The 57,671-nt window shown below is 72.3% G+C and carries 34 protein-coding genes (2 of these 34 running past the window's edge); 23 read left to right on the top strand and 11 right to left on the bottom strand.

Annotation, left to right across the window (positions count from 1 at the left end; genetic code table 11):
- Nucleotides 1-282, bottom strand: the beginning of a protein-coding gene (locus tag ACIBSV_RS20885) for a tryptophan dimethylallyltransferase family protein (protein ID WP_395865045.1). 873 nt of this gene lie to the left of the window's left edge; the window shows 282 of its 1,155 coding nt (coding positions 1-282); its start codon is at nucleotides 280-282; the stop codon falls past the left edge of the window.
- Between the two features lie 518 nt (nucleotides 283-800).
- Here ACIBSV_RS20885 and ACIBSV_RS20880 point away from each other — a divergent pair.
- Together ACIBSV_RS20880 and ACIBSV_RS20875 are read left to right on the top strand one after the other, a co-directional pair.
- Nucleotides 801-1,823: an MBL fold metallo-hydrolase gene (locus tag ACIBSV_RS20880; RefSeq protein WP_395865043.1), complete on the top strand. Its 1,023-nt coding sequence runs from the start codon at nucleotides 801-803 to the stop codon at nucleotides 1,821-1,823.
- Between the two features lie 154 nt (nucleotides 1,824-1,977).
- The gene (locus tag ACIBSV_RS20875; RefSeq protein WP_395865041.1) at nucleotides 1,978-3,060 is read left to right on the top strand and encodes a winged helix DNA-binding domain-containing protein; all 1,083 of its coding nucleotides are present in this window, start codon (nucleotides 1,978-1,980) and stop codon (nucleotides 3,058-3,060) included.
- A 105-nt stretch (nucleotides 3,061-3,165) separates the two neighbouring features.
- Here ACIBSV_RS20875 and ACIBSV_RS20870 read toward each other — a convergent pair whose 3' ends face one another.
- On the bottom strand, nucleotides 3,166-3,810 hold the full coding sequence (locus ACIBSV_RS20870; protein WP_395865039.1) for an HNH endonuclease family protein: 645 nt from the start codon (nucleotides 3,808-3,810) through the stop codon (nucleotides 3,166-3,168).
- A gap of 537 nt (nucleotides 3,811-4,347) precedes the next feature.
- Between ACIBSV_RS20870 and ACIBSV_RS20865 the strand changes: the two genes are divergently transcribed.
- From ACIBSV_RS20865 to ACIBSV_RS20845, 5 genes are all read left to right on the top strand, one after another.
- Complete coding sequence (locus ACIBSV_RS20865; RefSeq protein WP_395865037.1) at nucleotides 4,348-5,526, top strand: serine hydrolase domain-containing protein; 1,179 nt, start codon at nucleotides 4,348-4,350, stop codon at nucleotides 5,524-5,526.
- Nucleotides 5,527-6,266: 740 nt separating this feature from the next.
- Nucleotides 6,267-7,868, top strand: a complete 1,602-nt coding sequence (locus ACIBSV_RS20860) for a flavin monoamine oxidase family protein (RefSeq protein ID WP_395865035.1) — start codon at nucleotides 6,267-6,269, stop codon at nucleotides 7,866-7,868.
- Between the two features lie 212 nt (nucleotides 7,869-8,080).
- On the top strand, nucleotides 8,081-8,908 hold the full coding sequence (locus ACIBSV_RS20855) for an ABC transporter ATP-binding protein (RefSeq protein WP_395865033.1): 828 nt from the start codon (nucleotides 8,081-8,083) through the stop codon (nucleotides 8,906-8,908).
- A gap of 11 nt (nucleotides 8,909-8,919) precedes the next feature.
- On the top strand, nucleotides 8,920-11,454 hold the full coding sequence (locus tag ACIBSV_RS20850) for an ABC transporter permease (RefSeq protein WP_395865032.1): 2,535 nt from the start codon (nucleotides 8,920-8,922) through the stop codon (nucleotides 11,452-11,454).
- Nucleotides 11,455-11,711: 257 nt separating this feature from the next.
- The gene (locus tag ACIBSV_RS20845; RefSeq protein WP_395865031.1) at nucleotides 11,712-12,236 is read left to right on the top strand and encodes an SHOCT domain-containing protein; all 525 of its coding nucleotides are present in this window, start codon (nucleotides 11,712-11,714) and stop codon (nucleotides 12,234-12,236) included.
- A 173-nt stretch (nucleotides 12,237-12,409) separates the two neighbouring features.
- Here the strand turns inward: ACIBSV_RS20845 and ACIBSV_RS20840 are convergent, their stop codons facing one another.
- Nucleotides 12,410-13,312 carry a MerR family transcriptional regulator gene (locus ACIBSV_RS20840; RefSeq protein ID WP_395865029.1) on the bottom strand — a complete coding sequence of 301 codons (903 nt, stop codon included), beginning with the start codon at nucleotides 13,310-13,312 and terminating at the stop codon, nucleotides 12,410-12,412.
- A gap of 90 nt (nucleotides 13,313-13,402) precedes the next feature.
- Here ACIBSV_RS20840 and ACIBSV_RS20835 point away from each other — a divergent pair, with 90 nt between their 5' ends.
- The 6 genes from ACIBSV_RS20835 (at nucleotide 13,403) to ACIBSV_RS20810 (ending at nucleotide 20,024) form a co-directional block, all read left to right on the top strand.
- Nucleotides 13,403-14,236: an alpha/beta fold hydrolase gene (locus ACIBSV_RS20835; protein ID WP_395865026.1), complete on the top strand. Its 834-nt coding sequence runs from the start codon at nucleotides 13,403-13,405 to the stop codon at nucleotides 14,234-14,236.
- The gene (locus tag ACIBSV_RS20830) at nucleotides 14,233-14,781 is read left to right on the top strand and encodes a nuclear transport factor 2 family protein (RefSeq protein WP_331771812.1); all 549 of its coding nucleotides are present in this window, start codon (nucleotides 14,233-14,235) and stop codon (nucleotides 14,779-14,781) included. Before ACIBSV_RS20835 ends, ACIBSV_RS20830 begins: the two co-directional genes overlap by 4 nt.
- Nucleotides 14,782-14,783: 2 nt before the next feature.
- Nucleotides 14,784-15,806, top strand: a complete 1,023-nt coding sequence (locus ACIBSV_RS20825; protein WP_395865024.1) for an LLM class flavin-dependent oxidoreductase — start codon at nucleotides 14,784-14,786, stop codon at nucleotides 15,804-15,806.
- Nucleotides 15,807-16,107: 301 nt separating this feature from the next.
- A complete protein-coding gene (locus ACIBSV_RS20820) occupies nucleotides 16,108-17,019 on the top strand; it encodes a DUF1028 domain-containing protein (RefSeq protein WP_395865022.1) in 912 nt (303 codons plus the stop codon).
- Nucleotides 17,016-18,314, top strand: a complete 1,299-nt coding sequence (locus ACIBSV_RS20815; RefSeq protein WP_395865020.1) for a M20 family metallopeptidase — start codon at nucleotides 17,016-17,018, stop codon at nucleotides 18,312-18,314. Before ACIBSV_RS20820 ends, ACIBSV_RS20815 begins: the two co-directional genes overlap by 4 nt.
- Before the next feature lie 213 nt (nucleotides 18,315-18,527).
- The gene (locus ACIBSV_RS20810; RefSeq protein WP_395865018.1) at nucleotides 18,528-20,024 is read left to right on the top strand and encodes a purine-cytosine permease family protein; all 1,497 of its coding nucleotides are present in this window, start codon (nucleotides 18,528-18,530) and stop codon (nucleotides 20,022-20,024) included.
- 87 nt (nucleotides 20,025-20,111) lie between these two features.
- Here ACIBSV_RS20810 and ACIBSV_RS20805 read toward each other — a convergent pair whose 3' ends face one another.
- Nucleotides 20,112-20,399, bottom strand: a complete 288-nt coding sequence (locus tag ACIBSV_RS20805; protein WP_395865016.1) for a helix-turn-helix domain-containing protein — start codon at nucleotides 20,397-20,399, stop codon at nucleotides 20,112-20,114.
- 12 nt (nucleotides 20,400-20,411) lie between these two features.
- Between ACIBSV_RS20805 and ACIBSV_RS20800 the strand changes: the two genes are divergently transcribed.
- Together ACIBSV_RS20800 and ACIBSV_RS20795 are read left to right on the top strand one after the other, a co-directional pair.
- The gene (locus tag ACIBSV_RS20800; RefSeq protein ID WP_395865014.1) at nucleotides 20,412-20,603 is read left to right on the top strand and encodes a hypothetical protein; all 192 of its coding nucleotides are present in this window, start codon (nucleotides 20,412-20,414) and stop codon (nucleotides 20,601-20,603) included.
- 195 nt (nucleotides 20,604-20,798) lie between these two features.
- Nucleotides 20,799-22,586: a PucR family transcriptional regulator gene (locus ACIBSV_RS20795; protein ID WP_395865012.1), complete on the top strand. Its 1,788-nt coding sequence runs from the start codon at nucleotides 20,799-20,801 to the stop codon at nucleotides 22,584-22,586.
- Between the two features lie 240 nt (nucleotides 22,587-22,826).
- Here the strand turns inward: ACIBSV_RS20795 and ACIBSV_RS20790 are convergent, their stop codons facing one another.
- Together ACIBSV_RS20790 and ACIBSV_RS20785 are read right to left on the bottom strand one after the other, a co-directional pair.
- Nucleotides 22,827-24,383, bottom strand: a complete 1,557-nt coding sequence (locus ACIBSV_RS20790; RefSeq protein WP_395865010.1) for a GMC family oxidoreductase — start codon at nucleotides 24,381-24,383, stop codon at nucleotides 22,827-22,829.
- Nucleotides 24,384-24,464: 81 nt separating this feature from the next.
- Nucleotides 24,465-25,280, bottom strand: coding sequence for a sugar phosphate isomerase/epimerase family protein (locus tag ACIBSV_RS20785; protein WP_395865008.1), 816 nt, complete (start codon nucleotides 25,278-25,280; stop codon nucleotides 24,465-24,467).
- A 441-nt stretch (nucleotides 25,281-25,721) separates the two neighbouring features.
- On the opposite strand from ACIBSV_RS20785, the gene ACIBSV_RS20780 reads away from it, so the two are divergent.
- The 4 genes from ACIBSV_RS20780 to ACIBSV_RS20765 all read left to right on the top strand — a co-directional run bounded on the left by ACIBSV_RS20780 (nucleotide 25,722) and on the right by ACIBSV_RS20765 (nucleotide 30,814).
- Nucleotides 25,722-27,815, top strand: coding sequence for a SpoIIE family protein phosphatase (locus ACIBSV_RS20780; RefSeq protein WP_395865006.1), 2,094 nt, complete (start codon nucleotides 25,722-25,724; stop codon nucleotides 27,813-27,815).
- 444 nt (nucleotides 27,816-28,259) lie between these two features.
- Nucleotides 28,260-29,345 carry a hypothetical protein gene (locus ACIBSV_RS20775; protein ID WP_395865004.1) on the top strand — a complete coding sequence of 362 codons (1,086 nt, stop codon included), beginning with the start codon at nucleotides 28,260-28,262 and terminating at the stop codon, nucleotides 29,343-29,345.
- A 31-nt stretch (nucleotides 29,346-29,376) separates the two neighbouring features.
- Nucleotides 29,377-29,916 (top strand): hypothetical protein, encoded by a 540-nt coding sequence (locus ACIBSV_RS20770; protein ID WP_395865002.1) that lies wholly within the window; start codon nucleotides 29,377-29,379, stop codon nucleotides 29,914-29,916.
- Between the two features lie 109 nt (nucleotides 29,917-30,025).
- Nucleotides 30,026-30,814, top strand: a complete 789-nt coding sequence (locus ACIBSV_RS20765; RefSeq protein WP_395865000.1) for an SDR family NAD(P)-dependent oxidoreductase — start codon at nucleotides 30,026-30,028, stop codon at nucleotides 30,812-30,814.
- A 62-nt stretch (nucleotides 30,815-30,876) separates the two neighbouring features.
- Here the strand turns inward: ACIBSV_RS20765 and ACIBSV_RS20760 are convergent, their stop codons facing one another.
- Complete coding sequence (locus tag ACIBSV_RS20760) at nucleotides 30,877-31,845, bottom strand: helix-turn-helix domain-containing protein (protein ID WP_395864998.1); 969 nt, start codon at nucleotides 31,843-31,845, stop codon at nucleotides 30,877-30,879.
- A complete protein-coding gene (locus ACIBSV_RS20755; protein WP_395864996.1) occupies nucleotides 31,845-32,714 on the bottom strand; it encodes an amidohydrolase family protein in 870 nt (289 codons plus the stop codon). Before ACIBSV_RS20755 ends, ACIBSV_RS20760 begins: the two co-directional genes overlap by 1 nt.
- Nucleotides 32,715-32,868: 154 nt before the next feature.
- Between ACIBSV_RS20755 and ACIBSV_RS20750 the strand changes: the two genes are divergently transcribed.
- Nucleotides 32,869-33,135, top strand: coding sequence for a hypothetical protein (locus ACIBSV_RS20750; RefSeq protein WP_395864994.1), 267 nt, complete (start codon nucleotides 32,869-32,871; stop codon nucleotides 33,133-33,135).
- A 310-nt stretch (nucleotides 33,136-33,445) separates the two neighbouring features.
- Complete coding sequence (locus tag ACIBSV_RS20745; protein WP_395865286.1) at nucleotides 33,446-33,826, top strand: winged helix-turn-helix transcriptional regulator; 381 nt, start codon at nucleotides 33,446-33,448, stop codon at nucleotides 33,824-33,826.
- A 22-nt stretch (nucleotides 33,827-33,848) separates the two neighbouring features.
- Here the strand turns inward: ACIBSV_RS20745 and ACIBSV_RS20740 are convergent, their stop codons facing one another.
- The 3 genes from ACIBSV_RS20740 to ACIBSV_RS20730 all read right to left on the bottom strand — a co-directional run bounded on the left by ACIBSV_RS20740 (nucleotide 33,849) and on the right by ACIBSV_RS20730 (nucleotide 40,079).
- On the bottom strand, nucleotides 33,849-34,598 hold the full coding sequence (locus ACIBSV_RS20740) for a hypothetical protein (RefSeq protein ID WP_331771841.1): 750 nt from the start codon (nucleotides 34,596-34,598) through the stop codon (nucleotides 33,849-33,851).
- Between the two features lie 190 nt (nucleotides 34,599-34,788).
- Complete coding sequence (locus ACIBSV_RS20735; protein WP_395864992.1) at nucleotides 34,789-36,456, bottom strand: (2,3-dihydroxybenzoyl)adenylate synthase; 1,668 nt, start codon at nucleotides 36,454-36,456, stop codon at nucleotides 34,789-34,791.
- Nucleotides 36,457-36,548: 92 nt separating this feature from the next.
- Nucleotides 36,549-40,079, bottom strand: a complete 3,531-nt coding sequence (locus ACIBSV_RS20730; protein ID WP_395864990.1) for an amino acid adenylation domain-containing protein — start codon at nucleotides 40,077-40,079, stop codon at nucleotides 36,549-36,551.
- A gap of 183 nt (nucleotides 40,080-40,262) precedes the next feature.
- On the opposite strand from ACIBSV_RS20730, the gene ACIBSV_RS20725 reads away from it, so the two are divergent.
- Nucleotides 40,263-48,029 carry an amino acid adenylation domain-containing protein gene (locus ACIBSV_RS20725; RefSeq protein WP_395864988.1) on the top strand — a complete coding sequence of 2,589 codons (7,767 nt, stop codon included), beginning with the start codon at nucleotides 40,263-40,265 and terminating at the stop codon, nucleotides 48,027-48,029.
- A protein-coding gene (locus ACIBSV_RS20720) for an amino acid adenylation domain-containing protein (protein WP_395864986.1) crosses the window boundary here: on the top strand, nucleotides 48,026-57,671 show its 5' portion. It continues 62 nt past the right edge of the window; 9,646 of the gene's 9,708 nt are visible here — the first part of the coding sequence; its start codon is at nucleotides 48,026-48,028; the stop codon falls past the right edge of the window. The genes ACIBSV_RS20725 and ACIBSV_RS20720 overlap by 4 nt, the downstream gene beginning before the upstream one ends.

Here is a 57,671-nt window from a genome sequence, read left to right as displayed (position 1 = left end):
CACACTCGGTGGGCCGCCGCGCGGGACCGTCACCGAGAACTCGGCGGGCGTGTGATCGTCGGAGACGAAGGACGGCCAGGCGGGCGGCGCGCCGAGGGGTCGGTCGGCCGAGGTGCCGAGCAGGTCGGTCAGCGAGTCCGCGTATCGCCTTTCGGGATCGGCCACCCCGGTCACCCGACACAGCCGGTCGAGTTGTCCTCGGACGTGACTTCCCAACGTGGCGGGGCGTCCCGCCGCACGCCAGGCGGACAAGATCTCGTAGGGGTTGACGACAAGGGTCACGACTGCCTCCCGGTGCTCCGTTCTCCGTCCCGCGGCCCGGTCGGCTGCCGCCGACCCGCCCGGGAGTGCCGGGAGCGCGGATCGGTGTCGGCGGTTGGCCGGCCCCGGGCCCGGGCTCCACCTGGAAGGCGCGAGATCGGAGCCGGCACCTGCTGGGTCGGAGCCGGCACCCCTTGGATCGGAGCCGGCACCTCCCGGATCGGAGCCGGAAGCCGATGGTGCGGTCGCGGCATCCGTGAGCCGGGAGGGGGGCGCCGGTGACCCGGAAGCGGGGCGGCGACGGATGCAGGGTGATGGGGGCGGATGCGGCTCGGAGCCCGCCTCCGGTTCGGTCGCCGATGGGGTCGGGCGCACGGACGTCCGGGGCGGATTGCCGGGCGGGGCCTGCGAGGTGGGCAAGTCCGCCACCAGCGGCGATAGTTGATTGCCTATGGCTTCCGGTCGGATCCGGTCTTGGACACGTGGCGACGGCCCTTGATGTGCTGCCCCCGTAATCGCAACGGAACGGGGAGCACGAGATGTGTGAGAACTGCACGACCGCCGGTGGGCAGGCGGGCGCGAGTCGTCGAGGACTGTTGCGAACGGCGGTGATGGGTGGTGCGGGGCTTGCCGCGGCGGGGCTCGCGGTTGCCGGCGGCGCACCGGTCGCGGCGGCGGAGCCCGAGGTCGCGGTGGAAGCGGCTCGCGGACCCGTGGGGGTGGGTCTGCGGTGGCTCGGCGTGGCCGGCTGGGAAATCACCTTCGACGGGCGCGTGTTGTACTTCGACCCGTACCTGAGCCGCTTCGACTATCGCCTCCAGGGCGGCGCGTTGCGCACCGACCCGCGCGTGATCGAAGGGCTGTTGGCCTCCGGTCGACTGGCGGGACCGCCCGAACTGGTCATGGTGAGCCACGGTCACTGGGATCACATGGCGGACGTGCCCTATTTGTTGACCCGCAAGGAGTGGGCGGCACGCACGATCGACACGATCGGCACGGAGACGCACGCCCATCTGCTGCGGGCCATGGGCGTCGAGCGCCCGGTGATCGTCGCCTCGGGTGGTGAGTACCTGAGCTTCGGCGGCGGCGCCTACACCGTCGAGGTGATCCGCAGCCTGCACAGCCAGTCCGCCGGCCACGGCTTCTTCGCGCCCGGCTCGCGCACCGAGCCGCCTCCGCCGCCGACGACCACGGCCGACCTGGTCGAGGGCGGCACGCTCGCGTACCAGGTCACCGTGCCGGGCCGGCTGAAGGTGATGCTGTTCGGCGGCACCAACTTCGTGGAGCGGGAGATCGCGGGGATGCGGCCGGACGTGGTGATGGTGTCGATGACGGATTACAGCACGGTCCACGAATACCTGCCGAGGCTGCTCACCGCGCTCGGCGGGCCGCGCTACGTCATCCCCAGCCATCACGACGACATGATCACGGGCTACGACGACCCGGCCCTCCCCGGGACCGTGAATCCCAAGGCGGTCGCCGAACTTCGTGCGACCATCGCCCGGGCGGGGCTTGCCTCCAAGGTCGTTCCGGCCGTGCATCTCCAGCGCTTGAATTTCTGACCGGGCCGCGATCGGGAATCGGGTCGGCTCCCGATCGCTCACCGGAGCCGATGCCAACCAGACGCGCTGCCAACGACGTTCCGTCATCCGCACGATATGGTCCGACCCGGGCGGTCGGTCCCATTCCCACAGATGAAGACGCGAGGCATTGTCGATGCTCGACCCGGAGCGGATCCGCAGGACGCGAGCCCGTGCGCAGGCCTTGGCGGAGGGGGTCCGGGAGGACTCCGTCGAGGCGGTCGTGCGGCGGGTCCTGGCCATCCAGGCCCAGGACGCCACCGCCGCCGACCTGGGCATCCGCGTACGAGGCAGGGGCATCGGAGCGCGCGACGTCCGCGCGGCGTACGAGAACGAGCGCAGTGTCGTGCGCACCTGGCTCATGCGCGGGACCCTGCACACCGTCGCGGCCGAGGACGTTCGCCGGCTCCTGCGGCTGCTCGCGCCCCGCCTTCTCGACGGGACCGGTCGCCGTTACCGGGAACTCGGCCTGGACGAGGGCCTGCGCGAGCGCGCCGACCGCCTCATCCGGGACGCCCTCACCACACATGGGCCGCTCACGCGCCAGGAGCTGACCGACCGCCTGGGCACCCTCGGCGTCCCGCCGGAAGGACAGGCGTCGTTCCACCTGATCCGCCACGCGGCCCTCACCGGCATCGTGTGCCACGGTCCCGAACACGCGGGTGAGGCGACCTACGCCCTTCTCGACGACTGGGTACCGGCGCAACCCGACGACTCCGGAGGGGAGTCGGAGTCGGACCTCGCCGAACTCGCGCTCCGCTACCTGAAGTCGCACGGACCCGTCGACACGGAGGACTTCGCGACCTGGTCGGGCCTGCCCATCACCTGGGCCCGCAAGGCATGGAAGGCACTGGCGTGGTCGGGCGCGATCACCGACGACGGCGTACCGACCGGGTCCGTCGATCCTGCGGCGGACTCGGCCGCCAGGTCGTCCGAGGCGCCGGACGTGCGGATGTTGCCCGCCTACGACGGCTACCTCGTCGGCTATCGCACCCGCGAATCGGCCGTTCCCGCCGCCTACGAGCACCGGGTTCGCCCGGGCGGCGGGCTCATCCGGCCCACGATCACGGTCGACGGGCTGGCCGTTGCCACCTGGACCCGCCTCGCCGGCGGACGCACCGTCGAGGTGAGCGCGTTCGAGCCGCTGTCTGCCGTGGTCGAAGCGGGCATCGAGGCCGAACGGTCGGAGGTCGTCGGCTTCCTGCGTCCTGCGGTATGACCGTGGCAGCGGTTCTCGCGGCGGTGGCGGCGTCCGCCGGCACGGCGACCGTGTGTGCCGTCCGCGACTTCCGACGGCACACGTGCGGTCGGCGTGCGGCAGGGGTCAGCAGGCGTTGAGGAGCGTGGTGAGGGCGCTCTTCTCGGTGGCGTCGACGGTCAGTGCGTAGTCGTGCTTGACCTGGACCCAGGCTCGGGCGTAGGTGCAGCGGTAGGAGGCCTGGGGGAGCCATTCGGCGGGGTCCTTGTCGCCCTTGGAGCGGTTCGACGAGGCCGAGACGGCGATGAGTTGAGGGGCGTTCACGTCGTTGCCGAAGGCGCGGCGCCGCGTCGTGGTCCAGGCCCAGGCGCCGGACGCCCAGGCCTCGGACAGCGGTACGACGTGATCGATGTCGAACGTCGACGGGTTCGTGGTGACGGCGTTGTCGTAGGCGCTGGTCCAGGTTCCGGAGGTGGCGGTGCAGGCGCTGTTCGTGGTCACGCCGTTGCCGTCGCGCTTGAGGATCCATTCGCGCGTGTCGCAGGTCCCGGAGATGGTGATCCAGGTCGGGAACAGGTCGCGGTCGTAGCTGTCACCGTGTGTCTCGGCGGTCGCGGACATGCCGGACAGGTAGGAGCGGGCGGTTGCCGCCGATATCGGTGTGGGCAGCGCGGCCTGCGCGGGGGTGATCGCGGTCGCCGTCGCGGCCAGGGCAAGACCGGCTATACACAGGGGGGTTGCGGCGCGGCGCAGCACGGTCGCAGTGGTCATGGCGGGGTCCTCCCGAGGGTCGTGGTGACGTCCGGCCCGGGACGGGCACGGATCGGCGCGCCCAGCGTGCCCGAGTCGTGTGCGTCACCGGGACCCCACGCGGCGTGAATTCTTCGTGACGAGCACTGCCGTCCCGACCGATTCGCCGCCCCCGGAAGCCGGCCGAACGCGGCGCCGCGGCACCGGCATCCGGGACCGGCACGGGCCTTTTCCGATTCGTTTCCGGCCGCACACCCGGCCGGCCCGCGCTCGACGGCTGGCAACAGGCGCGGTCTCGACGGCACTTCACCGCGATGCCGGGGTGTGAACGGGACACGATTTCGGCAACGTGGCCGCACTACCGGAGCTCGCGGCCCGCCGTGTGTGAATCACCATGGGCCATCCGGTGCATCCGCTCGTTTGCCATCGGCTGAGCGCGTCGGGGGTTAGCCCTACCCGGAACCCGGCGGGTAACGGGATCGTTCGGAGTGGCCGCGTCCGGACATGCTGGGTCCTGCACATACGGTTGGTTTTCGGCGATTCCACAGGAGTTGGCTCGTGCGTAAGCAGGCATGGCAGGGATTCCGTTCTCCCACGCGGCGTGGTGGTCGGCGCAAGGCGGTTTCGGCCGCGGCCGCAGTGGCCGCGGGCGTCGTGACGATGGGCATCCTGGCGCCGCCCTCGGCGTCCGCCGCCGGTAGGCCCGACAACGTCCAGCGGGGTCTGAACGCGCTGATCCAGCCGGAAGGGCCGCCCGGCGCGCTGGCGAGCGTCCAGGGCCGCGACGGCCACGACCGTACCTACACCGCGGGGGTGGGCGATCTGGCCACCGGCTCGAAGGTGCCCAGGGACGGTCAGGTTCGGATCGGCAGCAACACCAAGACGTTCAATGCGGTGCTCGTGCTGCAACTGGTCGCCGAGGGGAAGATCGGCCTCGACACCTCGATCGATACCTACCTGCCCGGCCTCGTTCACGGCGAGGGCATCGATGGTCGAAAGATCAAGGTCCGTCACCTCCTGCAGCAGACCAGCGGGCTGCCCAACTACAGCAACCATCTCGGCGACGAGGTCCGGTACTTCGAGCCCCGCGAGCTCGTCGACATCGCGCTCCGGCACCCGGCCGACTTCGATCCCGGGGAGAAGTGGGCGTACAGCAACACGAATTACGTGCTGGCCGGCCTTCTCGTCGAGAAGGTCACCGGTCGACCCCTCGCCAAGGAGATGGACCAGCGCATCTTCAAGCGCATCGGATTGCGTCACACCTACTTCCCCGCCCCCGGTGACGTGACCATCCGAGGGCCCCACCCCAAGGGCTACTACCAGGATGCGCCGGGCGCGCCGCTGCGCGACGTCACCGGAACCGACCCCTCCTGGGGCTGGGCGGCAGGTCAGTTGATCTCCACCAACTCCGACGTCAACAGGTTCTTCACCAAGCTCCTGTCCGGTCACCTCCTCCCGCAGGCCCAACTCACCGAAATGCGCTCCGCCACCCTCCCCGCCGATGCCACCTTCGGTGCGGGCGCCCGCTACGGGCTGGGGATCGTAAGCAAGCCCCTGCCGTGCGGCGGCGGCGACCGGCTCTACTGGGGCCACGGCGGCAGCTTCCCGGGTTACGAGACCCGCGGCGGCGCCACGGACGACGGCCGTGCCGGCAACGTCGCGGTCACCATCCAGCTGAACGACGCGGCATCCAGGAAGCGGGTGGACAACGTGGTGGAAGCGGCCCTGTGCCGCTGAACCGCGCCCGGTGAGGCCCATCCCGACGGTCGGCCCGCGCATCCGACCTCGAACCGCGCCCACGGTGCCGTGCCTCCGTCGCGCTCGCCAACTGAACTTGCCCCTCACGCACGGGGTTTGCGGCCTCCGGGCATGCGACCCACCAACCTCCTCGATGGCCCCGGGTGAACGTGTCGGGGACCGCCCGGGATCATGTATGCGGGTCACGGTCGGTGGGGTCGGGGCGGGAACGGATCGGGGACGTCGATGGCGCGCGTGGGTTCGGCTGTGCGGGTGGTGGCAGCAGCGGTGGGGATGGCGTTGATGACGGGGTGTTCCGCGGCTGCGGACCTGGCCGACTCGGCCTCCGCGGATCTGTCGCGACTGGGCAACAAGGCGCTGTACGAGATTCGGACGCGGACTCGATCAGGGTGACCTGGTCGGAGTACGACCGCCCCGTCGAGATCAAGGCGCCCGCGCGCGACTTGGTCGTCGAGTTGCCCACGCTCGGGAACGCGCCCCTCCCCGGGCTGTGATCGACGCGCGGCGGGCGGGTGACCGCCCGCCGCGCGACGGTTCTGCGACATGCCACCCGCCGCGGCACAACGACCCGACGGCGACGCGACGACCCGACCTGATGTGCGGGATCCGAGTCGTGCTCCGCGCGCCGACCCTGGGACTGCGTTAATAATAGACCGACGGGTCGATCAATCAATCGCCGACCCGTCCGATATCCCACGTCTTCAAGAGGGGACACGCACATGACCGACTCTTCACGACCCGGTTGGGCGACCAGCCGCCGAGGATTCCTACAACGGGTGGGTGCCGTGGGTGGTGCCGGAGCGGCGCTGAGCGCGATGGGCGCGCTCGGCCTCGTCCCGAGTTCGGCGAGCGCCGCGACGCCGCCGTTTCGCGCGCCGCGCGCGTCCGACTTCGGGCTCACCGGACGCGGCGCGGGGCGCGTCGCGGTGGTCGGCGCCGGTGTGGCCGGTCTGACTGCCGCGTACGAGTTGGACAAGGCCGGCTACGACGTGACCGTGCTCGACGCGCGCCCGCGGATCGGCGGGCGCAGTCTCACGGTGCGTGGCGGCGACACCCTGACCGACCTCAAGGGCGTGACCCAGCACGCACGTTTCGCGCCGGGTCAGTACTTCAACGCCGGACCCGCGATGCTCCCGCAGTGGTCGGTCAGCACCGACTACTGCCGTGAATTGGGGGTTCCCCTGGAGGTGTTCTCGATATCGAACACGAACACCTTCGTGTTCGACCCGAACGGGCCGGGCCGGCCGCGTTTTCAGACCGCGCAGGCGGACGCGTACGGCGTGGTCGCCGAGTTGCTGGCCAAGGTGACCGACCAGGGGGGCCTGGACCGGCAGTTGACCGCGGCCGACAAGGAACGCCTGTTGGGGTTCCTGAAGGCGATGGGCGATCTCGGCGACGACCTCGCGTACCGCGAGGACCCGCGGCGGCGCGGGTTCGCGGTGAACCCCGGCGGCGCGGGCTCGCCCGGCACGCCGTTGCCCCGGCGGGGTTCGCTCGACCGCGTCTTCTCGGAACAGTTGTTGCGGCACTGGTACCTCGACGCGAACTTCGACATGGCGTCGACCCTGCTCCAACCGGTCGGCGGCATGGACCGCATCGTCGAGGCCCTGGCGGAGCGGATCGGTCGTGGGCGCATTCGATGCGGGGTCGAGGTCACCGCGATCACCGACGGCCCGCGTGGGATCCGGCTGACGTATCGCGGGGTGGCGAGCGGCGTGCTCGATGTCGACTACTGCATCGTGACCACGCCGCCGCTGGTGGCCGCGCGCATCGCCGGGCTGCCGGCCGAGGTGACCGCCCTGCTGGGCGGCTTCATGGCGGAGTTCCCCGGCAAGATCGGGCTGGAGTACCGCAGTCGGTGGTGGGAGGACGACTTCGCGATCTACGGCGGCCTCACCTCCTACGGTGCGGACGGGTCGCTGTGGTACCCGTCGTACGACCACCATCGCGAACGCGGGGTGATGGTCGCCTACTTCGAGCGGGCGGAGACCACGGTGCAGGGACTGCCGCCGGCCCGGAGGTCGGCCGAGGCGGTGCACCGCAACGTGCGCGTGCACGGTCCGAAGGCGCGTACGGAGCTGGCGAGTTCGCTCTCCGTCATGTGGGGGCTGGAGCCGTTCGTCGAGGGCGGCTGGCAGGCGGCCGATACGCAGAACAACGGCGCCGTCAACACCCCGCGCTTTCGTCCGCTCACCGATCCGAGCGGGAGGGTCTTCTTCGCCGGCGACTGGCTGAGCAACATGTTGGGCTGGCAGCACGGTTCGATGGTGTCGGCGCGGCAGGCGGTCGAGAAGCTGCACGCGCGGGTCCTGGCCGCGTGATCCGGCGCACCTTGCGGTGTACGACGCGACGTACGACGCGACGGTGTCCCGTCCACCCTGGGGCTGATGCGCTCCTACCCCGCATGGTTGACGTCGGCGTCCGACCGTCTCGTTAAATTAGACCGACTCGTCGATCTATTATTCTGTTCGCCCCTCGGGGCGGGCCTGCCCGCGCCTCGAACGAGGCGCGGGCTGTACTGATGGAGAAGCCCATGAGCACACCCCGCCACAGCCGCACCGCCGCCGGACCACGTCCACCGTCCGCCGGCCGTGCGCCGTACGCCGCCGTGGCCACAAACCTGATGAAGGTCTACGGCGAGGGAGAGACCGAGGTCAGGGCCCTCGACGACGTGTCCGTGGGCTTTCACGCCGGCGAGTTCACCGCGATCATGGGCCCCTCCGGCTCCGGCAAGTCGACGCTCATGCACTGCATGGCGGGCCTGGACAGGATCTCCTCGGGCTCGGTCCGGCTGGGCGACGTCGAACTGGCCTCGCTCGACGACACCGGCCTCACCCACCTGCGGCGCGACAGGCTCGGTTTCATCTTCCAGGCGTTCAACCTGCTCCCGACGCTGACCGCACTGGAGAACATCACCCTGCCGCTGGACATCGCCGGACGGCGGGCCGACCCCGCGTGGCTCGACAAGGTCGTGGAGACCGTGGGACTGGGCCACCGCCTCGACCACCGGCCCGCGCAACTGTCCGGCGGTCAACAACAACGCGTCGCGTGCGCCCGCGCCCTGGCCGGACGACCCGAGATCATCTTCGCGGACGAGCCCACCGGCAACCTCGACTCGCACTCGGGCACCGAGGTGCTGAACTTCCTGCGCGCGTCGGTCACCGAATCCGGTCGGACCATCGTGATGGTCACCCACGACGCGGTCGCCGCGTCGTACGCCGACCGGGTGCTGTTCCTGGCCGACGGCCGCATCGTCGACGACATGGCCCAGCCCACCTCCGACCGGGTGCTGGAGCGCATGCGCCGGTTCAACCGGAAACCGGACGAAGCCGTGCCCGCCGTCTCCGCCCTCCCCCTCTGAAGGACGCCACCGTGCTTCGCACTTCCCTGCGCAACCTCGTCGCCTACAAGGTGCGCCTCGCCCTCACCGCGCTCGCCGTCGTCTTCGGCGTCGCGTTCGTGTCGGCCGTCCTGGTCTTCGGCGACACGCTCAAGCAGGCCATGACGGACGCCGCGCTGCGCGAACACCGCGGCATATCGGTCGACGTCCGCGGCACCAAGCACGCCGTCGACCACCTCCAGATCCCGCCCCTGGACGAGTCGCTCGCGGCCAGGCTCCGTGCGCTGCCCGGCACCGCCTCGGTCACCGGTCACGTCACCGGCTTCACCGCCGTGGTCGACCGCGCCGGCGCGCTCGTCCGCAAGAAGACGAGCGCGATCGGCGCCAACGCGGTGCCCGGTCCGGACGGCAAGGACCCCAGATACCCGCTGATCACCGGACGCCTGCCCGTCAAGGCGGGCGAGGCGGCGCTCGACGAGCGGACCGCCGAGGCCGCCGGGTACAAGGTCGGCGACCGGATCCGGATCGTAGCGCGCGGACCCGTGCTGGATCAGACCGTGGTCGGCGTCTTCACCACCGACAGCGCCGCGGTCGAGGCCGGCGGCACGCTCACCCTCCTGGACACCGCCACCGCGCAGGAGCTCTACCTGGAACCCGGCGTCTACGGCGAACTGCGCCTGAACGCACGACCGGGCACCTCTCAGGAGCAACTGCGCGCGGCGGCGGCCCCGTTGCTTCCCGGCGGTGCCGAGGCACTGACCGGTGACAAGCTGCGTCAGGACGACCGGAACAGGGTGAACAAGGAGATCGCGTCGCTGCGCACGCTGCTCCTGGTGTTCGCCGGCATCGCACTGTTCGTCGGCAGCTTCATCATTGCCAACACCTTCGCGATGCTCGTTGCGCAACGCACCCGCGAACTCGCGCTGTTGCGCGCCATCGGTGCCACCCGCAGGCAGGTGACCCGCTCGGTGATGTTCGAGGCCCTCGCGGTGGGCGTGGTCGCCGGACTCGGCGGGTTCGTGATCGGCATCGGGCTCGCGATCGGCCTGCGCGACGTCCTCAACGGTGTCGGGGCCAACCTCACGCCCGGTCCGACCGTCGTCGCCGGCACGACCGCGCTGTGGAGCCTGCTCGTCGGCATCGGCGTCACGCTGGTCGCCGCGTGGCTGCCGGTGCGTCGGGCCGCCAAGATCCCGCCCGTCGCGGCGTTGCGCACAAACCTGCCGCCCAGTACGTCGAGCCTGCGCCGGCGCAACATCGCGGGCGCGCTGACCCTCGTACTCGGCGGCGCCGTCCTGCTCGCCGGCATCAAGGGCTCGGCGACCGGCAACGCCAAGGTGTTCACCGTGATGGGCGGCGCGGGCATCGTCCTGATCGGCGTCATCGTGCTCACGCCCCTGCTCGCCGCGCCCGCGGTGCGTGTGTTCGGCGCGCTGCTGCGGCGGATCCACCCGGTGGAGGGCCGGCTCGCGTATCAGAACGCGGCCCGCAACCCGCGCCGCACCGCCGCCACCGCGTCCGCGCTGATGATCGGCATGGTGCTGGTCACCTCGCTGACGATCTTCGGTACCTCGCTCAAGCACCTGGTCGACCGCACCCTCTCGAAGGGCATCACCGCCGAGTTCGTGCTCAGTTCGTCGGCGGACGGGCAGAGTCTGGCGCCGGAGATCGCCGCCGCGGTCGCCAAGGTGCCGGGGGTGACCGCCGTCAGTCCGGTCCGCGAGGCGCGGGCGACCGTCGACGGCAAGGAACACGGGATCACCGCGGTCGACCCGGCGAGCGCGTTCTCGGTGCTTGCGACCACGTTCACCCAGGGCGGCCCGCAGTCGTTGTCCAGCGGGTTGTTGGTCTCGAAGCAGACCGCCGACGAGCGCAAGTGGCGGGTGGGAACCTCGGTTTCCGTCACCTTCCCGGACGGCGAGCGCGCCCGATTGGCCATCGGTGGAATCTACGACGAGGCACCGCTGCTCGGTGCCCTGACCGTGTCGCTGCAGACGCTGACCCCACATGTGGACGTCGTCGGCGACGACTTCGTGCTCGCCAAGGTCGCGCCGCGGTCCAAGGACGGCATGCGGGACGCGTTGCGCAAAGCGGTCGGCAACAGCCCGGCGGTCAATGTGCAGACGGCGAAGGAGGTGCGCAAGGACTTCAACAAGCTCTTCGACGTCATGCTCGACATCGTCTACGGGTTGTTGTCGATGGCGATCGTCATCGCGGTGCTCGGCGTGGTCAACACGCTGGCCATGTCGGTGTTCGAACGCACCCGCGAGATCGGCATGATGCGGGCCATCGGGCTCGACCGGCGGCGCACGCGACGGGTGATCCGGCTGGAGTCCCTGATCATCTCGGTCTTCGGTGGCCTGCTGGGCGTCGTGCTCGGGCTGATCGCCGGGGTGGGCGGCGTCAAGGGCATGGCCCGCTCCACCAAGGACCTCACGGTGGTCGTTCCGTGGGACCGGGTGCTGATTTTCCTGGTCCTGGCCGCGATCGTGGGCGTGCTCGCGGCGGCCTGGCCCGCCCGGCGCGCCGCGAGGCTCGACGTGCTCACGGCGCTGCGTACCGATTAGACGCGGCGTGTCGCACGCGCGGCGCCGCCTCGGACTCGGCGACGCGCTTTCTCCGACCCGGCGACCCGCTCCTCGGACCGGGCGACTCGTGCCCCGGCCGCGCCGTCCACGCGTCCGGGGCCCGTGGCCGGCACGAACCGATCCCTGCGCGACCGGGTGCCGCGCGGGTCCGTCCCGGGGTGGCGGCCGGGCTCGGGAACGGTCGCGAACGTCTTTCGTCAGTAAAGGAATTCGATGAAAAGAGAGGTGCTGGAAAGATGGACTGGGGAGACCTCGCAGATATCGCGCTCGACCGGCTCGGCGGCGCGAACTCCATGACGCGCGACATCGCCGAGACCGCCGTGCCCGGCGAGGTCCCGCTGCTGGTGACCTCCGCGCGGGCCCGTCAGGAGTGGACCAACGGAACCCTGGTGCTCACCACGCGCCGGCTGGTCTACACCAAGGAGGGCAGACCCACGGTGGCGGTCCCGTTGGCGGGCATCGCCGAGGTCGAGGTGGGCCGGTCCCGGCTCACCGGGAACATCTTCAAGGTCACCGCCGTCGGTGGTGACCACGCTTGGGAGAACGTCGCCGAGGTCGCGACCTTCGCCGCACGGCTGCGTGATGCCGTCGCCGCCGCCGCGAGTGCGGAGCGGGCCCTCGACCGGGCGGGAACGCCCGGCCGGCCGCAGGAGGAGCCGCTGCTGCTCGACCGGATCGAACGTCTGGTCGTGCTGCACCGCCACGGCGCCCTGACCGACGAGGAGTTCGCCCGGGCCAAGCGGCGGCTGCTCGGCGGCTGACGTCGTGGTGCCTCCCGGCGCGCACCGCCGTCGCCGGGGGCGGTGGCGGTGGCGGTGCCCGGGATGACGGCCGAGGCGGTTGCCGGGGGCGGTTGCCGCGCCCGGGGCGGTGGCCCGGATGACGGCCGAGGTGGTGGCCGCGCCCGCCTCCGGATCCCGGACGTCCCCGCTCGCTAGGACGGTTCGCCGGGGGCGGGGTCGGGCGCGGCGGGGGTGTCCGGTGCGGTGAACCCGGACGCCGCGCGAATGATGCGCTTGGTCATCGGGTCCGACCAGGCCTTGGGGGAGAGCACCTCGATCCAGATCGCGCGCACCGTCTTGCGGCCGACGTTCTCCCAGGAGATCAGGGTCCGGGACGGGAAGGAGACCGAGTCGCCCTCGGCGACGTCTATCGGCTCCGCGACCTGCGCGTGGTCGCCGAGCCCGCCTCCCACCCGGAAGCGCAGGGACCCGGACATCAGGAAGGCGAAGGTCTCCCCGGGCCGGGAGTAGGGGCCGCCGCTGGAGCCGCGCGGCGGAATGGACAGCAGGGCCGGTTCGAGATCGTGGCCGGGGAGGAGGAGTTCCTCCCACTGGACGCCGCCCTCGAGGACCACGGTGGCCCGCTCGTCGGCGCGTACGACGCTCGCGTTCGTCTTGGTGAAGGACGCGAGGCTGCTCATGGGAACGCCGAGCGCGTCGGTGATGCGCGCGATCAACTGGGTCGAGGCCCGTTCGACGCTGCGTTCGATCGAGGACAGGTGGGACACCGACGTGTCCGTCATCGCCGCGAGTTCCTTGAGCGAGAGGCCACTCGCCAGGCGCGCGCGTCGGAGCCGACCGCCGTCGGCGGCCTCGTTTGTGGGAGCCGGGCTGTCGGGGCTGCTCAGCGAGGTGCGAATCGCCGCGGGGTTCCAGCCGTGTCGCTGCCGCAGGTCGGCGATCCGGCGCGCCCGGCTCACGTGCTCGGGGCCGTAGCGGCGTTGCCCGCCGGCCGTTCTGTCCGGCACGAGCAGGTCTTGTTTCTCCCACGCCCGCAGGGTCTGGGGACTGACCCCGACCTCGGCGGCGACATCGCCAATGCTTCGCCAACTCATGCTCGGAGTCTAGGACGGCCCGGGTCGGGAGTCTCGACAAACCTACATCGTTACTGTAACTATGGCGCCCCAAGCGGAGAGGGGAGCCCAATGTCATCCGTGGATCGCATCTTCTTCGGAGCAGGCTCGGGGTCGGCGTTGTCGCGGCGGGGCGGAGCGGCCGGCTCCCCGACGGTGCTCTTCGTCCACCCGGCCAACCTCCAGGCCAGATGCTGGCAGGCGGTGCTGGCGGCGGTGCCGGCCGAGTGGACGTGCCTGGCGATCGACCTGTCCGGGCACGGGTCCTCGGTGCGCCACGACACCTACGGTGTCGACCGGTGGCTGCGCGAGTGCGTCGAACTGCTCGACGCCGCCGAGGTCGCGGACGTGCACCTGGTGGGCGCCTCGGTCGGCGCGGCCGTCGCGGTGGAACTCGCCGCGGCACACCCGGATCGGGTCCGCAGCGTCACCACGGTCGGCGGCGCCTTCCGCGCGGCCGATCCGGCCGACTCGCACGCGTTCCTGGCGGCCGTCGCCGCCAAGGGCACCCGGGCGGCGGTGCTGGACATCCTGGCGAGCGAGGCCGGCATGGACGCCGCCTTGGTCGCCGCCGTCGCCGCCGACATCAGCGTCAACTCCGACGAGGAGGCGGCGCGCGTCTGGACGGCCGCCGCCGTGGCCGCGGGCCTGCGCGCGGCGCCCCGACTGCGCTGCCCGACCCTCGCGATCGTCGGGGACCGGGACGTGGGCTGCCCCGTCCGGGACTCCCGCGCGTTCGCGGAACTCACCGGCGGCCGGCTCGCGGTCATCGTCGGACACGGACACCTGCCGATGTACACCGCCCCCGCCCGGGTCGCGGCCTACCTCGGATCACTCGTCGAGGGAACGCGGCCCGACCGCACCCCCCATCGACGTCCCACCACCGGAACAGGAAGCCGATCATGACCGAAACCACGTTCGCCGAGCGCACGGCGCCCGCAGCGGACATCGCCGAGATCCGCAGGCTCCACACGCAGTGGTGGGAATCCAACATCGGCTGGGACATCGACCGCATGGTCGAGGTGTTCCCGTCCCCGGGCGACGAGTACCTGATGTTCAACTTCAACGGACACCCGTACTTCAACATGACCGAGAAGGTCGCGCTGTGGAAGTGGTACCGCGAGATCATCGCCCAGACGGGCGGCCTGACGACGCGGATCATGCGCCTGGAGGTTCGCGGCGACACCGCCTGGCTGGCCTGCGAGTTCACCGTCGAGGCGGAGATGCTCGACGGCGGGGAGTGGACCGCGGACTCGGTCGAGGCGACGGTGGGACGGGCCACCGAGATCTACCACCGCGACAACGGGCAGGGCGCACCCGAGTGGCGCATGTGGCACACCCACATCACCGCGCTGCCCGACCTGGACGAGACCCGGCCCGGTTTCGACGACTCCACCAACAGCCGCGGCCTGGGCTGGGTCCCGTGGAACCCGCTCCCGAAGGGAGTCTGAGCATGGGTATCGCCGACGGTTCCGCGCGCACGGCCCAAGGATCCCCGCGCATCGCACTCGTGCTCGGCAGTTCGCAACGTCCGGCCGAGATCGTCGCGGCGGCCAAGGCCGCCGAACGCGGCGGCTTCGACGAACTGTGGGTCGGCGAGGACTACTTCTACACCGGCGCGATCGCCTCGGCCGGCGCCGTCCTGGCCGCCACCGAACTCCCGGTCGGGATCGGCATCGTGCCCACCACCTCACGTCATCCCGCGCTCCTGGCCATGGAGTTGGCCACCCTCGCCGGGCTGTACCCGGGGCGGCTCAAGGCCGGCGTCGGCGCGGGTGTGCCGGACTGGCTGGACCAGATGGCGATCCGATCGAGGAAGCCGCTGTCCTCGGTGCGGGACGTGATCGCCGGGCTGCGTACCCTCCTCGCCGGGGAGACGCTGACCGTCGAGGCGTCCTCGTACCAGGCCCGGGAGGTGCGACTGGCCCATCCGCCCGCGGTGGTGCCGCCGATCCTGGCGGGTGTGGGCGGGCCGAAGGCGCTCGCCATGTCGGGCGGGTCCGCCGACGGGACCGTGCTCTCGGTGCTCGCGGGAACGGAATACGTCAAGTGGGCGGCCGATGCCGTGGCAGGCGGCGGCGCCGGTTCCGTGCACGACCTGGTGGCGTACGTCCTGTGCTCCGTCGACGCCGATGCCGCCGTCGCCCGCGAGCGGTTGCGCGAACTGTTCGGCCTCTACCTGCTGGCCGGACCACGCAACCCGATGACCGAGGCGCACGGGATCGCGGACGCGGCCGAGGCCCTGGCCGCGCTGGACTTCGACGACGCCGTGCGGGCGATTCCGGACGCGTGGATCGACGAACTGGCGGTCGTGGGCACGCCCGATGACTGCGCCCGCAGGATCGCGCTGCTGGCCGAGGCGGGAGCGCACTGCGTGGCGCTGTGTCCGCTGCCCGACCGGGACGCCGAGGCGCAGGTCGACCTGCTCGCGCGCGAACTCCTGCCCCGTGTCCGGGCGGTTCGCTCCGCGAGGTGAGATGTCGCGGGGCCGGGCCGGCCGGACCCGGGTACGGAACCCGGGTCAGGGGGGCTTCGGTTCGGCCCCGGGACACGAATCACTCGGGCGGGATCCCTCGGCCCGCCCGGCGTTCGAGGGCCCGACGGGCGCCCGGCGCGCCCGCCCGTCGCGGCCGGGAGCGGTGCGACGGCGCTTCGAGATCGGGTGGTGGTCGGCCCCGGGGTTCGGGGCCGGCGCGCCGTACGGCATCGGGTGGTGGTCGGCCCCGACAGCGGGGCCGGCACGCCGGTACAGCACACACCAGCGATGGGAGACACCGATGACCTATTCGATAGTGAGCTTCGATCCACACGACGGTTCCCTCGGATTCGCGGCGCAGTCGCACTTCTTCGCCGTGGGTTCGGTGGTCGGCGACGCCGAGGCCGGCGTGGGCGTGGTGGTCAGCCAGGCCTTTGCCAACACCGACTGGCCGCACGAGGGGCTGGCGATGTTGCGCGCGGGGGCGGCGCCCGACGACGTGCTGGCGACGTTGACCGCGAGTGATCCGCTGGCCGACTACCGGCAGGCCATCGTCATGGACGCCGGCGGCGGCTACGCCTGCTTCACGGGTGACCGGTGTGCGCCGCACGCCGGCGTCGCACGCGGCGAAGGTGTGGCCGTCGCCGGAAACATGCTGGCCTCGGACGGCGTGTGCGCCGCCGTACTGACGGCCGCCCACCACGACCCGGGAACGGCGCACGCCCGGCGCCTGGTGTCCGCGCTCCAGGCGGGCGAACGCGCCGGCGGTGACGCGAGGGGATCGCAGTCGGCGGTCCTGAAGGTGGTGAACGGCGTACGCTGCGAGCGGCCCTGGCGGCACGTGCTCGCCGACATCCGGGTCGACGACCACGCCGACCCGGTGGATGAGTTGCGGCGCCTGTTGCCCGTACACGAGGGCTTCCGGGCGATCGGAGCCGCGTTGTTCGCCCCGCCGCTGGTGATCGGCGACGCGTCGCGGATCACCGACGCCGATGCCCGGGGGATGGTCGAGGCGCTCGCGGGCGCCGCGTCCGGCCTGGGCGCCAACCGCGAGGCGGACCTGTGGCGGGCGGTCATCCTGCTGCGCTGCGGCGAAAGCACGGCCGGCGGCGCGCTGCTCGCGGAACTCACGGCCGATAGGCCGCAGTTGGCCGAGTTTGCGCGTGGTCTCCAGCGGGTCGGGATCCTGCCGACGGTCGAGGTGCGGCCATGAGGCCGGCCCGGCCCGGGGGGTTCGACGCGAACCGCCCGCGCCCCGCGGTGGACACGTTCGTGCGGGTCGACCGGGTGCGTGAGACGGCGGCCGAACTGGTGCGCATCGACACCCGGAACCCGCCCGGCAGGGAGTCCGCGGCCGTGCCCGCGTTGGTGGAACTGCTGGGTGCGATCGGTTGTGCCACCGAGGTGTTCACGTCGCGATCCGGGCGGCCCTCGGTGCTCGCCGGCTACGGCCGCGCCGCGCCGGGCCGCCCGACACTGCTGATCAACGGCCACGTGGACGTCGTACCGGTGGCCGAGTCGGACTGGACGGTGCCCCCCTTCGAGGGTGTCGTGCGCGACGGGCGCCTGATCGGGCGCGGTGCGGCGGACATGAAGGGCGGCATCGCCGCGGCGATCGAGGGGTTGCGCGCGTGCGTCGACGCCGGCATCGACCTCGGCGCCGACATCGTCTTCCACCTCGTCGCCGACGAGGAGACCGGCGGCGTGCACGGGACGGAGGAACTCGTGGCCGCCGGTGTGGTCCGGGCCGACGCGTGCATCGTTCCCGAGCCGACCGACCTGCGGCCGGCCGTGGCCGAACGCGGCTCTTGGCAGGCCCGGATCGAGGTGTCGGGCACGGCCGGGCACGGTGGCGACCCGGCGCGGGGACGCTCGGCGGTCGCGGACGCGGCCCGCGTCACCACCGCCCTGCATCTGGCCCGGTTCCACGACGTCCCGCATCCGCTGCTGGGCAGCCCGACGTGCAATGTGGCGATGGTGCGCGGCGGGGTCGCCGCCAATGTGATCGCGCCGAACTGCGTGCTGACCATCGACCGGCGCACGCTGCCGGGGGAGACGGCCGACGACGTGTACGCCTCGATCGTCCGCACGATCGACGCGGCCTGCCCGGATGTCGACTACCGCGTGGTCCCGACGTTCTTCTGCGAGGCGTCCGAACTGCCGCTGCCGCACCCCTTCGCGGACTTCGTCGACAGGTGCCGTCCCGGCGAGGCGCGGGAGGACGCGGGCTTCGTCGGGCTGTTCCTCGGCTCCGACGCGCGCTTCCTGCGCAACCGCCTCGCGATTCCCACCGTCGTCTACGGGCCGGGGTCGATCCGGCAGGCGCACGGCGCCGACGAGTGGGTGGAGATCGAGGACCTGGCCACGGCCGCGCGGACCTTCGCCCGCGCGATGGCCGGGTTCGCCGACTTCGTGGCGGGCACCGGCGCCCGGGAGGGATCCGAGACGCGGACACCACGGACGCCGCCGACGACGGCATCGGAGCGTGCCGGGCAACCGCGCGACTGACCGGAACCCGACCCTCGCGGTCGGATGAGCACGATCAGGCGCCGCCGGACCCGCCCGGGTCCCACCGGCGCCGGGAGGTCGACGGGTTCGTACGCGACCCGTCGGCGCGGGGATCGGGGACCGCGCCGCACCACGTCTTCACCGCAAAACCACCCATTGCGCAGACAAACCTACAGGAAAAGTGTATGTTTTGCGCCACATGAAGGAGGGCACATGGCTGACCAGTCAGGCGCGGTGACAGGCCGGCAGGCAGCAGCAACCGGGACCGCCCGCGGCCCGGTGTTGGAAACGCGTTCGATCGACTACATCCCGCAGTCCGAGCGGCACGGCCGTGCCTGGCACCAGGCGCCGTTCTGGTTCACCGGGCAGTTCGTGCCGACCACGATGGTGGTCGGCTTCGCGGGACCGGTCATGGGACTGTCGATCGGATGGTCGATCGCCGCCACCGTACTCGGCGTCCTGTTCGGCACCTGCTTCATGGCGTTCCACGCGAACCAGGGGCCCACCATGGGCCTGCCCCAGATGATCCAGTCGCGCGCCCAGTTCGGCACCCGGGGCGCGTTGGTGCCGATGCTCGCGGTCATCTGCGTGTACATCGGCTTCAGCGCCTTCGGCGTGCTGTTGGCCTCCCAGGTGCTCGAATCGGTGCTGCCCGGCTCGGGGACGCTGTGGGCGGCCGTCATCGTCGTGCTCGCGGCGACCGTGGCCATCGTCGGCTACGACCTGCTGCACGCCGTGCTGCGGCTGCTGCCGTACCTGGTCGTCCCGGTGTTCGCGGTCCTCACCGTGCTGGCGCTGACGCACCTGGAGCCGCACCCCGTCCCGCACGACTCCGCCTTCACCCCCGCCGCGGCACTCGCCCAGTTCGTCGCCGCGGCCGGCTACCAACTCGGGTACGCCGTCTACGTCTCCGACTACTCCAGATACCTGCCCGCGGACACCTCCGAACGCGGGGTGATCGGCTGGACGTACGCCGGGGCCGCGCTGTCCGCGATCTGGCTCATGGTGCTCGGCAACTTCATCGCCGGCTCCGTGCCGGTGCCCGACGCGCTGGTCAACCTTCAGGACATCGGCGACACCCTGTTCGACGGCTTCGGCAAGACCGCCGTCGTCGCCGTCCTGGTGCCCAGCGCGATCGCCATCATGGGCGTCAACCTCTACGGCGCGATGCTCTCGGGCCTGAGCATCGTGCAGGCCTTCCGCCCCGTCGCGCTGACGGTGCGCACCCGCGTCACCGGCATCCTCGCCGGCGCGACGCTCGCACTCGCGGTGGCCGAGGGCCTGCCGTCGAAGTACCTCGGCAGCTTCAACGACTTCATCACCCTGATCCTCTACGTCCTGGCGCCGTGGACCGCGGTCAACCTGATCGACTACTACTTCGTGCGTCGAGGCCACTACGCGATCACCGAGATCTTCAGCCCCGACAGCATCTACGGACGCTGGGGCAGCCGCGGCCTGCTCTCCTACGCGCTGGGCGTCGCCGCCCTGGTGCCGTTCATGGTCACCGGCTTCTACACCGGCCCCATGGTCGACACCCTCGACGGCGCGGACATCGCCTTCGTCGTCGGACTGGTCGTCTCCGGCACGGCCTATTGGATCACCACCCGGGGCCTCGACCTCGACGCCGAACAGCAGGCGATCGAGCGCAGCAAGACCCACCTGGACGGAGCGGACGCCGTCGTACGCGCCCGACCTCGCGCGACCGGCTGACCGGTCCTCGGAGTCGACCCGCCCGTCGGGAGCCCTGTCGGCTCGCGGCGGGCCACTCCGCGTTCGGCCACTCCGCTCCGCGTTCGGCTATGGCGCGTCCGGCCGCGCCGACGACGGATCCGCCGGTTCTGCGCCCGGTCGTTCGCCCGGCAGCCAACGCAACGCGAACCACAACTCCATCCGCACGTCCGCGTCCCCCAGGTCCAGATCCAACGGCTCGCCGATCCTGGCGACGCGCCGGCGCACGGTGTTGCGGTGCAGGCCCAGCGCGGTCGCGGTGCGGTCCCAACTGCCGTGATGCGCGAGCCGGGTGCGCAGGGTCCCAAGCGCCGCTACGACTCGGCGCACCACGCGTCGCCGGAGACCGCCGGTCACAACGCGGCGCTCGTGGACGAGGTGGGCCTCACCGGTTGGCTCGCCGGACACTCCACCGTGGCCGGCCCCATCCGGTACTGCGCCGAGCGCCTCGCCGAGATCGAGGAGTCGGGCATCGACAACGTCATCGTCGCCCGGTTCGTCCCGGAGCCGTTGCGCTTCAAGCGCGAGTGCGCCGACAAGGTCGTCGCCCGCCTGTCCTGACCGTCCGTGCCCGGACCGGCGTACGGGCGCGCGCGCCGAGAGGCATGCGATCGGTTGCCCTTGTCACACGCTCGGTGATCGACCGAGTGCGCCTCCGTGACCTGCGACATCGTTCGCCACGGCTGTGCCTATTCTGGTCCCCGCGCAGCCCATCGGAGGACCGAATCGGTTCGACTCCACAGAGGTGACCCCCACGTGACGACCCATCCCCGCAGAAGCCTCGGTCGGGTGCTGGAGGACTTCGGCTCCACACTCCTCGACCTGATCCACGGTGACGCGGACGCCGTGGAGGAGATCGGCGGGGTGGTCATCCACGACCCGTACGACGAACCGCAGTACCCACCGCACGCGGTCGTCCTCGGCGCCGCCGTGCACGGGCACGCCGAGATCGCCGGCCTCCTGCGCACGTTGGGCACCCACGGCGTCGCCGCCCTGATCGTGCGCGGGCCGGTCGAGCCCGACGCCGCGGTCGAGCGCGCCGCCGCCGGGGCGGGGGTGGCGCTGCTGGCCTTGACTCGGGGGGCGTCCTGGGCGCAACTCGCGGCGATGCTCCGTACGTTGCTCACCGAAGGCGATGTCGGCGAAGCCGGCACGCAGACCCTGGGCGGCGTGCCCTCCGGCGACCTGTTCGCCCTGGCGAATGCCGTGGCCACGCTCCTCGACGCCCCGATCACCATCGAGGACCGCCGCTCGCACATCCTCGCCTTCTCCGGCCGCCAGGACGAGGCCGATCCCTCGCGCGTGGCGACCATCCTGGCTCGCCGAGTACCCGACACATACCTGCGCATTTTCGAGGAGCGCGGCGTCTTCAAGGAGCTGTACCGCAGCCGGGAGCCGATGTTCATCCCCCCGGTGATCCTTGCCGGCGAGGCCGCGCTCGCCCGTACCGCGATCGTTGTTCGGGCGGGCGACGAGATCCTCGGTTCGATGTGGGCCGCCGTCCGGGAGCCCCTCAGCCCCGAACGCGCCGGGGCCTTCGTGGAGGCATCCAAGCTGGTGGCCCTGCACCTGTTGCGGCACCGGGCCGGTACCGACGCCGAAAACCGGTTGCGCGCGGACCTGGTCACCACCGTGCTGGAGGGCGGCCCCGGCGCCGTCGACGCACTCGCCCGCCTGGGACTGGGGTACGAGCCCACGGTGGTGCTGGCGCTGGGCCTGGCCCGCGGCCACGGCGAGGACCACACCCAGTCGACGGCCGAACACCAACGCTTGACCGCGGCCCTCGCGATCCACCTCAACGCCGTGCAACCGCGCTCGGCCGTCGCCCTCCTGGGCGACACCGCCTACGCCGTCCTCCCGGCCCCCGGCGACCCGGCCGCCGCGTGCGAGCGCGCGGTGCAGATCGCCACGAACTTCCTCGACCGCACCGGCGACCGGGTCAAGGCGCTGATCGGCATCGGGACGATCGCGCACGAACCCACCGCACTGCGGCGCTCACGCACGAACGCGGACCGCGCGCTGCGGGTGCTGGGCGGCGGGCAGGTGAAGCAGCGGGTCGCCTCGATCACCGACGTCTACATCGACGCGCTGCTCCTGGAGATTCGCGACCTCGCCGCGGCCAACGGCGACGAACTCGTCGGTCCGCTCGCCCGGCTCGTCGCCTACGACGCCAAGCACAACACCAACCTGGTCGACACGCTGCGGGCGTGGCTGGACGCGTTCGGCGACGTGACCTCCGCTTCGGCGAGCATGTTCGTGCACGCCAACACCTTCCGGTACCGGATGCGTCGGATGGCCGAGGTCGGCCGGATCGACCTCCAGGATCCGTCGGCGCGCTTCGCGATCACCCTGCAACTGCGGTTGATGAGCCCGCAGCCCGGCGACGCGCCCCCGGCCCCGCTCTCCACCCCGCCTTCGGCCCCGGCCGATGGCGTCACGAGAGCCGAACCCGGTGCCGCACCTCCACGCGATCCGGCGCGGACGGCACCCGCGGACCGGTGCGGACCCGTACCCGGACGCCACACCGGATGGCGCACTCCATGACCATCGCCGCCCGCGCCGGCTGATCAACACCACGAGTATGTCGAGGAGTTCGTCGCAGCGTTCACCCCACCGGCGGAGCGCTGATCCGGCGCGACCCGCGCGAAGCCGATCGGAGCCCGCCGGCCCGCGGACGTCGGTTACCCGACCAGGCACGGGTGACCGACGCCGGGCGCCGGAGTTGTGCCGGCCCGCAGCCGGCCCGCGGCCGCTCCGCGGTTGATCCGCGACGCCGCCGTCGCGCTAGTCGGCCGCCGCGATCAACTCCGCGCCCAGCTCGCCCAGTGCGGTCGCCAGCAGGTGGGTGTTGGCGCGTGGCACGGTCGGCACGACCGAGGCGTCCACGATGTGCAGGCCGCTCAGGCCGTGCACGCGCAGCTCCGCGTCGACCACGCCGGCCGCCGGATCGGTGCCGATCCGGCAGGTGCCGACGCCGTGGTAGAAGGCGTAGTGCGAGGCGGCGAAGGACAGGCACAGCACATCGTCGGGCATGTCCGACACCCGCGACACGGCGTCCGGAGCGAGCGCGAGGCCGGAGGCGGCCACGACGCGCGCGGCCAGGCGCACCCCGATCGCCAACCGTTCCAGGTTGTCGCGGTCGGTGGTGAACGGCCAGGAGATCCGGGCCGGGGCATCCGGCGCGGCGCCGGTGGGGACGATCGAGCCGAAGCCGTTGGGCAGTTGCAGGGCGACGCTGATCTCGATCTCCCGCGTGCCGTCCGGATTGCGCCGGGCCACGGGGGTCAACTGGAGGTCGTGGGTGCGTCCCTGGTCCGGACAGGCCGTGGCGCGGGCGATCGTCTGTAGCGTGGGTCCACCGTCGGGCACCGCGTCCGGTCGGACCGCCGCCCGATAGGACACCACCATGTGATCGCTCAAGCCTGCGCCGACGGCCGGGAGTTCGTGCACCGGCTCGATGCCCAGCCCGGAGACGCCGTGCGCCGGTCCCACACCGGAGCGCCACAACAACAGCGGGTTCTGCACGACGCCCGCGGACAGCACGACCCGGCCCGCGTATATGCGTTCGCCGTCGGCCAGTTCGATGCCGACCGCGCGGCCGCCGGTGAGCAGGACGCGCCGTACGTGGGCATCGCCGCGTACGGTCAGATTCGGGCGGGCGCGTGCCGGGTCGAGGTAGGCGACCGTGTTCGACACGCGTCGGGTGCCGCGCCGGTTCATCGGGATCGGGCCGACCCCGGTCGATCCCGGACGGCTGTGGTCGGCGCACAACGGCAGTCCCTCGGCCAGGCATCCGTCGACGAAGCCACGCTGCAACGGGCTCCATTCGGCCTCCGGGTGCCGCACGATCGGGATCGGTCCGGCGTTGCCGTGGTGGGGGTCGTCGCCGAAGTCCAGGTCGTCTTCGATCCGGTTGAGGTAGGGCAACATTCGCTCCCACCGCATTCCCTCCGGCCAGGACGCGAAGTCCTCCGGCTCCGGGCGCATCGCCACCGCGCCGTTGGTCGCCGACGAGCCCCCGACACCGCGCCCGCGTGCGTAGTTGAGCATGCGCCCCGCGGTCGAGGCGACCTTGTCGCCCCAGTTGTACGGCCAGGCCACCGGCCGCGACAGATGCCGCAGTTCGTCCGGCATCGTGTCGACGCGATGGTCGGGACCGGCCTCGACCAGCAGCACCGTACGATCCGGTCGCTCGGACAATCGGGCGGCCAGGACACATCCGGCCGAGCCCGCGCCGACCACGACGACGTCGAACGTGCCCGGACCGCCGCCCGGGGATCGGCCGTCGCGCGTGGACGCGGTCGCGGACTGGGGATCGGGCTTCTGTCGGCCGGCTGACATGGGCGACTCCTCCACTTCGGTGACTACGGACTCGACTGTTTCGTTCAAGGGACCGGCTTGTTCGGGTATCGCCGGCCGTGCCTACGTGGAGTGTGCCGCCGTCTCCCAGGCCGTGCGGGTCGCGGCGAGGGTGGCCTCGGTGAACGTGTGCAGGTCGGCGGTGCGCCAGTCGTCGGCGAGCAGTTCGACGCTCACCACGTCGTCGTAACCCTTCGCCGCGAGCGTCGCGCAGAACCGGTCCAGGTCCAGGACGCCTCGGCCGGGGAGGACCCGGCGGTGCATGGACTCGTGGTGCGTGTCGTCGGTCACCGGCGCGGGTGCGTCCGCGAACTGCACGAAGCCGATGCGATCGAGCGGCAGCGCGACCAGGTCCGCCCACGTGCTCGGCCCCCGGAAGAAGTGCCAACTCTCCACGACCAGGCGCAGATTCGGATGCGCCACCCGCTCCCACAGACGCAGCGCCTCGGGGATCGAGTCGACGTGCCGGGTGGGCAGGAACTCCACGGACAGGCCGACTCCTTCCTCGGCCAGGGATCCGGCGCACCGGGCGGTGTTGGCCACCACCGCGTCGTCGATCTCGCCGGTGACCACACACAGCACCTGTTCCGGGCGCAGTACACGCGCCACCCGAAGGACATGTTCCAGGCTGCGCAGCGTCCTGGCCTTGTCCGCGGAGATCGACAACGAGACCAGCTCGTGGCAGGGCAGATCGTGCCGCCCCAGGTGGGCGGCGAGTTCGCTCACCGGCAGACCCTCGCGTTCGTGCGCGAGCACGGAGAGGAGATCGAGCCCGATGTGGTCGTAGCCGGCCGCCGCGGCGGCGGCGATCTGCCGCGGGAGGGACGGCGGCAGTCCGTAGTAGGTCGAGTGGTTGAAGGTGTTGAAGCTGTAGCGCATCGCATCCTCACGTGCCCCTTGGTCGGCTCGGCCTGCCGGGTGGTGGACGGGTCACATCTTGTGAGGCCATCATAACCATGATAGCCATGAAACAAGACGGGCCCGGGAGTAGGCCGTCGCCGCATTCCCCACGGACGAGGAGTCCCGGCCTGGCCGTTTCCGACGACGACCCCGCGCTGCGCCGGATCGCGCACGCGGAACTGCTCCACCGCCCGGGCGAGCGCGCGCGGCCCCGGCGCGTGCTCGTTTCGGGCTCGGCCCCGACTCCCGCCCCGGCGTCCGCCATCTCCATCCGTCATCGCCATCCGAGTTGGCGGCCTCCGGGGCGTGGTGCGGTTTCCGGTCGTGGGCGCGATCCACCTCGATACGGACCCGTGTGTGGGGTCGGCGCCCGTGGGTGATACTGGGCAAATCGACCTCGGAGTCCGGAAGGATCGACGGGTGACGGAAGACGGTCACAGCGCGCTTCCCTTCGAGCTGCCCGCGGACTGGGCGAGCCCGCTGGCGCACGCCGTCTTCGATCAGGGCGCGATGCTCCTCGCGGCGGTGGATCCGGATCTGCGGGTCGTCGCCACCAACGCCACCGCCGAGCGCTTTCCGCAGATCCCGATGGGTCCCGGGGACGACATGGCCGCCGTCTTCGCCGCCCTCGGCCTCGCATACCTGGTGCCTGTGCTCGGGCGGGCGCTGTCCCCGGCGGGGCCGCTCCTGCGCAGGTGGCAGTTGGTCGCCGCACGTGCCGCGGGCGGGAACCTGCTGCACCTCACCATCGGCATCCTGCGCATCGAGCGCGCGCCGGGCTCGACCCTCGGCCTGCTCGTCACCGTGAACGACATGACCGACCTGGTGCGCTCCGAATCCCGCTTCGAGGTGGTCCGCGAGGCCGCCCAGACCATCGGCGACTCGCTGGATGTCGCCCAAACGGCCCAGCAGCTCGCGGACCTGGTGGTGCCACGACTGGCGGACCTCGCCGCCGTGCACCTCGCCGAGGCGGTCGTCGCCGGCGAAGAGCCCGCGGTCGACCCGACGACCGGCTACACACCCGAGCTCCGGGCCGGAGTGGCCTTCGTGGGTGACGCGTGGCCCGGGGAACTGGTCCAGGTCGGCGAACGGCTGCCCGTACCGCCGGACATCCCCTCGGTTCGGGCCATGGAGGGCGGGGCCACCCTGCTGATCCCGCGACTCGAGCCGCTGCCGGGCGACTCCTCGGTGCCCGCGAACGCGCACAGTCTGCTGGCCGTACCGCTGTTCGCGCGCGGCCACTCGCTCGGCAGCGTGCAACTGTGGCGCACCGAGCGCCCGGATCCGTTCGACGAGAACGATGCCCGCCTGGTCGAGGAGATCGCCTCGCGTGCCGCGCTGAGCGTGGACAACGCGCGCCGCTTCACCCGGGAGCACAACGTCGCGCTGGCCCTGCAACGCAGCCTCCTGCCCGAGGAGGGCAGCGACGAACCGGCCGCCGAGACCTTCGCGGCCTACCTGCCCACGTCCTCCTCGGCCGGGATCGGGGGCGACTGGTACGACACGATCCCGTTGTCCTCGCTGCGCCTGGCCTTCGTCGTCGGTGACGTGACCGGGCACGGCCTGCAGGCCAGCGCGACGATGGGGCGCCTGCGTACCGCCGTCCAGGCGCTCGCCGACATGGACCTGCCGCCGGACGAGCTGCTGACACACGTGGACGACCTGGTCCAGCGGTTCCCGAACCGGTCCCATGGTGCCGAGGCGGTGTCCGGCGCAACGTGCCTGTACGCGGAGTACGACCCCGTGACCGGCCGCTGCCGGATGGCGTCCGCCGGGCATCCGCCGCCGGTGGTCCTCGCCCCCGACGGACGTGCCCACTTCGTGGAACTGGAGGCCGGTCCGCCGCTGGGGGTCGGCGGCATGCCGTTCGAGATCGCCGAGATCGAATTGGCGCCGGGCAGCGTACTGATCCTGTACAGCGACGGCCTGGTCAGCGGGCCCGACCACGATCTCGGCGCGGGCATGCGGCGCCTCCTCGATCGTCTCGAACACACCGACGCCCCGCGGCAGGATCTGGCGAAGATCGGGCGCGACCTGCTCGACCCGGCGGTGGTCGGCTCGTGCGACGACGACACCACCCTGTTGCTGGCCCGGGTCCGCCCGCTGCCCGACGAGGATTGCGTGGTCTGGGAGTTGCCCGTCGATCCGGCGCACGTGGCACGGGCCCGCGACCTGACGACCGGGCAACTCGCGGCCTGGGGGCTGGAACACCTCGCGTTCACCACCGAACTGGTCGTCAGCGAACTGGTCACCAACGCGATCCGCTACGGCGAAAGCGGCCCCATCACACTGCGGTTGATCCGCAGCCGGGATGTGTTGATCTGCGAGGTCTCCGACCCCAGCAACACCCAACCGCGCCTGCGCCGCGCGCACAGCACCGACGAGGGCGGCCGCGGTCTGTTCCTGGTGGCCCAACTCACCCGCAGGTGGGGGAGCCGCTACGAGCGGTCCGGAAAGACGATCTGGGCGGAGCAGGGAACCGCGCCGATCGAGGAGGCCTGGGACTTCGACTGAACGGGTCGTCCGTTGCCGAGTCGTCGACGGGTCGCGGGTGCGCGACCGACAGCGTACGTGGGTCGACATCCGGCGTGAGCGGTTCGGTGCGGCGGCGGCGCGCGGTCGACGAGGGTGACGAGGGTGACGAGACCGCGCCGACCGTCGTGGCGGCGGCCGGATACACGTCGTTCCCGATCCCGCGGGGCGCCACGCGACCGGCCGGTCCCGGCCCCGTAGTCGGACGCCGTGCGTCGCCGTCGACGCCCGGTGTTCGAGAGTTAAGACGATCACATCGGATTCTCGAACGATTCTCTTGTGTGTGACGGGTCGTCCGCCTACCTTCGGCGGTGGTCGGCCGGTGGCCACCCGGGGTGCGCGTCGCCTGTGCGGGAGTGTCGCCCCGAGCCACTGCGACCGGGCCCGGGTCGAGCCCGCGACCTCGCCACACGACGAAGGAATCCGATGGCAGCAGACGCCGAAACGTCCGACCGCGACACGGCTCCCGCGGTGATCCCACTGGCCGACGAGAGCCCCGAGTCCCTGTACGCGCTGCTCGCCGAACGCGGATGGGGCGACGGACTTCCGATCGTCGCGCCGACCCCGGGACGCGTCGACGCGATGCTGGCCGGCTACGACGGCGACCCCGACGAGGTGATCGGCGTCCTGCCGCCGCGCCTGGGCGAGGCGACCGCGCGGGTGCTGGCCGCGAACGCGGTGATGGCCGGATGCCCGCCACGGTCGCTGCCGCTGCTCGTCGCCGCGGTGCGGGGAATGTGCGCGCCCGAGTTCAACCTGCGTGGCGTCAACTCGACCACGCACCCGGTGTCGGTGATGGTCGTCGTGCACGGGGAAGCGGTGCGCCGCTGCGGCTTCAACGCCGGCACCGGCACCCTCGGCCCGGGCAACCGCGCCAACGCCACCCTCGGCCGTGCGGTGCGCCTGACGCTCATGCACATCGGCGGCGGCACCGCCAAGGGCGTCGGCGACGAGGGTCTGGGCGACGCGGCGACCCAGGGCCAGCCGTCCAAGTACACCTTCTGCCTCGCGGAGAACGCCGAGGCCAGTCCGTGGCCGACCTACCCGCGCTCGCTCGGCCTGGACGCGCCGAGCGCGGTGACCGTCGCGGGCATGGAGAACCCGCACAACGTGCACGACATGGAGACCCGGAACAACCCCGCGCCGATTCTGGACAAGGCCGCCAGTGTCATGGCGACGTTCGGCACGAACAACGCGGTCGTCTCCAGTGCCGAGTACTTCGTCGTGGTCGGCCCCGAACACGCCGCGACGCTTGCGGCGGCGGGCTGGGCCCGCCAGGACGTGCAGGCCTACCTGTTCGAGAAGGCCCGCCGCCCCGCGGGCGACTTCCGCGCGCACTTCACCGCCGCGCTGTGGCGTCCGTGGATGCGCGCGCTCGGCGACGACGACCTCCAGCCGATGACCGAGAGCCCGGACAACATCCGCGTCCTGGTGGCCGGCGGCCCGGGCAAACACTCGCTGGTCGTGCCCAGTTGGGGTCTGACCCGCAGCGTCACCGTCCCGCTGGCCTGATCATCCGAGCCTTTCCCACGGAGCCGCATCCATGAGCGTCACGATCATCGACCCCACCGGCCACGTCGGCGAACCCGCCAAGCGGCTCGCACCCGGCCTGGACGTCCTCACCGGCAAGCGCATCGCGGTCCTGGACAACCTCAAACCGCACGCCGGCCACATCCAAGGCGGCATCGCCCGCCTGCTGGCCGAACGCACCGGCGCCACCGTCACGTTGGAGATCGCCAAGGTCAGTGCCGCGCTGCCCGCCGAACCGGAGGTGATGCAACGCATCCTCGAGTGCGCCGACGTGGTGATCACCGGTTCCGCGGACTGCGGCTCGTGCACGTCCTGGAGCAGCCACGACACCGTCGAACTGGAGCAACTGGGCGTCCCCACCCTGCTCCTGGCCACGGCGGGCTTCACCGAGATCGCCCGCCAGGTGTGCTCGCTGTACGGACTGCCGCAGGCGCGGGTGCTCACCGTGCGTGGCCCGCTGGGCGGTTCGACCGACGCCGAACTCGACGCGATGGCCGCCGAAGCCGTCGACGACGCGCTGTTCCTGGCCACGACCACGCCCACCGCCTCGTGAACGGCCCCGCATACGCCGGGTCTCCCGCACAGCCGTGCGCGCGGCTTCGCGCGCAGCCCTGTGCTCGGCTCCGCACGGTGCACGGGACGGCACGCAGGAGGGGGAACCGATGGCTGTAGAGATCGACCTGACAGGCCGTGCGGCCCTGATCACCGGTGCCGGGGCCGGGATCGGGCGGGCCGTCGCGGTCATGCTGGCGAGTGCCGGCGCGGACGTCGCGGTCGTGGACATCGACGCCGACGGCGCGGCGGAGACCGCGGCGCTGGTGCGCGCGACCGGGCGCCGGGCGATCGCGCCGGTCGGCGACATGACGATCCCGGACGACGTCGAGCGCACCGTACGGGCCGCCGCGGACGAACTCGGCGGCCTGCACATCGCGGTCAACAACGTGGGCATGATGGCGGGTCATCCGGCGGTGCCCTTCCTGGACTGGACCCCGCAGGCGATGCGCGACGTGGTCGCCGGGAACCTGCTCGCCACCGCGTACTCCTGCCAGGCCCAGGCCCGGGTGCTCGGCCGCGGCGGTGTGATCGTCAACGTCAGCTCGGGCGAGACCACCCGCCCGGCGCCGCTCACCGCGCTGTATGCGGCGGCGAAGGCCGCGGTCAACCACCTGACCGGGACCCTGGCGATCGAGCTGGCGCCGCTCGGCATCCGGGTCAACGCCGTCGCGCCCGGCACCACGTTGACCCGCGACGTCGAAGCGGCGCTGAGCCCGGAGTACCGCCGCGCACTGGAGACCTCGATCCCGCTCGGCGGCCTGTCCGATCCGCAGGACATGGCCCGGCTCGTACTGCTGCTGGTCTCCGACTTCGCGGCCCACACCACCGGCCAGTTCGTGCTCTCCGACAAGGGCGCGTTCCTCTCCCGCAACCGCCCCGAACTCACCGTGGACTGACCCGCCGCTTGCGCGTCGACGATCGCTGGGGGGTGGGCCCACCCGAGCAGCCGCCGGCGCCGCTACTTCGATCCGCAGGCGCGCCGGTGATCGTCGCCGCTCTCGGGCGCGCGGCCGCCGGTGGACTCGGTGACCTCCGCGGCGGCGGCCAGCAGGCGCTTGCCGGCGCGGGTGATCTCCGTGCCTCGCAGTGGTTTGGCCATCAGCAGGGACAGCACCACCGAGGTGCGTCCGTGGGCGTCGAACGCCGGGGCGGAGATGCTGTTCACGTCGTAGCGGACGCGGTCGTCCAGGCGCTCCGGCAACGAATCGATGTGGCTGAGCTCGGTGTACAGCAGGGCGACGGCATCCTGCTGGGCCGCGGAGAGGTCCTCGCGCATCAGCCCGTACAGCGCATCGCGCAGGCGCATCGACGCCTGGCTCTCGCGGTGCACGTCGTAGCCGCGACGGCGGATGGTCTCCAGTACGCCGATCAACCGGCCCCGGAACTCGTCGTCGGCGCGCGGTGCCCGGTCGAGCCACGCGCGGATCGCCTCCTCGCCCGACCAGGCGATCTGGACCGCGCCGTACGGCGGCACCAACGGAATGCGCAGGCCGATCCCGGAGGCGTCACCCGCAGACCCGGGCCCCGCCGCGTCCACCACCGTGATCGTCTCGGCGTCGTGCACCGCGGCGGTACAGGGCACGCCGAACTCCTCGGCCAACGACACCAGATGGTGCTGCGCGGCGCGGGCGGCCGGGAAGGAGCGCTCGGCCGCGTGGCCGACCGCGATCAGCGCCGGACCCAGGCTGTACCCGGTCGGCGTGTGCAGCAGGTAGTGCGCGTCGGCCAGGCGGCGTACCACCGCGTGGCAGGTCGCCTTGCTGATCCCGCTGTGCCGGATGATCTCGGTGAGGGTGAACTCGCGGCCCGGGTGGGCCGAGAGCAGATCGAGTACGGCGATCACCCGGTCGGTGGGCGGGGAGGCGGACCGGTCGCCGGGTTCGGCGGCGGGATGCGCGAGCGAGGGGGAGGGCCGAACAGGGGTCATCAGGCTTTCCACCAGAGGTCGAGTGCGGTGTGGCCGAGGAAGCCGGCTCGATCCGCGGGGGAGAGGCGGCGTGCGGCGTGCCGGCCCAGCGCGGCCATCTCCGGGTAGGTCGAGCCGACGGTCTGCGGGTGGTCCGACCCCCACATGACCCGGTCCGCGCCGAAGGTGGCCGCGAGCTTGTCCACCACATCGGCCGGATCACCCTCGGCCGCCGCGTGTCTCAGCACGTGCGTGGACACCTTGACCCGCACCGCCGGGAGAACGGCGAGTTCGAACAGCGGGGCGGCGGAGGCGAACGGCGCACCGCCCGACAGGTCGGCGAACCCGCAGTGGTCCAGCGCGACCGGGACGTCGGGGTGCGCGGCGACCACCGCGCCCAGCCGGGGAAGGGCCTCGGGGAACAGCACCGGGACCATCGTCAGTCCCGTCTCGTCCGCCAGTGCCCACACCTCGTCCGCGCGCCCGTCCTCCAGCCAGCGCGGCCGGTGCCCGTGCACGCCGAAGGCCCGCACGCCGCGCAGGAGTTCACCGGCGTCGCGGGCGAGGGCCGCGAGCGCGTCGACGGGGTGGGCGCAGTCCATGTCCACCGCGCCGACCAGGGCGAAGCGATCCGGGTCGGCGCGCACCGCGTCGATCGCGTACGAGCAGTCGTACCCGTACGCGCCCACCGCCTGCACGATCACCGCGCGGTCGACCCCGCCCGCGCGCATCCCGGTCGACAGGTCCCGCGTACCGACGTCGTCCGCGTGGAACCAGGTGCTGCCGACGCCGGAGGGCGCGAGGGGGTAGCGATCGCGGTCCGCCGACGCCGCGTGCACGTGGGCGTCGACCACGACGGGTTTCCGAATAGTCGGATCGGCGGGTCGCATAGTCGAATGCTAGGAGCCGGGTGGGCCGCGGGCAACGTGGCACTGCTTACAGGCATGATGGGGTCGAATATTCGAACGACATTGATAGCTTTTTCGAACGAGGTTAGGGTGGGCCGGCTTCCACGACAGTGAAATGCCCGAGAAGGAGAGCACGATGTCGCCATCCGCCGAGGAGATCACCCGTGCGCTCGCGCCGTTGTCGGTGGTGCTCGCCGCCGACGACTTCCGCCTCGAGGTGAGCCGCCGCGGCGCCGACAACGTCACGCTGACGATCACGGCCGGGCCCACGGCGTGCCCCACCTGCCTGGTGCCCGAGCACATCACCCGCCGAATGGCCGAACAGCACCTGAACAAGCTCTCCCGCGAGGACTGGCTCATCGAGATCGCCTACCCGGCGTTCGCGGCCGACGCGGCCGAGTGACGCGAGGGCGAATGCTCTTTCGGCGCCCGGAGCTGTGGTCGGCGCGGGTCGGCGGACCGGCGTGGGCAGGGCCATGCGGGGGAGTTCGACGCCTCCCGGGAGTCGGTGCCCGCCGGCGGCGGCTCACGTTCGGTCGAGGACGGCGACGGCCTCGACCCGGTTGCGATCGACACCCGACGGTACGCGTCCATCCTCGGCAGACCGTCCGGGCTCGGCAGGACGCCCACGTGCTCTCTTGTGGTTACTCGAGAACTGTAGGAAAGTGAGTGCCGACCTGGGAGAACGCGATTTTCGGCGACTGGGGACCCTGATGGTGACCAAGCAGTTCAAGGGCTCGACCGAGGACGCGGACCTGAGGCGCGCGGACTCCCTGGCGCGGGAGATCTTCTCGGACATCGCCAACAAGTGGGCGCTCCTGATCACCGGCGCACTCGACGACCGAACGCTGCGCTTCAGCGAGCTGCGCAACGAGGTCGAGGGCATCAGCCACAAGATGCTCACCCAGAACCTGCGCATGCTGGAGCGCAACGGCCTGGTCGAGCGGTGCGTGTATGCGACCGTGCCGCCGCGCGTGGAGTACACCCTCACCGGGCCGGGCCGGGACCTGCGGAAGACGGTCGACGGCATGTGTGACTGGACCCAGCGACACCTCGGTCACATCGAGGCGTCCCGGGACCGCTTCGAGGCCTGAGGGGTGAGGCACCCGTCGAGGCTCAGCTTCCTCCGTTGGGATTGCTGCCGCCGGTCCAGGTGACGGGCCCGTGCACCTGGCGCAGGTGGTTCGTCAGGATGTCCGAGATCAGGTTCAGCCACGCGGTCCAGGACTCGTGCGATCCCGAACCCAGACCGCGTTCGATCCGGAAGAAGCGGTACAGCGCGCCGTCGTCCGGGAACAGCGCCAGTGCCTCCGCGCATTCGGCGACGACCATCGGCAAGTACCAATGGCACAGCCCTTGTTGGTGGGTGTGCTCGACATACAGGGCGATGCCTTCGGCATCGGACAGGGTCTCCTCCTCCAGGGCGATCCCATCCTGGCCGAAGTACAGTTCGAGCATGTCCGCCAGGCGCCCGAACCGCTGCCGCAGTTCCCACGCGGTGGGTATCTGTCCGGCCAGTCGGGCGCTGAGACCGACCGTCCAACTGTCGACGTATTCGGCGACGTCCAGGAACACCTCGGGTCGGCCGCCCGCGCCGGAGCGCCGGGCGAGTTCCTGGAGATCGTCGGGCACCTGGTCCTCGGCCGTGCCGCCGGTCGCCAGTGCCTTCCCGACGGCCCGGATCTGCGCGGCGGCCTCGAACACGGTCAGGCCACCGCGTTCGGACCGGTCCCACAACACGCGTAGCGGCGGTTGCAGGGCCTCGGCCCGCTTCTCGGGGTCGACCGGGATGCCCTCGGACACCGGGTGAAGGAAGGGCGTGAGCAGCAGGCGGGCGCCGGAGTAGCGAAAGTGGTTCTGGTACACGCGCTGGGTCCCTCCAAGTACACGGACCGATCCGTGCGACCGGGCCCAGGCTCATGATCTCGGCCACCCGGCGACTGAGCGAACGATCCGCGCCAATCGGCAGTTGGTGTGCGGAATTCGGACACCCGGATCGCCCCGGCCCGGCCCGATCGCGCGTCGGGCCGGCCCGGGGCGGGTCCGGGTGGGGAGGTCAGTGCGGGTGGGGGTGGGGCTTCTCCGGGGCGTCGGGGGTGGGGGTCACGTCGTGAGCCAGTGCTCGTTTGTCGGTCTTGCCGATGGCCGTGCGCGGGAGCGCGGGCACGAAGTGCAGGACGTCGGGGGACTTGTAGGCGGCGAGACCGCGGGCGGTGAGGAAGGATTTGAGGTCGGGCAGGGTCGGGGGAGCGGCGGGGTCGGCGGGGACGATCACCGCACACACGCGTTCGCCCAGGACCGGGTCGGGGAGCGGGATCACCGCCGCGTGCCGCACGCCGGGGTGGGTGGCCAGGTGCTCTTCCAACTCGCCGGCCGGAACGCCCTCGCCGCCGCGATTGACCACTTCCTTGACGCGGCCCTCGACCACGAGGTATCCCCCGGCGAGGCGGCGGACCAGGTCGCCGCTGCGGTAGTGGCCCTGTGGGGTGAACGCGCCGGCGTTGTGGTCCTCGGCCCGGTAGTAGCCGCGAATCGTGTACGGGCCGCGCACGAGCAACTCGCCGATCTCGCCCTCGGCGACCGGTCGTCCCTCGTCGTCGACGACCAGCACCTCGTCGTCCGGGCTCAGCGGCCGGCCCTGGGTCTCGGCGACCAGGTCCGGACCGTCGTCGAGGCGGGTGTAGTTGAGCAGGCCCTCGGCCATCCCGAAGACCTGTTGCACCGTGCAGTCCAGGCTCCGGCCCAGGGTGCGGGCCAGGTCCGCGTTCAGCCGCGCGCCGCCGACCTGGATCAGCCGCAGCGACGAGCGGTCGCCCGGCTCCCACTCCCACATCTGCGACCAGAGGTCGGCCAACGGCGGCACGACGGCGGTGACGGTGACGCGTTCGCGTTCGATCAGCGGGAAGACCGTGTCGGGGCTGGGGTCCGCGGCGAACACGACGGTGCCGCCGACGCCAAGAACGCCGAGGATGCCCGGGCACGCGAGCGGGAAGTTGTGCGCGGCCGGCAACGCGACCAGGTAGACGTCGTCGGCGGTCAGGCCGCACACCTCGGCGCTCGCCCGGGCGTTGTACGCGTAGTCGTCGTGGGTGCGCGGAATGAGCTTGGGCAGACCGGTGGTTCCGCCGGAGACGAGCAGGACGGCGACGTCGGCAGGTGCCGGGCCGGGGAGTTCGCCCGGTTCGGCGTCGACGTCGGCCAGCCTCGTCTGATCGGGGCCGTCCGGCTCGCCCGCGACGATCACGTGCCGCAGGGAGGGGACCCGGTCGCGGATCTCCCGGGCCAGGGTGCGGTAGTCGAAGCCCGCGTACACATCGGGTATGACGTACGCGACGGCCTCGGACAGGGCGGCGAGGTGGCCGATCTCGTGCGCGCGATGCGCCGGCAGGCACAGCGCGGGTACGGCCCCCAGCCGGGCCAGGGCCAGCAGGACGACGGCGAAGTCGGCGGAGTTGGGCAGGTGCACCACCACCCGGTCGCCCGCGGTCACGCCCAGTTCGGCGAACCCGGCCGCCGTGCGTTCGGCCCGGTGGTGCAACTCGGCGTAGGTGACGCGGCCCGCGGCGTCCACGAGGGCGGTGCGTTCGGGCCACGCCTTGGCCCACGAGCGGGAGAGGGCGCCCAGCGTGTCGCCGCGCCAGTACCCGGCCGCGCGGTAGCGCCGTGCGAACTCGTCCGGCCACGGCACGCAACCAGGCAGGGACATGGTGTTCTCGGCATGCATCGAGGGCTCCGGGATCGAGGGAATCGAGGGGGTCGAGGGGTGGTGGTCGCGCGGGCGGGGGACCGCCTCGGGGCGGTCGCCCGGGGCACCGGTCACGGCGTCGTGGGGGGCTGCGCCGCGAGCGCGGCGTCGACCGCCTCGTCCGACAGCGCCGCGACCCGTACGTGGATCCCGGCGATCCGCTCCAGTCGACCGGGCGTCGTCTCCTGCGCCCGCAGGCGCGTGGCCAGGGACGCGACCGTGCGGGCGGCGAAGACCAGGCGGACGGTGACCGCCCCGGCACCGAGGACCTCACGCAGTCGGCCCACGATCGCCGTGGCCAGGATCGAGTCCCCACCCAGCGCGAAGAAGTCGTCGTCGCGCCCGAGTTCGCGCTCGCCGGCGGGCAGTGCCTCCTGCCAAACCGACGCGATCAGGCGTTCGAGGTCGGTGCGCGGCGGCTCCGGCGGTGGGCCCGCCGGTCGGCGTCCCCACAGCGGGGCCAACCCGCGGCGATCGATCTTTCCGTTGGCGGTCAACGGCAGTTCGTCGACCCGCACGATGTGCTCGGGGATCATGTGCGCCGGCAGCGACTTCGCCGCCGCGTCCCGGAGTTGCTCCACACCTACGTCGGACCCGGCGGCGACCGCCGCGACCAGGGCACCCTCGTGCACGCCCGCCACCGCGCGGCGCACCCCGGGAACGCCGGCCAACGCGGCCTCGATCTCGCCCGGCTCGATCCGGAACCCGCGCAGTTTGACCTGGTGATCGGCGCGGCCCAGGAACTCCAAAGCGCCGTCGGGCAATCGCCTGGCCAGGTCGCCGGTTCGGTACCAGCGCAGCCCGGCCACCTCGACGAAGCGTTCCGCGGTGCGCTCGGGATCGCCGCGATATCCGGCCGCGACACCGTCGCCGCCGATCCACAGTTCGCCCGGTACCCAGTCCGGGCAATCCCGGCCCACCGCGTCCACGACCCGGCAGCGCACGTTGCGCAGCGGCGTGCCGTACGGGATCGCCCGCCACTGGGCCGGTAGTTCGCTGCCGGCCGGCACCTCGTGGACGGTGGAGTGGATGGCCGTCTCGGTCGTGCCGCCGAGCGCGACGAAACGGCATTGCGGCACCTGCGCGTGCAGCCGCCCGGGAAGATCGACGGTGACCCAGTCGCCGCCGAGCAGCACCACCCGAAGTGTGTCGCCCAGGCCCGCCGACGTCGGTCCCGCGCCCGCGGTGAGCAGCATGTCGAGCAGTGCCGGTACGCAGTTGACCACGGTGACCTGCCGTTCGCGGACCAGGTCCACCCAGCGGCCGGCCTCGCGTCGGTCCTCGTCGGCGGGCAGGACCACCGCGCCGCCGGCCGACAGCAGGCCGAACACGTCGAACACCGACAGGTCGAAGTCGAGAGCGGACAGGCCCAAGGCGCGATCGTCGGGTCCGAGCGCGAAGCGCTCGACGAGGTCGTCGATCGTGTTCATCGCGGCGCGGTGCGGGACTTCGACACCCTTGGGCTCACCGGTGGAGCCGGAGGTGAAGAGCACGTAGGCGATGCTCTCCTCGTCGACGGGAACCGGCGGCTCGGCGGTGGGCGCGGGGAGTGCGGCGGCCTCGGCGAGGGCGAGCGCGGGCGCGAGGGGCGAGGCACCGCCGGCGCCGTCGGTGTCCAGGACCAGCCGGATGCCCGCGGTGCGGTGGATGCGTTCGCGGCGCGCGGCCGGCTGCTCGACGCCGATCGGAACGTAGGCCGCGCCGGCGGCGAGGATGCCCAGCGCCGCCACGATCTGCTCCGGCCCCTTGGGCAGGGTGACCGCCACGCTCTCGCCGGGCGCGACGCCCCGCGTGCGCAGGGCGGCGGCCACGCGCAGTGCGCGCTCGGCGAGTTCGCCGTACGACAAGGTGCCGCCGTCGGCGTCCGAGGGGCCCCACAGCAGGGCCGGCGCGTGCGGTCGTGCCGCGGCGTGCGCGAAGAATCCCTCGTGCAGGCTGTGCCGCGACCGGGGGGCGTCGGTGGTGTTCACCCGATCGAGGACGGCCCGCTGCGCGGCGGGCAGCAGGTCCGGCATCGGCTCCCGCCAGTCGGCCTCGGCCGTGCCCAGGCGGGTGACCAACTCCCGATAGGCGGCGAACATCGCGTCCACGACACCGTCCGGGAAGGCGTCCTCGCGCACGTCCCAGTTGACCAGCAGTCCACCGCGCACCTCGGTGATCTGGGCGTCGAGCAGCACCTGCGGCCCCTGCGAGACGATCCACGACGGTTCGCCGAACAGGCGGCGAACGTCGGCGTCGAAGAGTTCGCCCAGGCCCAGTGCGCTGGTGTACACGATCGGGGCGAGCACCTGTTCGCCCCGAGCGCGGGCCAGGTCGCGCAGTACGTGCAGGCCCGAGTGGTCGGCGTGCGCCGCATCGCGGTGCATGCGGGACTGGAGCGCGCGGGCGTGGTCCAGGAACGAGCGCGGCTCGGACATGTCGACGTCCAGGAGCACCGATCCGGTGAAGTCGCCGACCAGGCGCGGTACGTCCGGGTGCAGGTCCTCGCGGTCGAACAGCGGCACGTTCAGCAGGAACCTGGGGCCGGCGCTCCAACCGGCCAGGACGGCGGCGAACGCGGTCGCGAAGGCCATCGCGGGGGTGACCCCGTGCGCGTGCGCGCGGGCGGACCAGTGCCCGTGCTCCTCGGTGGTCAGCCACAGGTGACGCCGGGTCACTCGGGTCAGGTCGGCCGGAAGCGGGGCGCGCAGCGGGAGATCGGGCGCGCCGGGCAGGTCGGGGATGCGCTCGTGCCAGTAGGCGGCGGCGCGTTCGGCCGCGGCGCGCCGCAGCGGGGGACGGGCGGCGAGGTAATCGCGGTAGTCGTAGCCGAGTTCGGCGGGCACCCGCTCGGAGTGCGCGTACAGGTGGGCCAGATCGGCCAGCAACACCCGGTAGCTGAGCGCGTCCGCGGCCACCATGTCCACGTCCAGGTGCAATCGGCTGCGGCCGTCGGGCAGCAGGCTCACCCGCAGGTCGAAGACCCGTCCGGCTTCGATGTCGAGCATCTGGTGCGAACATTCGTCGCGGACGCGGTCCAGGTGCTCGGCGGCGGTCGCGGCGTCCGCGTCGCGCAGGTCCAGCACCCGCAGCACGTCGCCGGGCACGGTGGGGCGGATCTCCTGACGACCGTCGTCGGTGATCCGCACGCGCAGCATGGGGTGTCGGGCGACCAGGGCGCGCGCGGCGGCCTCCAGCCGGGCCGGGTCCACGGCGGCGCCGGGTTCGGTGTCGAACTCGGTGTACAGGTGCGCCGCGACACCGCCCAGGGTCTGTCCCTCGGAACGACCGATCCAATAGGCGTGTTGCATGAGTGCGAGCGGGAACGACCCGGGCCCGGTGCCGGGTTCCGCCGCCGGCTCGACCGTCGGTAGCGGATCCGGCTCGGCCGCCGCCGGCTCGCCGCCCGCCAGCAGCGCGACCCACGCCCCGACGGTGGGTGCGGTGGCCAGGTCCGCGAAGGTGACCCGGGCGCCGGCCCGGCGCCATCCGCCGGCCAGGCGCATCAGGCGCAGCGAGTCGAGTCCGTGCGCGATCAGGTCGTCCCCGTCGCTCAGGGATTCCGGTGCCACGCCCAGCATTTCCGCCACGTCGCGCCGTACGTCCTCGACGGTCAGCCGCACGCTGTTCTCCTTCGATCACGAATGTGTCCGCGGGACGCGAGTGCGACGGTGTCCATCCGAGACGTCCTTGACACCCACCCCGAGCGTCACAAATATAGGCTAGGCAAACCTAAGTCGGGCAAGGCTTTTCGATCGATCAAGACAGTTCGCCGCTCCTCGGACCGGCGCCGAAGGGGCCACGCCTTGACGAGTGCGAACCAGGCCGCCGACCGTCGCCGCGAGCTGATCCGGCGGCTGCTGGCCGAAGCGGGTATGCAACCGGACACCCCCGCCGACGCCATCGAACCGCGCGACCGGAGTGCGCCCACGCCGCTGTCCGCGGTACAGCACAGCCTGTGGCTGCACCAGCAGGCCTACCCCGAAAGCACGTCGTACAACGGTTGCCTGCTGATTCGGATCCGCGGCCCGCTCGACGTGGCCGCGCTGCGCGTGGCCACGCGCGAACTCCTGCGCGCGCATGAGGTCCTGCGCACCACCTACCACGCGGACCCCACCGGCCTGCCGCACCAGGTGGTCACCGCGACACCCGAAATCGCCTTGCCTATACGTGACTTCGCCCACATCCCGGCCGAGTCGAGGGAGGCCGAGGCCGATCGGGTCGCGCTCCGTCTGGCCTCTCGCCCCTTCGACCTCGCGCGTGAGCGCTCCGTGCGCCACGAACTCCTCGCCTTCGGGCCCGAGGACCACACACTGGTCCAGGTCGTGCACCACATCGCCTGGGACGGCGGCACGTGGGGCGTGCTCGCGCGCGACCTAGCGGCGTTCTACCGGCGCGCCCACGAAACGGAGTCGGCGTTCACCGCCGACGTGCCGCGCGTACAGTACGCCGACATCGCCGCATGGGCGCACGCCCGGCCGCTCGACGACGCGGGCACGAAGTTCTGGCGCGAACGGCTGACCCCGCCGCCGAACCCGCCCGAGCTGCCGGCCGACGGCCCCAGAAGGCCCCCACCGGACGAGCGCGGCGGCCGGATCGTGCGTCGCCTGGACCCGCAACTGCCGGCCCGCATCCGCGCGTTCGCCGCACAGGCGGGCGTCACCCCGTTCACCGTCGTGCTCACCGCGTTCGCGGCGGTGCTCCGGCGCTACACCGGCGCCGACGACCTGCCGATCGGCACGTTGGTGATGGACCGGGCGAACGCGCACGCCGCCGAGCTGATCGGCAACTTCGGCAACACCGTCGTGGTGCGCGCCGATCTCGCCGACGACACGCGCGAATCGACGTTCCGCCGGGCCGCCGTACGGCTGGGCGCGGTGTGCGCCGACGCATTCGAGCACCAGGACATCCCCTTCGACCGAGTCCTGGACGAGGTCCGCCCGCCGCGCCGTCCGGGTCGGCCGCCGCTGTTCGACGTGATGTTCGGGCTGCTCACCCAGGAGTTGGGCGAACTCGACCTGCCCGGCCTGGAGACCTCCTGGCGGCACGTGCACAACGGCACCACCCAGTTCGACCTCGCCCTGGAGGGCTTCCTCCGGGACGAGGACCTGCTGGTGGAGGCCACCTACCGCACGCCGCTGTTCGAACCCGACACCATCGAACGCCTGCTCGCCCACCTCGAGACCCTGCTGACGGCCGCGCTGGCCGAGCCCGACGCGCCGCTCGCGCTGCTCGAGGCGATCCCCGCGGACGAGATCGTCGAGCAACCCCTCGACGAAGACGAGGACTTCCCCGCCGGCGGCGTCGCCGCCGAGGACTTCCCCGCCGGCGGCGTCGCCGCGCTCGTGGACGCATGCATCCGGGAACGACCGCGGGCCGTCGCCGTCCGCGCCGGCGACACCACCTGGACCTACGCCGACCTGGACGCGCGCGCCGACCGGATCGCCGCCGCCCTCACCGAGGCCCTGCGCGCGAACGGCGCCGGCGGCGAACCCGTCGTCGCCCTGGCCCTGTCACGCACCGCCGACCTGATCGCGACCCTGCTCGCCACCCTGCGGATCGGCGCCGCCTACCTGCCGCTCGACCGCACCCACCCGCCCGCGCGCGTCGCCGCGATGCTCGCCGACGCCGCACCCGACCTGCTGGTGTGCGACGCCGGCTACACCCCGCCCGCCGACGCGGCGCCCGTGCTGCTCGTCGACGACCTCCCCGCCGCACCCACCGGCGCCGCGGCACCCGGTGCGGACCGCCCGCGGATCCACCCGCAGGCGCCCGCCTACGTCGTCTTCACCTCCGGCTCCACCGGCCGCCCCAAGGCCGTCGTCGGCACCCAACGCGCCCTGGGCAACCGGCTGCGCTGGGGCCGCTCCGCCCTCACCGCCGCGCCCGGCACGAGCGTTCGCGTGGCCAAGAGCGCCCTCGCCTTCATCGACGGCAGCACCGAAATCCTGGGCGCCCTCGTCGCCGGCGACACCCTGGTCCTGGCCGACGACGCCACCGCCCGGGACCCGCTGCGCCTGACCGAACTCGCCGACGGCCACGGCGCCGGCGTACTCACCGTCGTGCCCAGCCTGTTGGAGACGCTCCTCGACACCGCGCCGCCGGGGTCCCTGGCCGGCGTGCACACGTGGATCTGCTCCGGCGAGGCCCTGCCCGCCGCCCTGGCCGACGCCGTTACCGCACGTTGGCCCGACGCCCGCGTGGTCAACCTGTACGGCTGCTCCGAGGCCGCCGGCGACAGCCTCGCGCACGTCCACCGCCCGCCCGCCGCCGCGTCCGCGACCGTGCCGATCGGGCGGCCGATCTCGCGCACCCGCGCCCACGTGCTGGACGAGGCGCTGCGCCCGGTGCCCATCGGCGTACCCGGCGAGCTCCACCTCGCCGGCGACGGCCTCGCCCGCGGCTATCTCGGCCGCCCCGCCGCGACGGCGGAGCGATTCGTCGCGGACCCGTACGGGCCGCCGGGGAGCCGGCTGTACCGCACCGGCGACCTGGTCCGGCGGCGATCGAACGGCGAACTGGAATTCCTGGGCCGGGCGGACCACCAGATCAAGATCCGCGGTGTGCGGATCGAACCCGGCGAGATCGAGGCCCGACTCCTGGGACACCGGGGCATCGCCCGCGCGGTGGTGGTGCCGATCCGGTCCGGGAGCGCGCTGTGCGCCTATCTCGTGCCCACCCGGGGCACCTCGATCGACGTCGACGCGGTACGGGCCGGGCTCGCCCACACCCTGCCCGCGCCGTTGCTGCCCGACGCGTACGTCGTCCTGGACGCGTTCCCGCTCAACCCCAACGGCAAGCTCGACCGGGCCGCGCTGCCCGCCCCGCGGGCGAGCACCGCGCCGACGCGGGCACCGGCCGACGACCGCGAGCGCGCCCTGTGCGCGATCTTCGCCGAGTTCCTCGACCTGGCACCGGACCAGGTCGGGCCGGACGACGACTTCTTCGCGCAGGGCGGGCACTCGTTGCTCGCGGCACGGCTGGCGAACCGGCTGCGCGGCGCCTTCGCGGTCGAACTCGCCGTGCCCGACGTCTTCCACGCGCCCACACCCGCCGCGCTCGCCCGACTGCTGGACACCGCCGAGCCGGTGCGCCCGCGCGTCCGCGAGATCGCCGTACCCGACCCGGCACCCGCGTCGTTCGCGCAGGTCGGTCTGTGGTTCGAGGAACAGGTGCGCGGACCGTCCGCGGCCTACAACCTGCCGCTGGGGGTGCGCCTGCGCGGGCGGGTCGACCCGGAGGCGATCCGTGCGGCGCTGCGCGACGTGGTCCGGCGTCACGAGAGCCTGCGCACGCTCCTGGTGCCCGGTACCGACGGCACACCCGTACGCGAGGTACTCGCCCCCGCCGCCGCGCACTCGCGGTTGCACTGCGCCGTCGTGGCGGCCCACACGTGGCCGGCGGAGCGGCTCGCCGCCGAGGTGGCGGCCCTGGTCGCCCGCCCCTTCGACATCGGCGCCGACCTGCCGGTGCGGGCCGCGGTGTTCGTCGGACCCGCCGACGGGGAGTGCGTCCTGGTCCTGGTGCTGCACCACAGCGCGGCCGACCGCTGGTCGTTCGGGCCGCTGCTGGCCGACCTGACCACCGCCTACACCGCGCACACCACCGGATCCAAGCCGCAGGCGCGTCCCGAACCGGCCGTCGGGCACGGCTCGTACGCGGCGTGGCAACGCGCGATCCTGGGCGCGCGGGACACGCCCACCGATCTGACCAGGCGCCAACTCGACTACTGGACGCAGACCTTGCGCGACGCTCCGGAGGAACTGGCGCTACCCGCCGAACGCTCCCGGCCCGCGGAGCGGAACCATCGTGGTGCGAGCGTCGAACACACCCTGCCCGCCGACCTCGTCGACACCCTGCGCGACGTCGCACAGGACGCCGGCACCAGCGTGTTCACCACCCTGCACGCGGCCGTGGTGGCCGTACTGCACCACCTCGGCGCAGGCGAGGACATCCTCCTGGGCGCCCCCGTCGCGGGCCGCACCGACGAGGATCTCGACCGTGTGGTGGGCTATTTCGTCAACACCGTCGTGCTGCGCACCCGAGTCGACGGCGACCCGACCTTCGCCGAGCTCCTCGAACGCACCAGGACCGCCGACCTGGCCGCCTTCGCGCACGCCGACGTGCCCTTCGACTGGGTGGTGGAGCGGCTGCGGCCCACCCGTACGCTCTCCCGGCACCCGCTGATCCAGGCCACCGTCACCCACCACCGCGCCGAGGAGATCGAACTGGCGCTGCCCGGCACGCACGCCGAGCCCTTCGCGCCGAATACGGGCGCGGCGATGTTCGACCTGGACCTGCGCTTCGTGGAGACCGCCACCGACGGCATCCGGGTGCAAGCCGGCTACGCGTGCGACCTGTTCGAGCACAGCGGCGTCGTCACGCTGCTGGACCGGCTGCACCGGCTGCTCTCCCGCGTGCTCGCCGACCCGCACGCGCGCCTGAGCGGCCTGGACCTGCTCACCGACGCCGAACGCCGGCTGCTCGTGCACGAGGTCAACGCCACCGCGCACGAGGTGCCCACGACGACCGTGGTGGAGCGCTTCACCGCCCAGGCCCGCCGCACCCCGGACGCCCTCGCCCTGATCGACGCGGCCGGCACGGCCACCGGGTACGCCGAACTGGCGGATCGTGTGCGGGCGAACGCGCGACGGCTGATCGACCGGGGGGCCGGGCCCGGCACCCTGGTCGCGATTGCACTGCCCCGCTCGGCCGACCTGGTGGTCGCGCTCCTGGCGGTGCTCGCGAGCGGTGCGGCGTATGTGCCGCTGGATCCCGGGGAGCCGCCCGCACGCCTGGCGCAGACGATCGCCGACGCCCGGCCGGCGTTCGTGTTCACCGACGCCGCGCACGCGCGGCGGCCCTGGGGCGCGCCGGTCATCGTGACCACCGACGACCCGACCGAGGCCGCGGCCTCGGCTGAACTGCCGGCACCGCCGCGGGCCGCGCACCCCGCGTACGTGCTGTACACCTCCGGATCCACCGGCCGCCCCAAAGGCGTGCTGGTCTCACACGGCGCCCTCGCCCACCAACTGGCCTGGGTGCAGGGCGAGTACGCGCTCACCCCCGCCGACCGCGTCCTGCACAAGGCGCCCGTCGGGTTCGACGTGTCGTTGTGGGAGCTGTTCTGGCCGCTGTGCCAGGGCGCGGCCGTCGTCCTGGCCGATCCCGACGGCCACCGTGATCCCGCCCACCTGGCCGCACTGATCGACACCCGTGCGGTCACCGTCGCGCACTTCGTGCCGCCCGTGCTGGACGCCCTTCTCGACGTCGTCGAAGCCGCGACCGGACCGAGCCCGACGCCACCGGCCGAACGGGCGTTGCGTTTGCTCCTGTGTGGCGGCGAGGCGCTGCCACCGGCCGCCGTCCGCCGCAGCGCCCGAGTGCTCGGGCTGATGCCGCACAACACGTACGGGCCCACCGAGGCCACGATCACCGCGACAGCGTGGAATCCCGCCGGCACCGTCGTCGAGGACGTCGTGCCGATCGGACGACCGGTGTGGAACACCGGCGCCCTGGTGTTGGACGCCCGATTGCGACCCACCCCGATCGGGCTGCCGGGCGAGCTGTACCTGACCGGGGCCCAACTCGCCGACGGATACCTGCACCGTCCCGGTCCGACCGCCGAACGCTTCGTGGCCGACCCCTACGGCCCGCCCGGCACCCGGATGTATCGCACCGGGGACCTGGTGCGCCGGCGCGCCGACGGCGCCCTGGTGTATCTCGGCCGGACCGACCATCAGGTCAAACTGCGCGGCGTGCGGGTGGAACTGGGCGAGATCGAGGCGCTGCTGACCGGGCGGGCGGAGCTGACGGCCGCCGTGGTCACCGCCCGGCCCGGGCCGACCGGTGCGCCGCTGCTGGTGGCGTACGTGGTCGCGAGCGCCTCCGCGTCCGTGGACCCCGAGGCGCTGCGCGGCGAGTTGGCCGATCACCTGCCCGAACACCTGGTCCCGGCCGCGATCGTGGTCCTGCCCGTGCTGCCGCTGCTGGCCAACGGCAAACTCGACCGGGCCGCGCTGCCGGATCCGGCCGTCGCCGCGCCGACCGCGGACGGCACGCCGAGCGATCCCGCGCAGGCCGAACTGGCCCGAATCTTCGCCGAGGTGCTACGGGTGGACCGCGTCGGCGTGCGGGACGGGTTCTTCGCACTGGGCGGGGACAGCATCGGGGCCACGCTGGTGGCGACCAAGGCCCGTGCCGTCGGACTGCGGTTCACCGTTCGGGACGTCTTCCGGCACCAGAGCGTACGCGCGCTCGCCCGGGTCGCCCGCCGCGACGAGGTCCCGACGGCGCCCCCCGCACCGCTCGTGCTCGCCGACCCGCCGCTGGCCCACGTTTTCCGGGACGGCGGGACCGGGCCGAACGGCCACCATGTGTGCGCGGTGCGGGCCGTCGCTTCCGGGCGAACGGGGCTACTGGAGAAGGCCGTTGCCGGACTCGCTCGTCGATACCCGGTGTTGCGGCTGCGGATCGAGACGGTCGGCAAGCGGTTGTGGCGCACCACGTCGACGGCCGAGGCGAACCCGAGAGTGGCTGTCGTCGCCGGTACGCGGGAAGACGTGGCCGAGCAGCTCGCGCGGGCGGTGGCCGCGTTGGACGTGGTCGAAGGGCCGACGCTGGCGGTGACGCGGACGCCGGGGCGCCTGTTCGTGGCCGCGCACGCCCTGGTGCTGGACGCGGCGGCGGTCGAACGGATCGCGGACGAACTGGCCGCCGACGTACGGGCGGATCCGCCGTCGACATCGGCTGCCGAGCCCGACGCGGGGCCGGAGGTCGCCGCGCGAGCCGACAGTGCGGCGGCGGATGCCCTCCCCCTGGTCGCCGCGCGTGCGCACGCGACGCCGGCGGACGCTTCGCCGGCGGACGCCGATCGCATCGACGCGGATCCGGTCGCCTGGGCAGAGGAGTTGCGTGACGTGACGCCCGCGCCCGCCGTACGAGGCACGGGTTACGGCCGCTCCCTGTTCCTGAGCACCATCGTGGTCACCACCCCCGACGCCGGTTCCATCGAGGCCGTTCGGGCCGCCGCCGGCGAGGCGTTCCTGAGCGCGCTGCGCACGCGTAGCCCCGAACCGGAGAGATTGCTGATCGACCGGGTGGTGGACCCGCACCGATCCGGCGAAACGGTGGCGCCGGTCGGGTCGTTCGCCTACGCCTACCCGCTCGCCTTCGACCGGGAAGGGGCGTTGCCGGACGTGCACGCCGCCGACCTGCGCGGCGCCGGATACACCCGAGTGCGCTATGCGAGCCGATCCGGGGCCCGGGTCCTGGGCCGGGTTGCCCGCGCGCAGATCGTCCTGCGCGACGCGCCGGCCCACGGCTGGGCCGACGACCTGCCCTCGGCGGTCAGTACGCGCTGGCCCCTGGACGCGGCGATCGCCGTCTCGACGGGCGAGGACGGCACGCGGTGCCGGCTCACCCTGCATGCCGGGCCCACCGTCGACGCCGAGGACGCACGCCGCCTGCTGGCGACGTGGGTCGAGCGGACGACCGCGCGCATCCCGGGAGCCGGCACGACCACCGACCACGAGACGACCACACCGAACACGGACACCGGGCGGACGACGTGAGCGACCTCAACCCTTCGAACGACCACCCGGCCCACACCCCGGCGGCACTGTGGAGCCGCGAGGCGTTCGAGAACGCGCCGCCGACGGTGCGCGCGATGGTCGCCCCGCGCGAACTCGCGCCCGACGCCGCGCACATCCGCGCGGTGGCGGTCCTGGCCCGACACCGGGACCTGAGTACCGGCGGCCCGACGGCGTGGTGCGGCACCTTCACGGTCGACACGGACGCCCGGCGCTCGACCGCCCGGGTGGCACGGGTGGACGGTACGCCCGCTACCGCGTGGGTGGATCGTGGCCCCGAACTGCCCGGGCTGCTGGTCCTCGCCCTGCCCGGAGCCGTCGTCGACGGGACCTCGTGGCGCATCCTCGCCGGCGAACTGCGCTCGGGACTGCGCGGCGAACCGATCGGACCCGAGCCCGCGCCGACCGCCGACTACGCCGCCGCCGTCGCCCGCGAGGCCGACGACCCGGAGCTGGTCGACCGGGCCACCGACTGGTTCACCCTGATCGACCGGGTGGACGACCTGGACGCGCCCGCGCCGTGGCCCGGGAGCGAGCCCGGGGCCTGGGACACGCCGCCCACCGGCGCCGCGACCATGCTCGAACTCCCCTTCGACACCGACCCCTTGAGTACGCGGACGCCGCTGCGCACGATCGTCGCCTCGACCGCGGCGCGGATCCTGGCCCGCTTCGCCCCCGGGCCGCTGTTCGTGGACGTCGTGGAGGACGACCGGGACCGCCACGACGGACGCTTCGCCCGCACCGTAGGCGACCTGCGACGCGTCTTCCCCGCCCTGCTGGAACCCGGCTCGCCCGACACCGACGCGCTGCCCGCGAACCCGCGCGCCGCCGCCGACTTCGGCCTGGCGCTCTACCTCGGCGAGCAGACCGCGGGTGCCCTCGCGGACGCGCCCGAGGCAGGCGTGCTGGTGGCCTACGGCCATACCGACCTCGGCGACGAGGAACTGCTCGCCTACGATCGCGAGAGCGACGGGTACGCCGTCTCGCGCTATCCGCTGCGCCTGGACCTGTGGGTGGACCACTCGCCCGCCGGGGCCGGGCGACGGGTCGCGCTGCGGGTTGTCGCCGATCCGAAGGCGCTGCCCGAACTCGACGTCGCGGCACTGCTCCGGACTTGGCGGGCGGCACTGGAACCCGCCCTGCTCGACGCGGCCCGGGCCGGACGCGAGGACGACGCGCAGGCCGGTGCCCTCGCCGCCCGTGACGCCGCCCTCGACTCTGCGATCGGCGGCCTGGGCGTGGCCGAGGTGCTGCCGCTGTCGCCGCTGCAGGAGGGTCTGCTCTTCCACCTGATGCTCGACGGCGCGGCCCGCGACATCTACGTACAGCAGGCCGTCCTGTTCCTCGACGGCCCCGTGGACGCCGATCGCCTCGCGGGCGCGGCGCGGCGGGTCCTGGAGAAGTACCCGAATCTGCGCGCGGGCTTCGTGAGCACCGAGGACGGCCCCGTCCAGGTGATCCCCGAGCGGTTCACCGTGCCGTTCGCCTACGCCGACCTGACCGACCGCGGGGCCGATGTCGACGCCGCCTTCGAGGCGTTCGCCGACCGCCAACGGGAGATCCCGTTCGACGCGGCCCGGCCCCCGCTGATCCGCTTCGCCCTGGCCCGTACCTCCGACACCGGCCACCGACTCCTGCTCACGTCCCAGGTCGCGCTGCTCGACGGTTGGTCCGGCGGCCTCGCGCTGACCTCGCTCCTGGAGTTCTACACCGACGCCGAGGCCGAGAGCGCGCGGGCCACCACGCCCTTCCGGGTCTTCCTGCGTTGGCTGGGCACCCGCGATCGGGACGCGGCCCGCGACGCGTGGTACGCCTACCTGGGCGACGTCGCCGAACCCACGCTCCTGGCCGGCCCGCGCGCGCCCGGCGACGACGCCACGCCGGCCTCGGCCGGCGAGATCCACCGCGAGGTGCCCGCCGCGCTCGCCGCCCGCCTGGCGGCCCGCGCCCGCGAGGCGGGCGTCACCGTGGGCACGCTGTACGAAAGCGCCTGGGGGCTGCTGCTGGGCCGACTCACCGGACGCGACGACACGGTGTTCGGCGCGTTGGTGTCGGGACGCCACCCCGACGTCGACGGCATCGACACCACCGTCGGCGTGTTGTTCAACACCGTCCCGGTACGGGTCCGCGTCGCGCCGCACGAGCCGATCGCACAGCTGTGGCGGCGCACCCAGGACGACAAGGCCGACCTGCACGACCACCCCTACCTGGGCTTGAGCGAACTCCAGGCGATGGTGGGCGCCGGCCCGCTGTTCGATACCTTCTTCGTCTTCCAGAACCTCCCGTTGCCGGACAGGAACCGCGGGTTCGGCCCCGAGGGAGGACTGCGCGTCCTCGGCCACGCGGTGCGCGACGCCACCCACTACCCGGTGTCCGTGGTGATCACCCCCGGCGAGGTTACCCGCCTGCGCGCGATGTACCACGACGACGCCTTCGATCGCGCCGACGTGGAGCTTCTGACCGAGCGCTACCTGCGCATCCTCGAAGCCTTCGCGAGTGACCCCACCCGCGCGTGTGCCCGCGTCGACATCCTGGAAGCGGCCGAACGCCGACGCGTCGTGGCCGAGTGGAACGCGACTTCGCATCCGGTGCCGGAGGTGACGGTGGCGGATTTGTTGGAGGAGCGTGCGGGGTTGGTTCCGGATGCGGTCGCGGTGGTGCAGGATCCGGATGGTGCGGCGCCGTTGGTGTGGTCGTATCGGGAGTTGAACGAGCGGTCGAATCGGATCGCGCGGTTGTTGCGGGTGCGGGGTGCGGGTCCGGAGCGGGTGGTGGGTCTGGCGTTGCCGCGGACCGCCGACATGGTGGCGGCGTTGTTCGCGGTGCTCAAGACCGGTGCCGCCTACCTGCCCATCGAACGCGACGTGCCCGCCGAACGCACCGCGTGGATGCTCGCCGACACCGCGCCCGTCTGTGTCCTCACCAGCGGCCCCGGCCCGGATACCCCCGACGCCGTGGATCTCGACGATCCTTCGGTGCGGGCGGAGTTGGCGGGGTTGTCGGGGGCGGATCTGTCGGATGTGGAGCGTTCGGACTTCGTGCGTTCGGATGGGGCGCGGTTGGAGCATCCGGCGTATGTGATCTACACGTCGGGTTCGACGGGTCGTCCCAAGGGTGTGGTGACGCCGTATCGGGGTTTGACGAACATGCAGGTCAATCACCGTCGGGAGATCTTCGATCCGGTGGTGGCCGCAGTGGGTCGGCGGTTGCGGGTGGCGCATACGGTGTCGTTCGCGTTCGACATGTCGTGGGAGGAACTTCTGTGGCTGGTCGAGGGTCACGAAGTGCACGTGTGCGACGAGGAGTTGCGGCGTGACGCGCACGCGCTGACCCGCTATGTGGACCGGCACCGGATCGACGTGGTCAACGTCACCCCCACCTACGCCCAACACCTCCTGGAGGAAGGGCTCCTGGAGTCGGACGCCACCGCCGGCCGGCACCGGCCCGCGCTCGTCCTGCTCGGTGGCGAAGCCGTGTCCGACGGAGTCTGGGCAGCACTGCGCGACACCGAGGGTGTGCTGGGCTACAACCTGTACGGGCCGACCGAGTACACGATCAACACGCTCGGCGCCGGCACCGAGGACAGCAGCACGCCCGCGATCGGGCGACCGATCCTCAACACCGCCACCCACATCCTCGACGCCAACCTCCAGCCGGTCCCGGTGGGCGTGCCCGGCGAGTTGTACGTCACCGGCATCGGTTTGGCGCGCGGCTATCTCAACGCCGCCGGACAAACGGCCGCGCGGTTCGTGGCGAATCCGTACGGGCCGCCCGGCAGCCGCCTCTACCGCACCGGCGACCTCGCGCGGCGTCGCCCGGACGGCATCATCGACTACCTCGGCCGCACCGACGACCAGATCAAGATCCGCGGCCACCGCATCGAACCCGCCGAGATCCAAAGCGTGTTGGACACCCATCCGCAGGTGGCCCGCAGCGCGATCGTGCCCACTACCGGCCCGGACGGCGCGGTACAGCTCACCGCCTACGTCGTGCCCGAGACGGCCGGACCCGTCGACGCGCACGCCAACGACGAACACATCGCGGAATGGCGGCAGATCTACGCCGACGAGTACACCGCCATCGACACGGCGGTGTTCACCGAGGACTTCGCCGGCTGGGACAGCAGCTACGACGGCGCGCCGATCCCGCTCGCGCACATGCGCGAATGGCGCGCCGAGACCATCCGACGCATCGCCGAACTGCGCCCGTCACGAATCCTGGAGATCGGCGTCGGCACCGGCCTGCTCCTGGGCGAACTGGCGCCCGCGAGCCAGAGCTACTGGGCCACCGACTTCGCCGCCCCGGTCATCGAGAAGCTGCGCGCGGACCTGGCCCGGGACCCCGAACTCGCCGCGAAGGTCGAGCTGCGCACCGCCCCGGCGCACGAACTCGGCGACTTGCCGCAGGCGTTCTTCGACACGGTGGTGATCAACTCGGTCGCCCAGTACTTCCCGAGCCTGGACTACCTCACCGACGTGCTGCGCCGCGCGCTCGACCTGGTCCGGCCCGGCGGAGCGGTCTTCGTCGGCGACGTGCGCAACCTGCGGCTCGCCCGTACCTTCCACACCGCGATTCGACTCGGCCAGGCGACACCGGACACCGACGACGCGAGTGTGCGCGCCGCGATCGAGCGCGCCGTGCTGCTGGAGAAGGAACTCCTGGTCGACCCGGACTACTTCGACGCCCTGACCGATCTGCTGCCCGACCTCGCGGGCGTCGACCTGCGGATCAAACGCGGACACCTGCACAACGAGCTGTCCCGGCACCGCTACGACGCGGTACTGCGCCGAGTCGGCGGCGACCCGGCCACGACCCTCGCCGACATACCGAGCCTGCCGTGGAACGCCGCCGAGGGAACCGACGCGGTCGCCCGCCGGCTGACCGATGATCGGCCCGACGCGCTGCGCGTGCGAGCCGTACCCAATGCCCGACTCGCGGGCGAAATCGCCGCGGAGCGCGTGCTGGCCAACGGCGGCACGAGCACCGAGGCACGCGACGCGCGCACCGCGGCCGGGCAGGCCGACGACGCGGCGATCGAGCCCGAGACGCTGTACGCGCTGGGCGCGGCCCAGGGCTACACCGTGGCCGCGACCTGGTCGAGCGCCGGATCCGGGTCCTTCGACGCGGTGTTCGTGGCCGGAGAGCGAGCCGCGAATGCCGTATCGGGCACTTACGTGGCCACGGGTTCGGGCCGTGCCGACCTGTCCGGCTACGCCAACCACCCCGCCGCCGCCCGTGAGGCGGGCACGCTGGTACCCCGGCTGCGCGCGTTCCTGCGCGAGCGGCTGCCCGAGTACATGGTGCCCGCCGGATTCGTCCCGCTCGATCGACTCCCGCTCACCGTCAACGGCAAACTCGACCGTCGCGCGCTGCCCGCCCCCGACGCCGGCGTCGGTCGCGCGCCCACGCGGGCACCGGCCGGCGCAGCCGAACTCGCCTTGTGCGCGCTGTTCGCCGAGGTGCTCGGCGTCGCCGACATCGGCGCCGAGGACAACTTCTTCGACCTCGGTGGCCACTCCCTGCTCGCCGCCCGATTGGCCGCCAAGGCCCGCGGCGCGCTCGGCGTCGAGATCGCCATCCGGGACGTGTTCACCGCCCCGACCACCGCCGCACTGGCCGCGCTGCTCGCGGAACGCGCCGGGACGGACGAGGCGGGCGCCCGGTCGTTGCGGCCCGCCGTCACGCGGCAGGAGCGCCCCGACCGGGTGCCGCTGTCGTTCGCCCAGCGGCGGCTGTGGCTGCTCGGCCAATTCGAGACGGCGAGCGCGGCCTACCACGAACCGATCGCGGTCCGATTGCGCGGGATGCTGGACCGAGCGGCGCTCCGCGCCGCCGTACAGGACGTGACGAACCGTCACGAAACGTTGCGCACGTTGTGCGTCGCGGCGCAGGAGCCCGCGGGAAGCGACGCCGCCGAGGTGTTCCAACACATCCTGGCCCCGGAGGACGCGCACGCCGTCGTCGAGTTCGCCGACACCGACACCCTGGGCGCCATCGACACCGAATCCGCGCTGGCCGCGCTGGTCGCCGAGGCCACCCGCTGCCCCTTCGACCTGGCCACCGAACTGCCGCTGCGGACCACGGTCTTCCGGGTCGGCCCTAACGAGCACGTGCTCCTCGCGGTGTTCCACCACATCGCGATCGACGAGTGGTCCATCCGGCCGTTCGCACAGGACCTCGCCGCGGCCTACACCGCGCGCTCGGCGGGGCACGCACCCGCGTGGGAGCCGCTACCGCTGCAATATGCCGACTACACGTTGTGGCAGCGCGACCTGCTCGGCGATCCGGCCGATCCCACCAGCCGCTACGCTCACCAACTCGCTTACTGGCGCAACGCTCTGGCCGCACTGCCCCAGGAACTGGAGATCCCCGCCGACCGGCCGCGCCCCACGGTGGCCGGCTACCGGGGCGGCACCATCGAACGCCTGATCCCCGCCGAACTCGCCCAGCGCGTACGTGCCGTGGCCTCGGCCGCCGGCGCCAGCGCGTTCATGTTCTACCAGGCGGCGGTGGCGGCGCTGCTGCACCGCCTCGGCGCCGGCACCGACATCCCACTGGGTAGTCCGGTGGCCGGGCGCGACGACGAGGCACTCGGCGACCTGATCGGCTTCTTCGTCAACACCGTGGTCATCCGTGCGGACGTGACCGGCAACCCGACCTTCGCCGACCTGCTGGCCCGGGTGCGAGACACCGACCTGGACGCGTTCGCGCACCAGGACCTGCCGTTCGAGCGCCTCGTGGAGGAACTCAACCCGGCGCGTTCGCTCGGCCGCAACCCGCTGTTCCAGGTGATGGTCGGCTATCAGAACCAGGGCGTGGGCGAGGTCCGCTTCGGCGACATCGCACCGGTCGGCGAACGATTCACCCCACCCACCGCCAAGTTCGACCTCGACTTCGTCTTCCGCGAGACCGATCTGGCCGCGGTGCCGGAGGGCGCGGTCGAGCTGGGCATCGAATACGCGGCGGACCTCTTCGACCACACCACCGTCGAGGACTTCGCCGAGCGGCTGCTGAGGCTGCTCGCCGGGATCACCGACGACCCGAACCGCCGCGTGGGCGCGTACGAACTGCTGTCGCCCGCAGAGCGCACGCGGATCGTGGCCGAGTGGAACGCGACTTCGCATCCGGTGCCGGAGGTGACGGTGGCGGATTTGTTGGAGGAGCGTGCGGGGTTGGTTCCGGATGCGGTCGCGGTGGTGCAGGATCCGGATGGTGCGGCGCCGTTGGTGTGGTCGTATCGGGAGTTGAACGAGCGGTCGAATCGGATCGCGCGGTTGTTGCGGGTGCGGGGTGCGGGTCCGGAGCGGGTGGTGGGTCTGGCGTTGCCGCGGACCGCCGACATGGTGGCGGCGTTGTTCGCGGTGCTCAAGACCGGTGCCGCCTACCTCCCGTTGGAGCGTGACCTGCCGCGCGAACGCATCGCCTGGATGGTCGACGAGTCCCGACCGGTGTGCGTGCTCACCGCCGGCGAGATCGTGGGCGAGCACACCGTCGATCTCGACGATCCTTCGGTGCGGGCGGAGTTGGCGGGGTTGTCGGGGGCGGATCTGTCGGATGTGGAGCGTTCGGACTTCGTGCGTTCGGATGGGGCGCGGTTGGAGCATCCGGCGTATGTGATCTACACGTCGGGTTCGACGGGTCGTCCCAAGGGTGTGGTGACGCCGTATCGGGGTTTGACGAACATGCAGGTCAATCATCGTCGGGAGATCTTCGATCCGGTGGTGGCCGCGGCGGGTCGGCGGTTGCGGGTGGCGCATACGGTGTCGTTCGCGTTCGACATGTCGTGGGAGGAACTTCTGTGGCTGGTCGAGGGTCACGAAGTGCACGTGTGCGACGAGGAGTTGCGGCGTGACGCGCACGCGCTGACCCGCTATGTGGACCGGCACCGGATCGACGTGGTCAACGTCACCCCCACCTACGCCCAACACCTCCTGGATCTCGGCCTACTCGACGACGACCCGGCGCGGGGCAGCCATCGGCCGTGTCTGGTGTTGTTGGGCGGCGAGGCTGTTTCGGATGCGGTGTGGAATCGGCTGCGCGACACCGAGGGTGTGCTGGGCTACAACCTGTACGGGCCGACCGAGTACACGATCAACACCCTCGGCGCCGGCACCGAGGACAGCGCCACGCCCGCGATCGGGCGACCGATCCTCAACACCGCCACCCACATCCTCGACGCCAACCTCCAGCCGGTCCCGGTGGGCGTGCCCGGCGAGTTGTACGTCACCGGCATCGGTTTGGCGCGCGGCTATCTCAAAGCCGCCGGACAAACGGCCGCGCGGTTCGTGGCGAATCCGTACGGGCCGCCCGGCAGCCGCCTCTACCGCACCGGCGACCTCGCGCGGCGCCGGCCGGACGGCATCATCGACTATCTCGGCCGCACCGACGACCAGATCAAGATCCGCGGCCACCGCATCGAACCCGCGGAGATCCAGAGCGTGTTGGACACCCATCCCGACGTGCTGCGTTCCGCGGTGGTGCCGAGCGCGGACGGGACCCGGCTGACCGCCTACGTGGTCGGCGTGGCCGATCCGCACACGCTGCGCGCCTGGACGGCGGCGCGGCTGCCCGACTACATGGTCCCCGGCGCGTTCGTACCGCTGGACGTGTTGCCGTTGACCGTCAACGGGAAGCTCGACCGGGCCGCGTTGCCCGAACCGGACTTCGCGGCGGCGGTCACCGCGCGAGGGCCGCGGGACACGGTCGAGGCCGTGCTGTGCCGGGTTTTCGCGGACACCCTGGAACTGCCCCGGGTGGGCATCGACGACAACTTCTCCACCCTGGGCGGGCATTCGCTGCTCGCGGTCCGCCTGGTCGGCGCGATCCGTGCCGCCGGCATCGTGGCCGACCCGGACACGGTCACCGTGGCGCTGGTGTTGACCGCGCCGACGGTCGCCGACCTGGCGGAGCGGCTGCGCGGGCGCACCGGCACGGACGAGTTGACCGCGCCCCTGCTGGCGTTGCGTCCCGATGGTGATCTCGCGCCCTTGTTCTGCGTACACGCCGGATTCGGATTCGCCTGGCCGTACACGACGTTGCTCGCGCACGTGGCGAACGACCGTCCGGTGTACGGACTCCAGGCCCCCATGTTGTCGGGCGCCGCCGCGCCGAGCCGGTTCGAGGACGTGGTCGCGGAGCACCTGCGCGCCGTGCGCACGCTCCAGCCGCGGGGCCCGTACCACCTGCTGGGCTGGTCCTTCGGCGGCGAGCTCGCCTTCGCGCTGGCCGCCGAACTGCAGCGCGCGGGTGAGCCGGTGGATCTGCTGGTGCTCGTCGACGCCGAGCCGCCGGTGCCGCGCGCGCATGCCGACGGGGCGGGCGCGGACGGCGGGTTCGACGAGGAAGCCGCGTGGGCGCATCTGCTGCGGGCGACACCGGCCGAGGTGGACTTGGCCGGCGCGCTGGGCGAGGAGGTGGTGGCGGCCCTGCTCCGGACGCGGGTCGCCTACGAACCCCTCGTGCCCGCCGACCCCTACCCGCCCTTCCGCGGCGACGTGTTGTGCGTCGCGGCGCGCGAGAACCGCACGCGTACCGGCCGGGAGGCCTGGACGGCCCATGTTCTCGGCGTGGTCGACGAGTTCGTCGTCGACCACGAGCACGACGATCTGCTGACCTCGGCCGCGG

Origin of the sequence: Embleya sp. NPDC050154 (assembly GCF_044460165.1) — a bacterium.
GTDB lineage: Bacteria > Actinomycetota > Actinomycetes > Streptomycetales > Streptomycetaceae > Embleya.
This window is presented reverse-complemented; position numbering and strand designations above follow the sequence as displayed.

Bases quoted from the DNA above. Each gene is read 5' to 3' on its own strand.
- ACIBSV_RS20880 (WP_395865043.1), top strand. From the start codon at position 801: ATGTGTGAGAACTGCACGACCGCCGGTGGGCAGGCGGGCGCGAGTCGT.
- ACIBSV_RS20875 (WP_395865041.1), top strand. From the start codon at position 1,978: ATGCTCGACCCGGAGCGGATCCGCAGGACGCGAGCCCGTGCGCAGGCC.
- ACIBSV_RS20870 (WP_395865039.1), bottom strand. From the start codon at position 3,810: ATGACCACTGCGACCGTGCTGCGCCGCGCCGCAACCCCCCTGTGTATA.
- ACIBSV_RS20860 (WP_395865035.1), top strand. From the start codon at position 6,267: ATGACCGACTCTTCACGACCCGGTTGGGCGACCAGCCGCCGAGGATTC.
- ACIBSV_RS20855 (WP_395865033.1), top strand. From the start codon at position 8,081: ATGAGCACACCCCGCCACAGCCGCACCGCCGCCGGACCACGTCCACCG.
- ACIBSV_RS20845 (WP_395865031.1), top strand. From the start codon at position 11,712: ATGGACTGGGGAGACCTCGCAGATATCGCGCTCGACCGGCTCGGCGGC.
- ACIBSV_RS20840 (WP_395865029.1), bottom strand. From the start codon at position 13,312: ATGAGTTGGCGAAGCATTGGCGATGTCGCCGCCGAGGTCGGGGTCAGT.
- ACIBSV_RS20835 (WP_395865026.1), top strand. From the start codon at position 13,403: ATGTCATCCGTGGATCGCATCTTCTTCGGAGCAGGCTCGGGGTCGGCG.
- ACIBSV_RS20830 (WP_331771812.1), top strand. From the start codon at position 14,233: ATGACCGAAACCACGTTCGCCGAGCGCACGGCGCCCGCAGCGGACATC.
- ACIBSV_RS20825 (WP_395865024.1), top strand. From the start codon at position 14,784: ATGGGTATCGCCGACGGTTCCGCGCGCACGGCCCAAGGATCCCCGCGC.
- ACIBSV_RS20820 (WP_395865022.1), top strand. From the start codon at position 16,108: ATGACCTATTCGATAGTGAGCTTCGATCCACACGACGGTTCCCTCGGA.
- ACIBSV_RS20815 (WP_395865020.1), top strand. From the start codon at position 17,016: ATGAGGCCGGCCCGGCCCGGGGGGTTCGACGCGAACCGCCCGCGCCCC.
- ACIBSV_RS20810 (WP_395865018.1), top strand. From the start codon at position 18,528: ATGGCTGACCAGTCAGGCGCGGTGACAGGCCGGCAGGCAGCAGCAACC.
- ACIBSV_RS20790 (WP_395865010.1), bottom strand. From the start codon at position 24,383: ATGTCAGCCGGCCGACAGAAGCCCGATCCCCAGTCCGCGACCGCGTCC.
- ACIBSV_RS20785 (WP_395865008.1), bottom strand. From the start codon at position 25,280: ATGCGCTACAGCTTCAACACCTTCAACCACTCGACCTACTACGGACTG.
- ACIBSV_RS20775 (WP_395865004.1), top strand. From the start codon at position 28,260: ATGGCAGCAGACGCCGAAACGTCCGACCGCGACACGGCTCCCGCGGTG.
- ACIBSV_RS20770 (WP_395865002.1), top strand. From the start codon at position 29,377: ATGAGCGTCACGATCATCGACCCCACCGGCCACGTCGGCGAACCCGCC.
- ACIBSV_RS20765 (WP_395865000.1), top strand. From the start codon at position 30,026: ATGGCTGTAGAGATCGACCTGACAGGCCGTGCGGCCCTGATCACCGGT.
- ACIBSV_RS20760 (WP_395864998.1), bottom strand. From the start codon at position 31,845: ATGACCCCTGTTCGGCCCTCCCCCTCGCTCGCGCATCCCGCCGCCGAA.
- ACIBSV_RS20755 (WP_395864996.1), bottom strand. From the start codon at position 32,714: ATGCGACCCGCCGATCCGACTATTCGGAAACCCGTCGTGGTCGACGCC.
- ACIBSV_RS20750 (WP_395864994.1), top strand. From the start codon at position 32,869: ATGTCGCCATCCGCCGAGGAGATCACCCGTGCGCTCGCGCCGTTGTCG.
- ACIBSV_RS20745 (WP_395865286.1), top strand. From the start codon at position 33,446: ATGGTGACCAAGCAGTTCAAGGGCTCGACCGAGGACGCGGACCTGAGG.
- ACIBSV_RS20735 (WP_395864992.1), bottom strand. From the start codon at position 36,456: ATGCATGCCGAGAACACCATGTCCCTGCCTGGTTGCGTGCCGTGGCCG.